The sequence below is a fragment of the Sphingomonas sp. R86521 genome (assembly GCF_042466235.1).
Classification (GTDB): Bacteria; Pseudomonadota; Alphaproteobacteria; order Sphingomonadales; family Sphingomonadaceae; genus Sphingomonas.
Genome location: NZ_JAXHBY010000001.1, coordinates 1,108,357 through 1,164,418, shown reverse-complemented (window position 1 = coordinate 1,164,418; position 56,062 = coordinate 1,108,357). Strand labels below are relative to the sequence as shown.

General features: G+C 67.8%; 56 protein-coding genes and 1 tRNA gene (2 of these 57 running past the window's edge). 31 read left to right on the top strand and 26 right to left on the bottom strand.

Annotated features, from left to right (window positions below; genetic code table 11):
• From mdh to sdhC, 8 genes are all read right to left on the bottom strand, one after another.
• A protein-coding gene (gene mdh / locus SJY20_RS05480; protein ID WP_380785590.1) for a malate dehydrogenase crosses the window boundary here: on the bottom strand, window positions 1-794 show its 5' portion. 169 nt of this gene lie to the left of the window's left edge; the window shows 794 of its 963 coding nt (coding positions 1-794); it begins with the start codon at window positions 792-794; its stop codon lies beyond the left edge, outside the window.
• A gap of 224 nt (window positions 795-1,018) precedes the next feature.
• Window positions 1,019-2,113: a cell division protein ZapE gene (zapE, locus tag SJY20_RS05475; RefSeq protein WP_380788578.1), complete on the bottom strand. Its 1,095-nt coding sequence runs from the start codon at window positions 2,111-2,113 to the stop codon at window positions 1,019-1,021.
• 118 nt (window positions 2,114-2,231) lie between these two features.
• Entirely contained in the window at window positions 2,232-3,014 is a 783-nt protein-coding gene (locus tag SJY20_RS05470; RefSeq protein WP_380785589.1) for a succinate dehydrogenase iron-sulfur subunit, read from the bottom strand.
• A gap of 91 nt (window positions 3,015-3,105) precedes the next feature.
• Window positions 3,106-3,687 carry a ClpP family protease gene (locus SJY20_RS05465; RefSeq protein WP_380785588.1) on the bottom strand — a complete coding sequence of 194 codons (582 nt, stop codon included), beginning with the start codon at window positions 3,685-3,687 and terminating at the stop codon, window positions 3,106-3,108.
• A 51-nt stretch (window positions 3,688-3,738) separates the two neighbouring features.
• The gene (locus SJY20_RS05460; RefSeq protein WP_380785587.1) at window positions 3,739-4,005 is read right to left on the bottom strand and encodes a hypothetical protein; all 267 of its coding nucleotides are present in this window, start codon (window positions 4,003-4,005) and stop codon (window positions 3,739-3,741) included.
• Entirely contained in the window at window positions 4,005-5,807 is a 1,803-nt protein-coding gene (gene sdhA / locus SJY20_RS05455) for a succinate dehydrogenase flavoprotein subunit (RefSeq protein ID WP_380785586.1), read from the bottom strand. Before sdhA ends, SJY20_RS05460 begins: the two co-directional genes overlap by 1 nt.
• Window positions 5,807-6,193, bottom strand: a complete 387-nt coding sequence (sdhD, locus tag SJY20_RS05450; protein ID WP_380785585.1) for a succinate dehydrogenase, hydrophobic membrane anchor protein — start codon at window positions 6,191-6,193, stop codon at window positions 5,807-5,809. The genes sdhA and sdhD overlap by 1 nt, the downstream gene beginning before the upstream one ends.
• Entirely contained in the window at window positions 6,193-6,603 is a 411-nt protein-coding gene (sdhC, locus tag SJY20_RS05445; RefSeq protein ID WP_380785584.1) for a succinate dehydrogenase, cytochrome b556 subunit, read from the bottom strand. The genes sdhD and sdhC overlap by 1 nt, the downstream gene beginning before the upstream one ends.
• 237 nt (window positions 6,604-6,840) lie before the next feature.
• Here sdhC and SJY20_RS05440 point away from each other — a divergent pair, with 237 nt between their 5' ends.
• The 4 genes from SJY20_RS05440 to SJY20_RS05425 are packed head-to-tail and all read left to right on the top strand — an operon-like array spanning window position 6,841 to window position 11,206.
• Window positions 6,841-8,166: a methyl-accepting chemotaxis protein gene (locus SJY20_RS05440; protein WP_380785583.1), complete on the top strand. Its 1,326-nt coding sequence runs from the start codon at window positions 6,841-6,843 to the stop codon at window positions 8,164-8,166.
• A 19-nt stretch (window positions 8,167-8,185) separates the two neighbouring features.
• Window positions 8,186-9,541 carry a methyl-accepting chemotaxis protein gene (locus SJY20_RS05435; RefSeq protein WP_380785581.1) on the top strand — a complete coding sequence of 452 codons (1,356 nt, stop codon included), beginning with the start codon at window positions 8,186-8,188 and terminating at the stop codon, window positions 9,539-9,541.
• Between the two features lie 44 nt (window positions 9,542-9,585).
• Window positions 9,586-10,290: an SDR family NAD(P)-dependent oxidoreductase gene (locus SJY20_RS05430; RefSeq protein WP_380785580.1), complete on the top strand. Its 705-nt coding sequence runs from the start codon at window positions 9,586-9,588 to the stop codon at window positions 10,288-10,290.
• A complete protein-coding gene (locus tag SJY20_RS05425) occupies window positions 10,280-11,206 on the top strand; it encodes a 50S ribosomal protein L11 methyltransferase (protein ID WP_380785579.1) in 927 nt (308 codons plus the stop codon). Before SJY20_RS05430 ends, SJY20_RS05425 begins: the two co-directional genes overlap by 11 nt.
• Before the next feature lie 77 nt (window positions 11,207-11,283).
• Here SJY20_RS05425 and phhA read toward each other — a convergent pair whose 3' ends face one another.
• Window positions 11,284-12,135, bottom strand: a complete 852-nt coding sequence (phhA, locus tag SJY20_RS05420) for a phenylalanine 4-monooxygenase (protein WP_380785578.1) — start codon at window positions 12,133-12,135, stop codon at window positions 11,284-11,286.
• 22 nt (window positions 12,136-12,157) lie between these two features.
• Between phhA and SJY20_RS05415 the strand changes: the two genes are divergently transcribed.
• Entirely contained in the window at window positions 12,158-12,829 is a 672-nt protein-coding gene (locus SJY20_RS05415; protein ID WP_380785577.1) for a TIGR02117 family protein, read from the top strand.
• 99 nt (window positions 12,830-12,928) lie between these two features.
• Here SJY20_RS05415 and SJY20_RS05410 read toward each other — a convergent pair whose 3' ends face one another.
• Together SJY20_RS05410 and SJY20_RS05405 are read right to left on the bottom strand one after the other, a co-directional pair.
• The gene (locus SJY20_RS05410) at window positions 12,929-13,204 is read right to left on the bottom strand and encodes a hypothetical protein (protein ID WP_380785576.1); all 276 of its coding nucleotides are present in this window, start codon (window positions 13,202-13,204) and stop codon (window positions 12,929-12,931) included.
• Entirely contained in the window at window positions 13,205-14,197 is a 993-nt protein-coding gene (locus SJY20_RS05405; protein WP_380788576.1) for a glycerophosphodiester phosphodiesterase, read from the bottom strand.
• A gap of 140 nt (window positions 14,198-14,337) precedes the next feature.
• Here SJY20_RS05405 and SJY20_RS05400 point away from each other — a divergent pair, with 140 nt between their 5' ends.
• The 6 genes from SJY20_RS05400 (at window position 14,338) to SJY20_RS05375 (ending at window position 22,214) form a co-directional block, all read left to right on the top strand.
• Window positions 14,338-14,904 (top strand): 2Fe-2S iron-sulfur cluster-binding protein, encoded by a 567-nt coding sequence (locus tag SJY20_RS05400; protein WP_380785575.1) that lies wholly within the window; start codon window positions 14,338-14,340, stop codon window positions 14,902-14,904.
• Window positions 14,901-15,878 (top strand): FAD binding domain-containing protein, encoded by a 978-nt coding sequence (locus SJY20_RS05395; protein WP_380785574.1) that lies wholly within the window; start codon window positions 14,901-14,903, stop codon window positions 15,876-15,878. The genes SJY20_RS05400 and SJY20_RS05395 overlap by 4 nt, the downstream gene beginning before the upstream one ends.
• 2 nt (window positions 15,879-15,880) lie before the next feature.
• Window positions 15,881-18,112, top strand: coding sequence for a xanthine dehydrogenase family protein molybdopterin-binding subunit (locus tag SJY20_RS05390; RefSeq protein WP_380788574.1), 2,232 nt, complete (start codon window positions 15,881-15,883; stop codon window positions 18,110-18,112).
• A gap of 194 nt (window positions 18,113-18,306) precedes the next feature.
• Window positions 18,307-20,511, top strand: a complete 2,205-nt coding sequence (locus tag SJY20_RS05385) for a xanthine dehydrogenase family protein molybdopterin-binding subunit (RefSeq protein ID WP_380785573.1) — start codon at window positions 18,307-18,309, stop codon at window positions 20,509-20,511.
• Window positions 20,512-20,686: 175 nt separating this feature from the next.
• On the top strand, window positions 20,687-21,610 hold the full coding sequence (locus SJY20_RS05380; RefSeq protein ID WP_380785572.1) for an XdhC family protein: 924 nt from the start codon (window positions 20,687-20,689) through the stop codon (window positions 21,608-21,610).
• Complete coding sequence (locus SJY20_RS05375) at window positions 21,597-22,214, top strand: nucleotidyltransferase family protein (protein ID WP_380785570.1); 618 nt, start codon at window positions 21,597-21,599, stop codon at window positions 22,212-22,214. The genes SJY20_RS05380 and SJY20_RS05375 overlap by 14 nt, the downstream gene beginning before the upstream one ends.
• Here SJY20_RS05375 and SJY20_RS05370 read toward each other — a convergent pair.
• The 4 genes from SJY20_RS05370 to SJY20_RS05355 form a co-directional block, all read right to left on the bottom strand.
• Window positions 22,189-23,397, bottom strand: a complete 1,209-nt coding sequence (locus SJY20_RS05370) for an ABC transporter permease (RefSeq protein WP_380785568.1) — start codon at window positions 23,395-23,397, stop codon at window positions 22,189-22,191. The two genes, SJY20_RS05375 and SJY20_RS05370, sit on opposite strands and share 26 nt — an antisense overlap.
• A gap of 128 nt (window positions 23,398-23,525) precedes the next feature.
• The gene (locus tag SJY20_RS05365; protein ID WP_380788572.1) at window positions 23,526-24,182 is read right to left on the bottom strand and encodes an ABC transporter ATP-binding protein; all 657 of its coding nucleotides are present in this window, start codon (window positions 24,180-24,182) and stop codon (window positions 23,526-23,528) included.
• A 55-nt stretch (window positions 24,183-24,237) separates the two neighbouring features.
• The gene (locus tag SJY20_RS05360) at window positions 24,238-25,614 is read right to left on the bottom strand and encodes an efflux RND transporter periplasmic adaptor subunit (RefSeq protein WP_380785566.1); all 1,377 of its coding nucleotides are present in this window, start codon (window positions 25,612-25,614) and stop codon (window positions 24,238-24,240) included.
• Complete coding sequence (locus SJY20_RS05355; RefSeq protein WP_380785565.1) at window positions 25,614-27,071, bottom strand: efflux transporter outer membrane subunit; 1,458 nt, start codon at window positions 27,069-27,071, stop codon at window positions 25,614-25,616. The genes SJY20_RS05360 and SJY20_RS05355 overlap by 1 nt, the downstream gene beginning before the upstream one ends.
• A gap of 189 nt (window positions 27,072-27,260) precedes the next feature.
• Here SJY20_RS05355 and otsB point away from each other — a divergent pair, with 189 nt between their 5' ends.
• The 3 genes from otsB to SJY20_RS05340 are packed head-to-tail and all read left to right on the top strand — an operon-like array spanning window position 27,261 to window position 31,209.
• A complete protein-coding gene (gene otsB, locus SJY20_RS05350) occupies window positions 27,261-28,016 on the top strand; it encodes a trehalose-phosphatase (RefSeq protein WP_380785564.1) in 756 nt (251 codons plus the stop codon).
• Complete coding sequence (locus tag SJY20_RS05345; RefSeq protein ID WP_380785563.1) at window positions 28,016-29,824, top strand: glycoside hydrolase family 15 protein; 1,809 nt, start codon at window positions 28,016-28,018, stop codon at window positions 29,822-29,824. The genes otsB and SJY20_RS05345 overlap by 1 nt, the downstream gene beginning before the upstream one ends.
• Window positions 29,821-31,209: a trehalose-6-phosphate synthase gene (locus SJY20_RS05340; protein ID WP_380785561.1), complete on the top strand. Its 1,389-nt coding sequence runs from the start codon at window positions 29,821-29,823 to the stop codon at window positions 31,207-31,209. Before SJY20_RS05345 ends, SJY20_RS05340 begins: the two co-directional genes overlap by 4 nt.
• A 98-nt stretch (window positions 31,210-31,307) precedes the next feature.
• Here the strand turns inward: SJY20_RS05340 and SJY20_RS05335 are convergent, their stop codons facing one another.
• The gene (locus SJY20_RS05335) at window positions 31,308-32,432 is read right to left on the bottom strand and encodes a mechanosensitive ion channel family protein (RefSeq protein WP_380785560.1); all 1,125 of its coding nucleotides are present in this window, start codon (window positions 32,430-32,432) and stop codon (window positions 31,308-31,310) included.
• Between the two features lie 169 nt (window positions 32,433-32,601).
• On the opposite strand from SJY20_RS05335, the gene SJY20_RS05330 reads away from it, so the two are divergent.
• From SJY20_RS05330 to SJY20_RS05280, 11 genes are all read left to right on the top strand, one after another.
• Window positions 32,602-34,263, top strand: coding sequence for an MFS transporter (locus SJY20_RS05330; RefSeq protein WP_380785559.1), 1,662 nt, complete (start codon window positions 32,602-32,604; stop codon window positions 34,261-34,263).
• Entirely contained in the window at window positions 34,260-35,414 is a 1,155-nt protein-coding gene (locus SJY20_RS05325) for an HlyD family secretion protein (RefSeq protein WP_380785557.1), read from the top strand. Before SJY20_RS05330 ends, SJY20_RS05325 begins: the two co-directional genes overlap by 4 nt.
• A gap of 176 nt (window positions 35,415-35,590) precedes the next feature.
• Window positions 35,591-36,997 carry an efflux transporter outer membrane subunit gene (locus tag SJY20_RS05320; RefSeq protein ID WP_380785556.1) on the top strand — a complete coding sequence of 469 codons (1,407 nt, stop codon included), beginning with the start codon at window positions 35,591-35,593 and terminating at the stop codon, window positions 36,995-36,997.
• A 39-nt stretch (window positions 36,998-37,036) separates the two neighbouring features.
• The gene (locus tag SJY20_RS05315) at window positions 37,037-37,771 is read left to right on the top strand and encodes an NTP transferase domain-containing protein (protein WP_380785555.1); all 735 of its coding nucleotides are present in this window, start codon (window positions 37,037-37,039) and stop codon (window positions 37,769-37,771) included.
• Entirely contained in the window at window positions 37,768-38,877 is a 1,110-nt protein-coding gene (locus tag SJY20_RS05310) for a hypothetical protein (protein WP_380785554.1), read from the top strand. Before SJY20_RS05315 ends, SJY20_RS05310 begins: the two co-directional genes overlap by 4 nt.
• A 136-nt stretch (window positions 38,878-39,013) precedes the next feature.
• Window positions 39,014-40,123: a CDP-alcohol phosphatidyltransferase family protein gene (locus SJY20_RS05305; protein ID WP_380785553.1), complete on the top strand. Its 1,110-nt coding sequence runs from the start codon at window positions 39,014-39,016 to the stop codon at window positions 40,121-40,123.
• 31 nt (window positions 40,124-40,154) lie between these two features.
• Window positions 40,155-41,498, top strand: a complete 1,344-nt coding sequence (locus tag SJY20_RS05300; RefSeq protein WP_380785552.1) for a lipopolysaccharide biosynthesis protein — start codon at window positions 40,155-40,157, stop codon at window positions 41,496-41,498.
• A 45-nt stretch (window positions 41,499-41,543) separates the two neighbouring features.
• Window positions 41,544-42,008: a DUF2141 domain-containing protein gene (locus tag SJY20_RS05295; protein WP_380785551.1), complete on the top strand. Its 465-nt coding sequence runs from the start codon at window positions 41,544-41,546 to the stop codon at window positions 42,006-42,008.
• 67 nt (window positions 42,009-42,075) lie between these two features.
• A complete protein-coding gene (locus SJY20_RS05290; protein WP_380785550.1) occupies window positions 42,076-43,128 on the top strand; it encodes a diacylglycerol/lipid kinase family protein in 1,053 nt (350 codons plus the stop codon).
• Window positions 43,125-44,012 carry a hypothetical protein gene (locus SJY20_RS05285; protein ID WP_380785549.1) on the top strand — a complete coding sequence of 296 codons (888 nt, stop codon included), beginning with the start codon at window positions 43,125-43,127 and terminating at the stop codon, window positions 44,010-44,012. Before SJY20_RS05290 ends, SJY20_RS05285 begins: the two co-directional genes overlap by 4 nt.
• Window positions 44,009-44,758 (top strand): nucleotidyltransferase family protein, encoded by a 750-nt coding sequence (locus SJY20_RS05280; RefSeq protein WP_380785548.1) that lies wholly within the window; start codon window positions 44,009-44,011, stop codon window positions 44,756-44,758. The genes SJY20_RS05285 and SJY20_RS05280 overlap by 4 nt, the downstream gene beginning before the upstream one ends.
• 12 nt (window positions 44,759-44,770) lie before the next feature.
• On the opposite strand, the gene SJY20_RS05275 is transcribed toward SJY20_RS05280, so the two are convergent.
• Entirely contained in the window at window positions 44,771-45,532 is a 762-nt protein-coding gene (locus tag SJY20_RS05275; RefSeq protein WP_380785547.1) for a hypothetical protein, read from the bottom strand.
• 133 nt (window positions 45,533-45,665) lie between these two features.
• Between SJY20_RS05275 and dapB the strand changes: the two genes are divergently transcribed.
• From dapB to SJY20_RS05250, 5 genes are all read left to right on the top strand, one after another.
• The gene (gene dapB, locus SJY20_RS05270) at window positions 45,666-46,394 is read left to right on the top strand and encodes a 4-hydroxy-tetrahydrodipicolinate reductase (protein ID WP_380785546.1); all 729 of its coding nucleotides are present in this window, start codon (window positions 45,666-45,668) and stop codon (window positions 46,392-46,394) included.
• Window positions 46,391-47,104 (top strand): endonuclease III, encoded by a 714-nt coding sequence (gene nth / locus SJY20_RS05265; RefSeq protein ID WP_380785545.1) that lies wholly within the window; start codon window positions 46,391-46,393, stop codon window positions 47,102-47,104. Before dapB ends, nth begins: the two co-directional genes overlap by 4 nt.
• Window positions 47,082-47,158, top strand: a tRNA-Arg gene (locus SJY20_RS05260). The genes nth and SJY20_RS05260 overlap by 23 nt, the downstream gene beginning before the upstream one ends.
• A gap of 84 nt (window positions 47,159-47,242) precedes the next feature.
• Window positions 47,243-47,686, top strand: coding sequence for an HIRAN domain-containing protein (locus SJY20_RS05255; RefSeq protein ID WP_380785544.1), 444 nt, complete (start codon window positions 47,243-47,245; stop codon window positions 47,684-47,686).
• A gap of 99 nt (window positions 47,687-47,785) precedes the next feature.
• Window positions 47,786-48,052 (top strand): hypothetical protein, encoded by a 267-nt coding sequence (locus SJY20_RS05250; protein WP_380785543.1) that lies wholly within the window; start codon window positions 47,786-47,788, stop codon window positions 48,050-48,052.
• Between the two features lie 34 nt (window positions 48,053-48,086).
• On the opposite strand, the gene SJY20_RS05245 is transcribed toward SJY20_RS05250, so the two are convergent.
• The 9 genes from SJY20_RS05245 to SJY20_RS05205 form a co-directional block, all read right to left on the bottom strand.
• Window positions 48,087-48,533, bottom strand: coding sequence for a hypothetical protein (locus tag SJY20_RS05245; RefSeq protein WP_380785542.1), 447 nt, complete (start codon window positions 48,531-48,533; stop codon window positions 48,087-48,089).
• A gap of 13 nt (window positions 48,534-48,546) precedes the next feature.
• Window positions 48,547-49,092 carry a demethoxyubiquinone hydroxylase family protein gene (locus SJY20_RS05240; protein WP_380785541.1) on the bottom strand — a complete coding sequence of 182 codons (546 nt, stop codon included), beginning with the start codon at window positions 49,090-49,092 and terminating at the stop codon, window positions 48,547-48,549.
• Window positions 49,089-49,571, bottom strand: coding sequence for a disulfide bond formation protein B (locus SJY20_RS05235; RefSeq protein ID WP_380785540.1), 483 nt, complete (start codon window positions 49,569-49,571; stop codon window positions 49,089-49,091). Before SJY20_RS05235 ends, SJY20_RS05240 begins: the two co-directional genes overlap by 4 nt.
• A gap of 1 nt (window position 49,572) precedes the next feature.
• Entirely contained in the window at window positions 49,573-50,907 is a 1,335-nt protein-coding gene (locus SJY20_RS05230) for a S41 family peptidase (RefSeq protein WP_380785539.1), read from the bottom strand.
• A gap of 127 nt (window positions 50,908-51,034) precedes the next feature.
• Window positions 51,035-52,198 carry a murein hydrolase activator EnvC family protein gene (locus tag SJY20_RS05225; protein WP_380785538.1) on the bottom strand — a complete coding sequence of 388 codons (1,164 nt, stop codon included), beginning with the start codon at window positions 52,196-52,198 and terminating at the stop codon, window positions 51,035-51,037.
• 4 nt (window positions 52,199-52,202) lie between these two features.
• Window positions 52,203-52,625: a 23S rRNA (pseudouridine(1915)-N(3))-methyltransferase RlmH gene (locus SJY20_RS05220; protein WP_380785537.1), complete on the bottom strand. Its 423-nt coding sequence runs from the start codon at window positions 52,623-52,625 to the stop codon at window positions 52,203-52,205.
• A gap of 13 nt (window positions 52,626-52,638) precedes the next feature.
• Entirely contained in the window at window positions 52,639-53,043 is a 405-nt protein-coding gene (rsfS, locus tag SJY20_RS05215; protein WP_380785536.1) for a ribosome silencing factor, read from the bottom strand.
• 1 nt (window position 53,044) lies between these two features.
• Complete coding sequence (locus tag SJY20_RS05210) at window positions 53,045-53,659, bottom strand: nicotinate-nucleotide adenylyltransferase (protein WP_380785534.1); 615 nt, start codon at window positions 53,657-53,659, stop codon at window positions 53,045-53,047.
• 37 nt (window positions 53,660-53,696) lie between these two features.
• On the bottom strand, window positions 53,697-54,974 hold the full coding sequence (locus SJY20_RS05205; protein WP_380785533.1) for a glutamate-5-semialdehyde dehydrogenase: 1,278 nt from the start codon (window positions 54,972-54,974) through the stop codon (window positions 53,697-53,699).
• 67 nt (window positions 54,975-55,041) lie between these two features.
• Here SJY20_RS05205 and SJY20_RS05200 point away from each other — a divergent pair, with 67 nt between their 5' ends.
• On the top strand, window positions 55,042-56,062 hold the 5' portion of the coding sequence (locus SJY20_RS05200; protein ID WP_380785532.1) for a DUF3667 domain-containing protein. It continues 23 nt past the right edge of the window; the window shows 1,021 of its 1,044 coding nt (coding positions 1-1,021); the start codon lies at window positions 55,042-55,044; the stop codon falls past the right edge of the window.

Sequence of the window (56,062 nt, the reverse complement as noted above, 5' to 3'; positions counted from 1 at the left end):
CCGTACTCGCCCGAGACATACGCCGCCGCCGGCAGCACGCGCTTCTGATCGTACAGATAGGCTTCGGCCATCGCGATGCCGCTGGTCGCCGGCGCGTAGTATGCCGAGCCCGTCTTCAGCAGTGCGACGATCTCGCCGCCGCCGCCGCGCGTGCGCTTGACGATCGCGTCGATCTTGTCTTGGCTCGACATGCCCATCGAGATGAGATCCGGCACGGGGATTCCCGATACGGTCGAGTAGCTGATGACCGGGACCATCGTGTCGCCGTGGCCGCCGAGCACGAAGCTGGTGACGTCCTTGACCGAGACCTTGAACTCATCGGCGAGGAAATGGCTGAAGCGTGCCGAATCGAGCACGCCGGCCATGCCGACGACCATGTGATGCGGCAGACCCGAGAACTCGCGGAGTGCCCACACCATCGCGTCGAGCGGGTTGGTGATGCAGATCACGAATGCGTCGGGGGCGTTGTTCTTGATGCCCTCGCCGACGGCCTTCATGACCTTCAGGTTGATGCCGAGCAGGTCGTCGCGGCTCATGCCGGGTTTCCGCGCAACGCCAGCCGTGACGATGATGACGTCGGCGCCGGCGATGTCGGCGTAATCGTTCGAACCGGTGATGGTCGAATCGAAGCCTTCGACCGGGCCGCACTGCGACAGGTCGAGCGCCTTGCCCTGGGGAATACCCTCCGCCACGTCGAACAGGACGATGTCGCCCAGCCCCTTGAGCGCCGCGAGGTGCGCGAGCGTCCCGCCGATGTTACCGGCGCCGATCAGCGCGATCTTCTTGCGAGCCATTCAATCCGTCTCCGTCTACGGGGTGATTGGCCACGCCGCCTACGCGCATTGTGGCGCTACGGCAACCGCTAAAGCGGGAAAGGTGTCGCGTTGTTGCGACTGCTTCGCATGTGCAATAGGTTGTACTCCTCTCCGTCATCCTGACGAAAGTCAGGACCCAGAGCCAAAAGCGGTGCGGACGGTACCCTGGGTCCTGACTTTCGTCAGGATGACGGAAGGGTCGATCAGATATGGCCTTCGGCGAGGTAGTCCTCGGAGCGCATTTCCTCGAGCCGGCTGATCGTGCGATCGAACTCGAACCGGCCATCACCGGTCTCGTACAGCGCGTCAGGCTGCGCGTCGGCGGCCGCCAGCAGCTTGACCTTGTGTTCGTACAGCGCGTCGATCAGCGCGACGAACCGCGCGGCCTCGTTGCGGTTGTCGGGCCCGAGCTTGGGAATCCCGACCAGGATCACGGTGTGGAATTTCCGCGCGATGGCAAGGTAATCCGCCACGCCCCTCGCCTCACCGCACAGCTTCTTGAAGCTGAACACCGCGACGCCCTTGAGCGATTTGGGCACCCGCAGCGTGCGTCCCTGGACGACGAGGTCCTCGGACGGAACGTGCTCGCTGTCGTCGGTCGAGAAGTCGGTGAGGCGGAAGAACGCGGCCGAAAGCTGTGCGGTGGCCTCGGCGCCGTTCGGTACCAGCCAGGTGTCCTGCTGCCCCAGCCGGTCGCGGCGATAATCGACCGGGCCGTTGAGCGGCAGCACGTCGAGCTTCTGTTCGATGGTCGCGATGAAGGGCAGGAAATGCTCGCGGTTGAGCCCGTTCTTGTAGAGATCGGACGGCGGGCGGTTCGACGTGGTGACGATCGCCACCCCGGCGTCGAGCAGCGCGGTGAACAGCCGCGACAGGATCATCGCATCGGGGCTGTTGGTCACCATCATCTCGTCGAACGCGAGCAGCCGGGTTTCCGCGGCGATCGCGGCCGCGACAGGCGCGATCGGGTCGCCGACTTCCTTGCGGCGCTCTGCGGCGATGCGCGCATGAACCTCGAGCATGAACTCGCCGAAATGGACGCGGCGCTTTTGGACGACCGGGGCGTTGGCGAAGAACAGGTCCATCAGCATCGACTTGCCGCGCCCGACGCCGCCCCAGAGGTAGACGCCGCGGGGGTCGGGCCTGCTGGTGAAGCGCGCGAAGAACCCGGTGGATTTGGGCGCGGCCAGTTGCTGCGCGAGCGTGTTCAGGCGCGCGGCGGCGGCGGCCTGTTCGGGGTCGGGGCGAAGCTCGCCCGACGCGATCAGGGCTTCATAGGCGGTAACGACGGTCACTATTTTCCCCGGCGGAGGCCGGGGCCCAGTTGGGAGAACCGACGTGATAGGCGCAACGGACTCGAGCCGAACGTCCCCAACTGGGCCCCGGCCTTCGCCGGGGAACAGTCGGGGAAGAGGCTCAGACGATCCGTTCGGCTTCCATCTTCTTGATCTCTGCGATCGCCTTGGCGGGGTTCAGACCCTTGGGGCATGCGTTCGCGCAGTTCATGATGGTGTGGCAGCGATACAGGCGGAACGGATCCTCGAGCTCGTCGAGACGCTCGCCGGTCATCTCGTCGCGGCTGTCGGCGAGCCAGCGATAGGCCTGCAACAGGATCGCAGGGCCCAAGAACTTGTCGCTGTTCCACCAATAGGACGGGCAGCTGGTCGAGCAGCACGCGCACAGGATGCACTCGTACAGCCCGTCGAGCTTCTCGCGGTCCTTCGGGCTCTGCAGCCGCTCCTTGCCCGAGGGCGGCGGCGTGACGGTCTGCAGCCACGGCTTGATCGACGAATACTGTGCGTAGAAGTGCGTGAAGTCGGGCACCAGGTCCTTGATCACGTCCATGTGCGGCAGCGGGGTAATCGTCACCTCGCCCTTGATGTCCTCGATCGCGGTGGTGCACGCCAGACCATTGCGGCCGTCGATGTTCATCGAGCACGACCCGCAGATGCCTTCGCGGCACGAGCGGCGGAAGGTCAGCGAGGAATCCTGCTCGCCCTTCATCTTGATCAGCGCGTCGAGCACCATCGGACCGGTCTCGTCGAGATCGAGCTGGAAGGTGTCGTAGCGCGGGTTCTCGCCGCTGTCGGGATCGTAGCGATACACCTTGAACGATTTGAGCCGCTTGCCCCCGCTCGTGGACGCATGCTGGACGCCCTTCTTGACGACGCTGTTCTTCGGGAGCGAGAATTCGGCCATTGCGAGCGGTCCGTCCGTAGGTGGGTGATCGGTTAACGGTGCCGATACATGACCCGACGCGCGTCCGCAAACCCCGTGTCGCTGCAGCGCACTATATCACGTCGAGCACTAGCCCCAGCGCAAGCGCCTCCTCGGCCTCGATGTACCAATTGTTGGGCGCGCGCTCCTTCAGATCCTCGAACGCGACCTTCGATCCGGCGACGATATCGCGGAACCCTTCGTCCTGGATGCGGATCGAATCCTCGATCTCGTTGAGCTTCGCACGGAGCGTATAGGACAGCGTGTTGAGCGGGCCGTTGAGCTGGATCGTGCTCTGCATCGACCGTTCGTGGATCATCAGCCGGGTGTGCTTGGTCAGGAAGCGGCTGTGGACCGGGAAGGCCGACATCAGCGTCGCGCCGGCGGAATAGACAGCGACCTTGCCGAGGAACAGCGTCTCGCGATCCGTATAATCCCGGAGCAAGCGGATGTTGTCGCCCATCGCCCGCGCCATCTCCGGGTCGCCGCCCAGCGTGGTGATCGACAGGACCAGCGGGCCGTCGCTCGGCGCGTTGGCGAGTTGCGCCGTGAAACTGTCGTACATCTTGTCGTCCACGGGACCGTGGAGCTGGATGTGCGGCGCGGCCAGCAGGGGATAGTTGCGGGCGTTGGATTGGGGCGAGGTGTCGGTCATGCGCCGCGTAACCGTCAACGGCACGGGTGGTTCCGCCGAAGCGCCGTCAGTTTAGGTTCGGCTGGCGCGGCGTAGCTTGATGATCCACCCCAACACACCCCCGGGGACGCCGCCCGCAAGCGAGAACAACGCGGCGAAAGGGATCGCCAGCGCGGCGTTGGGGTCGTTCGCCGCCGCCGGATGGAACTGGACGTAGAGCAGCGCACCGATCGCAACGATGATCGGCCAGGCGAAACCGACCAGCAGGGGTTGCAGACGCGTGGGCACGCCCACCGCGATCGGGACGAGGAACCCGACCGCGATGATGGCCCAGTTCATCAGTACACGCGCTTCTTGGGCTTGATGTAGTCGACGTCGTCGGTGAGCGTGTAGTCGTGCACCGGACGGTAATCGATCTTGGTCTCGCCGCCCTTGCCGCCCCAGCCGTTAAAGGTGGTGATGGTGTGCTTCATCCAGTTCGCATCGTCACGCTCGGGGAAATCCTCGTGCATGTGCGCACCGCGCGATTCGGTGCGGTTGGCCGCCGAGTTCATCGTCACGACCGCCTGGCCGATCAGATTGTCGAGCTCCATCGTCTCGACCAGATCGGTGTTCCAGATCATGCTGCGATCCTTCACCTTGATGTCCGTCATCCGCTTGTAGATGCCGGCCATCTTCTCGACGCCCTGGTTGAGCAATTCGGTGTCGCGGAACACCGCACAATGCTTCTGCATCGTCTGCTGCATGTCGAGCCGGATCGTCGCGGTGGTCGAACCACCGTCCGCGTTGCGGAAATGGTCGAGGCGCGACAGCGACAGCTCTTCCGAACCCTTGGGCAGCGGCGCATGCGACTGGCCGGGCTTCTGGATGTCCTTGATCCGCAGGCCGGTCGCGCGGCCGAAGACAACCAGATCGATCAGGCTGTTCGAACCGAGGCGGTTGGCACCGTGGACCGAGACGCACGCTGCTTCGCCGACCGCGAACAGGCCGGGGACGACGGTGTCGGGGTTGCCGCCGACGAGGTTCACGACCTCGCCGTGGAAGTTGGTGGGGATGCCGCCCATGTTGTAATGCACCGTCGGCGTGACGGGCAGCGGCTGGCGCGTGAGGTCGACGCCGGCGAAGACTTTCCCAGTCTCGGTGATGCCCGGCAGGCGCTCGGCCAGCACCTTCGGATCGATGTGATCGAGGTGCAGGAAGATGTGGTCGCCGTTCTTGCCGACGCCGCGGCCTTCGCGCATTTCGAGCGCCATCGAGCGGCTGACGACGTCGCGCGAGGCGAGGTCCTTCGCCGACGGGGCATAGCGCTCCATGAAACGCTCGCCCTCGGAGTTGGTCAGGTAACCGCCCTCCCCGCGTGCGCCCTCGGTGATGAGCACGCCCGCACCGTAGATGCCGGTCGGGTGGAACTGGACGAACTCCATGTCCTGCAACGGCAGCCCGGCGCGGAGCACCATCGCGTTGCCGTCGCCGGTGCAGGTGTGCGCCGAGGTCGCCGAGAAATAGACGCGGCCATAGCCGCCGGTGGCGAGCACGGTCTGGTGGCTGCGGAAGCGGTGGATCGAGCCGTCTTCCATGCACAGCGCGATGACGCCGCGGCAGACGCCGTTTTCCATGATCAGGTCGAGCGCGAAATACTCGACGAAGAAGTCCGTGTTGTACTTCAGGCTCTGCTGGTACAGCGCGTGGAGCATCGCATGGCCGGTGCGATCGGCGGCGGCGGCGGTGCGCTGGACCGGGGGGCCCTCGCCCATGTTCTGCATGTGGCCGCCGAACGGACGCTGATAGATCGTGCCGTTCTCGTTACGGCTGAACGGCATGCCGGCATGTTCGAGCTCGTAGACCGCCTGCGGGGCCTCGCGGCAGAGATACTCGATCGCGTCCTGGTCGCCGAGCCAGTCGGAACCCTTGACGGTGTCGAACATGTGCCAGGTCCAGTGATCCGGCGAGTTGTTGCCGAGCGACGCGGCGATGCCGCCTTGGGCTGCAACGGTATGCGACCGGGTCGGGAAGACCTTGGTGATGCACGCGGTCTTCAGACCACTTTCGGCGATGCCCATCGTGGCGCGCAGGCCGGAGCCGCCAGCGCCGACGACGACGGCGTCATAGGTATGATCGATGATCTTGTAGGGGGCGGCCATTATGCGGGGGCTCCGGTGAAGGCTACCTTCAGGATCGCGAACAACGCGATGCCAGCGGTCACGAACGTGAAGAGATTGAGAACGATCATCCAGACGACGCGGGTCTCGTCATGCTGGTAATCCTCGATCACTACCTGGAGGCCCAGGCGGAAATGATAGAAGACCGATACGATCAGCAGGATCATCGGCACCGCGACCCAGGCCGATTGCAGCCACAGGTGGACCGCGCCGTAATCATAGCCGGGCATCCGCGCGACCGAGATCATCAGCCAGAGCATGAGCAGGATGTTGGCGGCGGCGGTCAGGCGCTGGTGCCACCAATGGTGTGCGCCTTCCTTGCTGCTGCCGAGTCCGCGGACGCGGCCGAGGGGGGTGCCGGTACCCATTACTTGATCCCCAGGTAAAGCCAGAACACGACCGTAAGCGCGACCGATGCGACCATCGTGGCCAGCGCACCCATCTTGTTGCGCTTCAGTTCGAAGCCCGCACCGGTGTCCATCACCAGATGGCGGATGCCGGTCATCATGTGCTGGAACAGCGACAGCGTCAGGCCGATGCCGATGACGTAGCCGAGGATGTTGAGCGCACCGGTGTCGGTGGTGAAGACGTCATGGAACGTCGCGTAGCTTTCAGCGCCGCCAGCGATGGCCGCGAGCCACCAGACCAGCAGGCCGGTGCCGACGGTCGCCATCCCGCTGCCGGTCGCGCGGTGCAGGATCGAGACCAGCATGTGCGGGCCCCATTTATAGACCTGCAGATGGGGAGACAGCGGGCGGGCGGGATTGCGGGATGCCAAGGGCGAAGTCCTCGAATGGGTTTGGCGACCTATTAGACCGCGCGTGCTGCGATGCAACCCATCGTGCACGTACGGTGACCGGGCGTCGGCACCATGCTCCGGCGAAAACCGGACTGCGAACCACGAACCGCCATTCTAACCCCCGCTTAACCATTGGCGGTTACCTTCGATCCACGTTCTTCCTGCCACGCGGAGTGCACCGTCTTGACGACCCCCGAGCTTCCGGTCCCCGGCGCGATGGCCGCATCCATCGACCTGCCCGCGCGACTGCGCGTGTTCGACTTCGACGGCTCGCTGACGACCGCGAGCCGCGAAGTGTGGGCCGCGCTGGCACCCGAGGTCAGCGACGTGTCGCGTGCCTATTGGGAACAGTGGCTGCGCTGTTTCCCGGACGAGCGGATCTGGGCGCCGAACGAAACGGAGAGGATGATCGAGATCGGGTGCACGTTCCTGCGCAACCGCTTTCTCGAGACCGGAGGACGGGCCTGGGTCGAATCGGTCGAGCGGTCGGTCGCCGTCGCCTATACCGCGGACGTGTCGCCGATGGCGTTGCTGTCGATGATCAGCGCGAGCGACCGCGCCGCGCTCGACGTGCTGATGCGCCGGGTCGACCGCGCGGACGAGAAACTGCCAATGTATATCGATACGCTGATGCGGCTGTCGGCGCTGGAGGGCGAGATCACGGTCGCGCTCTACAATGGCTATCGCACGCATGCGGCGCAGGGCCAGCGCGATACGCTGGCGGCGGAATTCCGCGACGGCATCGCGACCATGGTCGAGACCGCGACCGACGAAGGGCATGTCCTGCGCGAACAGGCAGTGCGCAGCTCGGCGTCGACGCGCGCGGTGCTGGGCAAGGCGAGCGAAGTCGCAGCCGCCGCCGAACAATCCGCGGTGGCGATGCGCGAAGCCGCACAGACCGCCGCCGGGCTGATCCGCGCGATCGAGGATGCACGGACCGAGGTCGAGGCTGCAGCCGAGATCGCAACGCGTGCGTCGGCGCAGGCCGGCCAGGCGGTCGGCATGTCCGAGACGCTGAGCGATCACGCCAAATCCATCGAATCGATCCTGAGCCTTATCCGCGACATCGCCGGGCAGACCAACCTGCTGGCGCTGAACGCGACGATCGAGGCGGCGCGCGCCGGCGATGCCGGACGCGGCTTCGCAGTCGTGGCGCAGGAGGTGAAGAGCCTCGCCAACCAGACTGCGCGGGCAACCGACGACATCGCCGCGAAGATCGCCGCGATCCAGTCGGCGACGCGTTCGACCGTCGAGACCAATGCCAGCATCAAGGCGACCGTCGCCGAGGTCCAGGAAAGCGCGGACCGCATCCGCTATGCGATGGAGGCGCAGGCCCAGACCGTGACCGCGATCACCGCGGCGGTCGACGAAACTGCGCTGGCCGCCGATTCGATGTCGACCACGATCGCCGCGATCCGCCAGGACACCGAGACGGTGGCGAGCGAGATCGACGGCGTCGGTCGCGGCTTCGACGTGCTCGACAGCCGATTGAGCAACCTCAAGAACAGCGCCGGCGATTTCATCGCCAAGGTCGCTGCGTGAGGCCCGTAGGAGGGACGCAATGCCGGAGATGAAGACCTGGAGCGGCGATGTCCGCGCCTTCGCCGATCATGTCCGCGATTATGACTGGGACGGAGCGATCAGCACCGGATCCGCGCAGATCGCCGCGCTGCTGATCCCGGAGGATTACGAGCGCATCGCGACGATGTTCTGGAACTATTACATGTCGCTCGATTCCGCCCGGCATCTGTCAGCGACGATGACGGAGGGCGCACGAGACCGTGTGGTCGCGCGCAGCGTTGCTTATGCGCGCGCCAAATACGATGCGCCCTACGGCGAGCCGTGGCGAGACGGCGCGATCCTGCACGCCGATCTGAGCAAGGCGGCGGGCGTGCCGCTGCCCGCGCTGCTGGCGTCGCTCGCCTATGCGCACAGCACGACGATGACGTTGATCGGCGAGCGGCTCGAGCCCGGCGATACGCGGCTGTGCCAGTTGTGCGACGTGGTGCTGCGGCTGTCGCTGATCGAGGCGGACGTGATGGCATCGCATCTGGGTGCGGTCGATGCGGCGGAGGCGCGTACCGAGCGCGGCACCCGCGCCGCGGCGTTCCGCGAACACATCGCCACTTCGATCGGCGATACCGCGGCACTGGGCGCACGGATCCGCATCCAGGCGACCGGAGCATCATCGTCGGCCCGCGGCGTGCTGGGCAAGGCGAGCGAAGTGGCGGCCGCGGCAGAACAGTCGGCGGTGGCGATGCGCGAGGCGGCACAGACCGCGACCGGGCTGATCCGCGCGATCGAGGATGCGCGTACCGAGGTCGAGGCGGCGGCGGAAATCGCGACGCGCGCGTCGGCACAGGCGGGCCAGGCGGTCGGGATGTCCGAAGCGCTGAGCGATCATGCGAAATCAATCGAATCGATCCTGGGGCTGATCCGCGACATCGCCGGGCAGACCAACCTGCTGGCGCTGAACGCGACGATCGAGGCGGCGCGGGCGGGCGACGCCGGGCGCGGGTTCGCGGTGGTGGCGCAGGAGGTGAAGAGCCTCGCCAACCAGACCGCGCGCGCTACCGACGATATCGCCGCGAAGATTGCCGCGATCCAGTCGGCGACGCGCGGCACGGTCGCGACCAATGCCGATATCAAGGCGACGGTGACCGAGGTCCAGCACAGCGCCGACCGCATCCGCCACGCGATGGAAGCGCAGGCGCAGACCGTGAGCGCGATCACCGCCGCGGTCGATGAAACCGCGCTCGCGGCCGATTCGATGTCGACGACGATCGCGACGATCCGCAGCGATACCGAGGCGGTGGCGCAGGAGATCGACCTGCTCGGCCAGGAGTTCGGCGAGGTCGACGATCAGCTCAACGTGCTGAAGACCGCCGCCGACGGATTCTCGGCCAGCGTCGGGTAGGCAACGAGGTGACGCCGGGGCCCCTGCCCGCTAAGCCCGCGGGCATGACCATTCTTCTCACCGGATCCAGTCGCGGTATCGGCGCGGCGATACACCAGGCACTCGGCGATGCCGGCGCGACCGTTATCGGCCAGCATTCGGGGCACGGCAGCACGGCCATCGGCATCGCTGCGGACTTTGCCGACCCCGCGGCGCCTCGCGCGTTTTGGGACGGGGCACTGGATCAGGCTGGCGGCAGGATCGACGTGTTGATCAACAACGCCGGCGTGTTCGAAGCGAGCCCGCTCGATGCCGACGACTGGACGCAGAGCTGGGAACGGACGATGCGGATCAACCTGACCGCGAGTGCCGAACTGTGCCGGCTTGCGGTGCTGCACTGGCAGGCGCGGGGCAGCGGCGGGCGTATCGTCAACATCGCCAGCCGCGCCGCCTATCGCGGGGATTCGCCGGCGCACTGGCATTACGCCGCGTCGAAGGCGGGGATGGTCGCGATGACCAAGACGATCGCACGGGGCTATGCACGCGAAGGCATCCTGGCGTTCGCGATCTGCCCGGGCTTCACGATGACGGGGATGGCGGAGGATTATCTGTCGAGCCGCGGGGGTGATGCGTTGCTGGCCGACATCCCGCTCGGCAAGGTCGCGAACCCCGCCGAAGTCGCGTCGGTCGCCCGCTATTGCGCGCTCGAAGCCCCGCCATCGATGACCGGCGCGGTGATCGACGTGAACGGGGCCAGCTATGTCCGATAGCTGGAAGCTCACCCTGCCCTGCACGCGTGCCGAGGCCGAGGCGATCGACGCGGGCGAACTGGCTATCGATGCGGTGCTGATGACCACCGAAGAGGTCGAGGACGACCGCGAGCATTGGCGACTCGACGCCTATTTCGAGGTCGAGCCCGGGGCGGAGACGGTCGCTGCAGTGCGCGCGCTGGTGCCGAGCGCGGCGGGGGCGGACAGTGTCGTCGAGCGGCTCGGCGATGCGGACTGGGTGACGATGAGCCAGGCGGGGCTGGAGCCGCTGCATGTCGGGCGCTTCTATGTCCACACCGGCGAGGCGGTGGCGCCAGCGGGTACGCGCGCGTTCCATATCGCGGCGAGCCGGGCGTTCGGGACCGGGCATCACGAGACCACCAGCGGTTGCCTGGCGATGCTCGACGGCTTGGCGGATGCGGCGTTCGCGAACGTGATCGACATCGGCACCGGCACTGGCCTGCTCGCGTTTGCAGCGGCGCATCTGTGGCCGCGGGCGGCGGTGATGGCGACGGATATCGATCCGGTGTCGATCGAGGTTACCCACGAGAACGCGGTGCTGAACGGGGTTCCGGGGATCGATCTGGTGGTTGCGGACGGGACGCTGGACGACGCAATCGTGGCCCGTGCGCCGTACGATCTGGTGATCGCCAACATCCTCGCGGGGCCGCTGGTGTCGATGGCACCGGAGATCGCTTCGATCGCGGATGCGGGGGCGACGATCGTGCTGGCTGGGTTGCTGGAGACGCAGCGGGAGGCTGTGGTCGCAGCTTACGCAGCGTGCGGATGCGCGCTGGAAGCGGTTGATCGGCGGGGGGACTGGAGCGTGCTGCGCCTGCGTGCAGGCAATGTGCGGTTCGTGGCGGCCGGGCCGTTCGATCCCAAGGGCCGCGATGGCTGGGCACTGGATATCTGACACCGCCCTCGGAAGAACTTTGTTCCCCCGCGAAGGCGGGGGCCCAGACTGGGCCCCCGCCTTCGCGGGGGAACAAGTTAGGGTTGGGACCTCGCATACTCCTGCGTGCCCTTTGTCAGCACAACGTCTTCCGGCTCGATCTGCGCGACCGGAATGTCGGGCAGCGCCTTCAGCTCATCGTACAAAGGCGCGAAATCCGTTTCGACCGTCAGGCGCAGCAGCTCCTCGAAGCTCGGGATGACGAAGTAGTTCTGCTGGAAATCGTCGATCCGGTAGTCGGTGCGCATGACGCGGGCGAGGTCGAGCGCGATCCGGTTGGGGCTGGGGTCGTCGAGCGCGAAGCGGCTTTCGGCATAGCTGGAGACGATGCCGGAGCCATAGATCCGCATCCCCTCCGGCTCCGCGATAAGCCCGAATTCGACCGTGTACCAATAGAGCCGCCCGAGATATTTCAGCGCATCGAGCCCGAGTGCGCGCTGCCCGCCGCGGCCATAGGCTTCGAGATAATCGGCGAACACCGGGTCGGCGAGCATCGGCACGTGACCGAACACGTCGTGGAACACGTCGGGTTCCTGCAGATAGTCGAGCTGGTCGGGCCGGCGGATGAAATTGCCCGCGACGAAGCGGCGGTTGGCCATATGGTCGAAGAACACGTCGTCGGGCACCAGCCCGGGCACCGCAACGACTTGCCAGCCGGTCAGCTTCATCAGCCGTTCGGACAGCTCCTCGAAGTCGGGGATGCCGGGCTTGGACAGCTTCAGCACGTCGAGCCCGCGCAGCCAGGCGTTCGACGCACGCCCCGGCAGCAATTTGGCCTGCCGCGCGAACAGGGTGTCCCAGGTCGCGTGTTCCTCGGGCGTGTAGTGCGACCAGTCCTGTGCGATCGTCCAATCGCCCTGTGCCGGGCTCGTAGCTGTTTCCTGTGCCATCGCGGCAGTCTAGCATGACGAAATGATGACGGGAACGGGCGCGCGCGCCTGGATTTTACGCGCGGTGGTGGCTTTGGTCGTATTGGTGCTCGGCTATTTAGTCGCCGGCGCGATCGGTGGAGCGATCCCGACCAATCGCGGCTGGCATCCAGCCGACCAGGGCGTGCGGATTTTCGTCGAGAGCAACGGGGTGCATACCGGCTTCGTCATGCCCAAGGTCGCGGCGGGGGTGGACTGGCGCCGGCTGGCCCCCGCGGGCGACCTCGCCGATCCGCGCTATGGCCGGCTCGATCATGTCGCGATTGGCTGGGGCGAGAAGGCGTTCTTCCTCGAGACCAAGACCTGGGCGGACGTCCGGCCGGGGACGATCCTGGGCGCCGCGATCGGGAGTTCGCATACGCTGATGCATGTCGAGCATGTGCCGATGCCGGCGGTGGGGCCGGACGTGCGGGCGGTGGTGCTGAGCGAGGCCGAGTATCGGCGGCTGGCTGCGTTTGTCGCAGGGAGTTTCCGGCTGGGTGGTGCGCGGTACCCGGGGTATGCCGGGTATGACGTCTTCTACGACGCGCGGGGGCGGTATGATGCTGCGCGTACCTGCAATGCGTGGACGGGCGATGCTTTGCGACAGGCTGGTGTTCGGGTGGGTGCCTGGACGCCGTTTCCTGCCACGGTGATGCAGTGGTTCACGCCATAGGCATACGTCATCCCGGGCTCGTCCCGGGATCCAGGGTTACAGCCGTTGTCCCCCGTTACCCTGGATCCCGGGACGAGCCCGGGATGACGGGACGCGCGGTCAGTTTCCGGCGCGATATCCCTGGTATTGCTGGCACTCCGAGGCATCGCGGTTGTTGCGGCAGCGGGCGGCGCGTTCCTTGCGCTCGCGACCTTCCTTGGCCTCCTGCTTGCGCATCTTCTTGCCGTAGTTGCGGTCGGATTCTTCCTGGCTCGTAGTCGTCCAGTCGACCGCCTTGCCGGCAACCTGGAACGGCGCCTTGACGATGCTGGTCGCGGTGCTGATGCAGCCCGCGGTCGTCAGCGGCAGCAGGGCGAGGATCACGAACTTACGCATTTACTTGGCTCCCGTGCGCAGTGCGTTGCGCGCTTCGACCCCCTGTAGCGGAAAATCGGTGAAGAATCCGTCGATACCTTGGCCGAGCGCCGCGGTGATCTCTGCCGTCACGTCGCCGTGCGCGGCAGGGTCAGCGCCATGGCGGAAGGGCTCGCGGACGAACATATTCTCGGCACGGTAGGTCCAGGGGTGGACGCGCAGCCCCGCGGCGTGCGCATCGGCCACCAAGGAGGTCGCGGCATCTGCCGCCCACAGCTGCCCCTTGTTCGGCCCGATCCCGTACGCATAGGCCGCGACCTGCTTGAGCCCTGCCGGCGTCAGCATCGCCGCATAGCTCGGCGCGGCATGGTCGGCCGGGCCGCCCTGCCCGTCGGTGAGCTGGATCAGGCGGATCTTCGTGACCTTGTGCAGACGCTTGAGGTTCGCGACCTCGAACGACTGGATGAAGACCGGCGCGCTGGCCGAATCCCAGCCGGCGGCCTGCAATTGCGCGACCAGCGGCAGATCGGTCGGATGCCCGATGCTCGCGAAATAGGTCGGGTGCTTGGTCTCGGGATAGATGCCGATCGTCCGGCCGGTGTCCGCCGAGCGCCGCTTGGCGAGCGCGATGATCTCGACGAGCGTCGGGATCTCGAACTTGCCGTCGTACGCGGTGTTGCCCGGACGCAGCTTTGGCAGGCGCTCCTTCGCGCGCAGCGTCTTCAGCTCCGCCAGCGTGAAATCCTCGACGAACCAGTCGGTCTGCTCGCGGCCGTCGATCGTCTTGGTGGTCCGGCGCGCAGCGAATTCGGGATGCTGCGCGACGTCGGTGGTTTCGGAGATCGCATTCTCGTGCCGCGCGACCAGGACGTCGTCCTTGGTCGGCACCAGGTCGGGCTCGATGAAGTCGGCACCCTGATCGATCGCCAGCTCATAGGCCGCCAGCGTGTGTTCGGGACGCGAGCCGCTGGCGCCGCGATGGGCAATTACGATGGGAGTCTTGGTCGGGTCCATCCGCGCATTGTGCGCGGGGACTGCGGCGAGCGCCAGTGCCGGGCTCAGTGCCAGCCCCACGGCCCCGCCCAGTGAGAGCCAATCGCAATAGGATAGGATCGAAGACATTGGCGTTCAGCACCCAACGGAGGACAAGCCCCATGCATTTCACGATCAATGGTCAATCTTATGACGCCGACGTCGATATCCGCACATCGGTGCTCGACCTTTGCCGCGAACATCTCGGGCTGACCGGCTCGAAAAAGGGTTGCGACCACGGCCAGTGCGGCGCGTGCACGGTGCTGATCGACGGCCGCCGGGTGAACAGCTGCCTGACGTTGGCGGTGATGCACCAGGACGACGAGATCACGACGATCGAGGGCCTCGGCCAGGTCGGCAATCTCCACCCGTTGCAGGACGCGTTCGTGCGGCACGACGGATACCAGTGCGGATACTGCACGCCGGGGCAGATCTGCTCCGCGGTCGGGATGCTCGACGAGGTCAAGAAGGGCTGGGCCAGCCATGCATCTGGCGACCTGACCGATCCGAAGTTCGACGACGCCGAGATTTCCGAGCGGATGAGCGGCAACATTTGCCGCTGCGCCGCCTATCCCAACATCGTCGATGCGATCCGCGAAGTTGCCGGTGCCGAGCCCGCCGGCCGCACCGCGGACGAGAAGGACGAAGCGATGCGCAACGAACTCACGCATGGGGAGCTGGCGTCGTGAAGACCTTCACCTATGAAAAGGCCGACAGCCCCGAAGCTGCGGTCGCGGACATCTCGGTCGGCGCGAAGTTCATCGCCGGCGGTACCAACCTGCTCGACCTGATGAAGCTGCAGATCGAGACGCCGGACAAGCTGGTCGACATCAGCCGGCTGGATCTGGCGACGATCGAGGAGCGCGAGGATGGCGGGCTGACGATCGGCGCGCTGGTCCCGAACAGCGACCTCGCCGCCGACCCCCGCATCATCGCGAAGTACGAGGTGTTGAGCCGCGCGTTGCTGGCAGGTGCCAGCGGCCAGTTGCGCAACAAGGCGTCGACCGGCGGCAATCTACTCCAGCGGACCCGCTGCTATTATTTCTACGACACCGCCGCCAAGTGCAACAAGCGCGAGCCCGGCACCGGGTGCGACGCGATCGGCGGGCTCAACCGGATCCTCGCCGTGCTCGGCACCAGCGAACATTGCATCGCAACGCACCCCAGCGACATGGCGGTGGCGATGCGTGCGCTGGATGCGACCATCGTCACGCTTAAGGCCGACGGCGACCGGCGGCGGATCTCGATCCACGACTTCTATCGCCTGCCGGGCGATACGCCGCATATCGAGAATGTGCTCGAATCCGGCGAGTTGATCACGCACGTCGAACTGCCGACGCCGCCGAAGGGCAAGCATGCCTATCGGAAAGTGCGCGACCGTGCGTCCTATGCGTTCGCGCTGGTTTCGGTGGCCGGCGTGGTGTCGGTCGAGGACGGCCGCATCACCAGCGCCTCGCTCGCGTTCGGTGGCCTCGCGCACATGCCGTGGAAGAACGACGCGGTCGAGGCCGCGCTGGTCGGCAAGGAACCGAGCGACCTCGTGTTCGCCGCGGCGGCCGACGCGCTGATCGCAGATGCCAAGGGCTTCGGTTCGAACGACTTCAAGATTCCGCTCGTGAAGCGGACCTTGATCGCGACTCTTCGCGAATTGACGGGAGCATGAGCATGTTCGGTTTCGGCACCACCAACAGCCTGACGATGGACAAGCCGCACCCGGAGAGCTTGCTCGACACCGGCGTGCAGGGCGTCATCAGCCGCCCGCTCGACCGCGTCGACGGGCCGCTGAAAGTCTCGGGCACCGCGACCTATGCGGCGGAGTACGCGTTCGACAACATGGCGTACGGCGTGCTGGTCGGCGCGAAGATCTCGGCGGGCAAGGTCGTGGCGATCGACGCGGACGCGGTGCGATCGATCCCCGGCGTGATCGACGTCGTCACCGACTTTGACCGCTTCATCCGCGTCGCTGCACAGGGTGGCGCGACCGATGCGCCGACGCAGGGTGTCCAGGACATCGCCTTCTTTGGCCAGATCGTCGCGATCGTGCTCGCCGAGAGCTTCGAGGTCGCGCGTGACGCAGCGCAGAGACTGCCGATCACCTATGAGGCCGGCGATGGCCAGTACGACTTCGCCGCGCACAAGGACGAGACGCGGAAGCCCGCAGACGATGCGACCAAGGCGCATTTCGCGCAGGGCGACGTCGATAAGGCGATGGCTGATGCGCCGGTGGGGATCGACGTGACCTATGTCACCCCGAGCCAGAATTCGGCGGCGATGGAGCCGCATGCCTCGACCGCGGTGTGGGAAGAGGATGGCTCGCTGTCGCTGTACGGCGCGTACCAGATGCCGACGTCGGATGCGCAGCAGCTGGCCAAGTCGCTCGGGGTGTCGCCCAAGAAGGTGCGGATCATCGCGCGTTATATCGGCGGCGGGTTCGGATCTAAGCTGGGCATCGCACCCGAGAGCGTCGCGGCGGCAATCGCGGCCAAGCAGCTCGGCCGACCGGTCAAGGCGGTGATGGCGCGCCAGCAGGTGTTCGACGCGACGATCCGCCGCTCGAATACCGAACAGCGGATGCGGCTGGCCGCGCACGCCGACGGTCGGCTGACCGCGATCGGGCACGAGACGCTGTGTTCGAACCAGTCGACCGAGGATTATTTCGAGCCCGCCGGGATCGGCACGCACATGATCTACAGCGGCGAGAACCGGCTGATCACGCATGATCTGGTCGACCTGAACTTCGTCGTGTCGGGATCGATGCGCGCACCCGGCGAAGCGGTCGGGATGATCGCGCTGGAATGCGCGATGGACGAGCTGGCCGAAAAGCTGGGGCTGGACCCGATCGAACTGCGCCGGATCAACGACCCGGCGCAGGATCCCGAAAAGGACGTGCCGTTCTCGTCTCGCATGCTGACGCGCGCGCTCGACGAGGGCGCGGAGCGGTTCGGATGGGGCAAGCGCAGGAAGGCCGGCACGCAACGCGACGGCGAATGGCTGGTCGGCATGGGCGTGGCGTCCGCGGTGCGCGGCAACATGCTGCAGGAATCGTCCGCCAAGGTCGAAATCCATCCTGACGGCACCGCGACGGTCGCGTCGGCGATGACCGATATCGGCACCGGCAGCTACACGATCCTCGCGCAGATCGCGTCGGAGATCCTCGGCATTCCGGTCGAAGCCATCACGCTGTCGCTGGGCGACACCAACGATCCGCCGGCAGCGGGTTCGGGCGGGTCGTGGGGTGCGGCGTCGGCCGGCTCCGCGGTCTATCTCGCGTGCGAGATGCTGCGCGGCAAGCTCGCCAAGGCGATGGACGTCAGCGAGGACGATCTGACGTTGAAGGACGGCCAGGCGATCGGCGCCAACCGCTCGACCCCGATCGGTGAACTGGTCGGAGAGGGCCTGGAGGCGACCGGCCATATCAAGCCCGGCAAGCAGGAGAAGCTGACCACGCAGGCGTCGTTCGGCGCGCACTTCGCCGAGGTCGCGGTGAACGTCGTGACCGGCGAGGTTCGGGTGCGGCGGATGCTCGGCGTGTTCGCGGCGGGGCGTGTGCTCAACGCGAAGACCGCGCGCTCGCAGTGCCTGGGCGGGATGACGTTCGGGATCGGTGCCGCGCTGACCGAGGACCTGATCCACGACCTTCGCAACGGCAAGCTGGTGAACCGCGACCTTGCGGAATATCACGTGCCGGCGAACGCCGACGTGCCGCAGATGGGCGTACACTTCCTCGACGAGCGCGACATCCATGCCAACCCGATCCATGCCAAGGGGATCGGCGAGTTGGGGATTTCGGGCGCGGCGGCGGCGGTCGCGAACGCAGTGTACAATGCGACCGGCGTTCGGGTTCGGGACTTTCCGATCACGCTCGACAAGTTGCTGGAAGGGTTGCCGACGGTCTGAGCGCCGAACCACATTGAAGCTCTACCCCGGCGGAGGCCGGGGCCCAGTTGGGAAGCAGTGGTAACAGGGCGCCGTCTTGCACCACGATGGTTCTCCAACTGGGCCCCGGCCTTCGCCGGGGAACTAGCAGTGCGGTACGAGCTTGGTTCGCCCCGCCCCCGTCCCTATCTCCAGCCTCCCTTCGAGGATGATGCATGACCGACCATGTGATGGACGCGCCGTTCCGGCCGGCGGCGCTGGACCGCGCGGAACAGGGTGTGCTGGGACGGCCGATCGATCGGGTCGAAGGACCTGCCAAGGTCACCGGCACCGCTACCTATGCCTATGAAGGCACGCCCGACCGCATCGCCTATGCGGCGATCGTCGGGACGCCGATCGGCAGCGGGCGGATCGTTCGTATCGATGCGACCGCGGCGCGTGCGCTACCGGGGGTGATCGCGGTGATCCACGGTGATCCGCGGATGCCGGCGGGCGAGTCCAATTCGCGCGCGATGCCGTTGGCGAACACCGACCGGATCCTCCATCTGGGCCAGCCCGTCGCGATCGTGGTCGCCGAGGCGCAGGCGATCGCGCGCGATGCCGCCGCGCTGGTGGTGGTCGAGTGCGAAGCCGGCGCGTCCCGGTACGACGTCGCCGAGCAGCCGATCGATACCAAGCCCGGTATCGGATTCCTGCCGCCGATCGATATCGGCGACCTCGACGCGGCGATGGCGGACGCGGCGGTGACGCTCGACCGCACCTACACCACGCCGATCCATTTCCCCGCCGCGCTCGAACCGCATGCCACCACCGCGTGGTGGGAGGACGGCAAGCTGACCGTCCGCACCAGCAGTCAGGTGATCGGCGGCGCGCGCAAAACCATCGCCAACGCGCTGAAAATCGATCCGGACCTGGTCCGCGTGCTGGCGCCCTATGTCGGCGGTGGGTTCGGCGGCAAGACCGGGGTCGGGGCGGAAGTCGTCCTTGCCGCGATCGCCGCCGAGGCAACCGGCCGGCCGGTCAAGATTGCCCTGCCCCGCCGCCAGACCGCGTATATGGTCCATCACCGCTCGCACACCGTGCAGCGGGTGCGGATCGCGTGCGACGCGGATGGGCTAATCCATGGCTTCGGGCATGAAAGCGTCGCCGGCCAGAACGACGATGGCGAGTTCCTGGAGCCGGTACCGTTCGGATCGTTGCCGCTGTACCGCGGCGAGGCGCGGCGGTTTCGCACCGACCTGGTCCGCGTCAACCTGCCCGCAGCGGGTGCGGTGCGTGCGCCGGGCGAAGCGGTCGGCACCTTCGCGGTCGAATGCGCGATGGACGAGCTTGCCGAGCAACTGAGGCTGAACCCGCTGGAGCTGCGCCGGCGCAACGAGCCCGAGACCGATCCGGTCAGCGGCAAGCCGTTTTCGACGCGGCGGATGCTCGATTGCTACACGCAGGGCGCGGCGCGGTTCGGCTGGCCCGAGACGATGCCCGCGCCCGCATCGGTCCGCGACGGCGAATGGCTGATCGGGATCGGCATGGCGGCGGCGTTGCGCGGCAATTTCACCGTCAAGGCGGAAGCGCGGGTCCGGCTGGATGCTGCCGGTCGCGCCACGGTCGAATGCGACATGACCGACATCGGCACCGGGACCTACACGATCCTGGCGCAGATGGCGGGCGAGATGCTCGGCCTGCCGGTCGCCGACGTCACCGTCCGGATCGGCGACACCGACCTGCCGCCGAGCGCGGGGTCGGGCGGATCGTTCGGCGCGGGCAGCGCGACCGCCGCGGTGGCGCTGGCGTGCGAGGACATCCTTGCCGAACTGGCCCGGCGGATGAACGCGGCGCCCGAGGAACTGCGGCTGAAGGACGGCTGCGTCAGCGTCGGTGCGCGTCAGGTGTCGCTGGTCGACCTGATCCGCGGCGACCCGATCGTGGCGATGGGCCGGACCGGACCGGGTGCGGAAAGCAAGCGCACCAGCCAAGCGAGCCACGGCGCGCAGTTCTGCGAGGTCGCGGTGAACGCTGTCACCGGCGAGACTCGGGTGCGGCGGATGGTCGGCGTGTTCGACATCGGCCGGGTGCTCAACGCCAAGACCGCGACCAACCAGATCGTCGGCGGGATGGTCTGGGGAATATCGTACGCGCTGGGCGAAGAGGCGGTGGTCGACACCCGCACCGGCAGCTTCGCGAACCCGGATTTCGGCGAATATCACGTCGCGGTGAACGCCGACGTGCCGCAGATCGCGGTGCATTTCATCGAGGAGATCGACGACAGCGCGAACCCCGCCGGCGCCAAGGGCGCGGGTGAGCTGGGTATTTCCGGCGCCGGGGCCGCGGTGGCGAACGCGATCTACAATGCCACCGGGGTTCGGGTGCGCGACTTTCCGGCGACGCTCGACAAGTTGCTCGATGGATTGCCGGCGGCCTGAAGGGACCCGTCCCTGCTACCACCACGGCAAAGGCCGGGGCCCAATTGGGAGGACGGTTGTAACGGCACACCGTGCATCATTACATCTGCCTCACCGATTGGGCCCCAGCCTTCGCCGGGGTGGTGTTGGAGCACCGCGCCGCAATCATCCCCATGCTGGGAAAGTAGGAAGAAACATGGCCGAAAACGATAGCGTGATTGCCGCCGCCGCTGCCTGGAAGGGCGAACCGATGGCGATCGCCACGGTGGTGTCGACCTGGGGATCGGCGCCGCGTCCCAAGGGCAGCCACATGCTGGTCCACGCCGATGGCCGGTTCGAGGGATCGGTGTCGGGCGGTTGCGTCGAGAGCGACATCCTCGCAACGGCGGCCGACGTCATCGCCGGCGCGCCGTTCTCGGTCCGCAGCTACGGCGTCGCCGATGCCGCGGCGTGGGAGGTCGGGCTGCCCTGTGGCGGCGAGATTTCGGTGATGGTGCAGCCGGTCTCGGCGGAGGGGTTCGACCCCGAATTGTTTGACCGGATCGCCGCCGCGCGCGACGCCGGCGACGCGCTGACGGTCTCGACAGACCTAACTTCGGGGCATTCGGACGCGCGCCCGATCGAAACCGGGCAGGCGTTCGTCAATCGCTACGATCCCCCGCGTCGCCTGCTGATCGTCGGCGCGGTGCAGATCGCGCAGTCGCTCGCGCAGATGGCCGCCGCGCTGGGAATCGAAACGGTGGTGATCGATCCTCGCGCGCGGTTCCTGACCGAGGAGCGGTTCCCCGGCGTCTCGCTCGACGATCGCTGGCCGGACGAGGCGATTGCAGCCTACCGCCCCGGCCCGTCGACCGCGGTCGTGACGCTCAGCCACGACATCAAGATCGACGATCCCGCGCTGGTCGCGGCGCTTGGCAGCGACGCGGCGTATGTCGGCGCGCTCGGCTCCCGGAAAAGCCATGCCGCACGGCGCGAGCGCCTCTCGGCGGAGGGCATTACGCCGGACCAGCTGGAACGGATCGACGCGCCGGTCGGGGTCGACATCGGCGCGACCGGGCCGTCCGAGATCGCCCTCTCGATCGCTGCCGCGATGATCGGAGCCTTTCATGATCGCCGCTGAAGACGTCGTCCTCATTCTGCTCGCCGCTGGCAAGTCGGAGCGGTTCGGGATCCCCAACAAGCTGGAGGTGGATTTTCTCGGCCAGCCGATCGGCTTCCACGTCGTCACCGCGCTGGAGGGGATGCCGTTCAGAGATCGGCTTGCCGTCACTGACGGTTGCCAGCTCGATTTCGGCTCGCGCGGCTATACCGTGGTGCATAACGACGATCCCGGTGCAGGGATGTCGCGATCGGTGAAGCTGGGCGTGCGCCACGCGCAAGAAACCGGGGCGGCGGCGGTGCTGATCGCGCTGGCCGACATGCCGCGGCTGACCACTGCGCACATCTATCGTCTGCTCGATGCCGCCGACAGCGACGATGCGGTGGTAGCGTCCAGCGACGGCGTGAAGCCATCGCCCCCCGTGGTGTTCGGCCGCGCGCGGTTCGATTTTCTGATGTCGCTTGAGGGCGATGCGGGCGCGCGCGATCTGGTCAAAGCCGGGCGGCACGTCGTTACCTCGCCCGCCGAACTGATCGACATCGACACGCCAGAGGATCTGGCGGCGTTGCAGGCGCTGGTCCACGACCCCGCCGCGGCGATCACTCGTGGCGCAAGGCGTCGATAGGGTTCATCGCCGCTGCACGCCGCGCCGGGAAATAGCCGAACACCACGCCGATCACTGCGGAGATCGCGAACGCGACGAGGTTGATCTTGAGGTCGAACAGCCATTCGACCTTGATCAGCGGCGAGATGATCGCGATCGCCGCCTGCGCGATGACCAGGCCGATCAGGCCGCCCAGGCATGACAACGCGATCGCCTCGACCAGGAACTGCAACAGCACCTCGCGCGCGACTGCGCCGATCGCCAGCCGGATGCCGATCTCTCGGGTGCGCTCGGTCACCGACACCAGCATGATGTTCATGATGCCGATCCCGCCGACCACCAGGCTGATCCCCGCGACCGCGGCGACGATCCCGGTCAGCAGCGTCGTGGTGCCGGTCAGCGTGTCCGAAATCTGCTTGGTATCGAAGATGTTGAAGTCGTCGGGCTTGTCGCCGGTGATCGTCCGGCGTTCGCGCAGCAGGTCGGTGATCGACGCCTGCACGGTCGCGGTCGAGAAGCGTTCGTCGACCCCGACCAGCATGAGGCGGATATCGCGGTTGCCGGTGAAGCGGCGTTGCACCGCCTTGATCGGCATCACCACGGTATCGTCCTGGTCGCCGCCGAAGCCCGCCTGGCCACGCGTCGACAGCACGCCGACGACGTCGCAGCTGATGGATCCGATGCGGAACCGGTGCCCGACCGGGTCGCCGCTTGGGAAGAGGTTCTTCGCGACCGTATTGCCGATGATGCAGACCGCGGCGCCCGCGCTTTCCTCGGCGGGGATCCAGTAGCGACCCGAGGCTAGCGGCCAGGGCTGGACCTGGAAGATCGCGTTGGTGGTGCCGTTGATCGTCGTCGACCAGTTCGCGCCCTCGTATATCGCGGTGGCCGTAGCGCTGGCCTGGGGGGCGACCGCGGTGACGCCGGCGATCTGGTTGGCGATCGCGGTGACGTCCTCGGGCTTGAAGTCGGGCGGACGCGGGCCCCCGCCGCCGCGGCCGAAGCCTTGGCCGGGACGGACCTGCAGGATGTTGGTCCCGAGTGCGGAAATCGATTTCTGCACGGCGGCGGTGGTCGCTTCGCCGAGCGTAACCATCGTCACGACCGCACCGACGCCGATGACGATGCCGAGGATGGTCAGGAACGACCGCAGCAGGTGGCGACGGATCGACCGGAGTGCGAGGGAGAGGGTCGTGAAGAACACTTACTCCCCTCCCACTTGTGGGAGGGGCTGGGGGAGGGCGTGTCCGCGGGAACCGGAGGCTGGTGCCTGGGACACGCCCTCCCCTAGCCCCTCCCGCAAGCGGGAGGGGGACCGGTTGCGCTTGCCGTTCACGCTTCCACCCTCTCGCCCTGGCGGTGCTGGCTCTCGATCCGCTCGACCAGACCGTCCTTGAAGTGGATCACCGTTCTCGCGAACGCCGCCATGTCGGCCTCGTGCGTGACCATCAGCACGGTGATGTTCTTCTCCGCGTTCAGCCGGGTCAGCAGTTCCATGATCTCGATCGAGCGTTCGCTGTCGAGGTTTCCGGTCGGTTCGTCGGCGAGCAGCACGTCGGGGCTCGTCACCAGCGCGCGTGCGATTGCGACGCGCTGTTGCTGGCCGCCCGACAGTTCGGCGGGGGTGTGGTCCCACCAGTCCGCCAGCCCGACCGTGTCGAGGCTCGCCATCGCCATCTCCCGACGAGCGCGCTTCTCGTCGCCGCGATAGAGCAAGGGCAGTTCGACGTTCTCGAGCGCGCTGGTGCGGCTGAGCAGGTTGAAGCCCTGGAACACGAAGCCGAGATAGCGGCGGCGGAGCAGCGCGCGCTGGTCGCGGTCGAGCGTCTCGACGTGATGGCCGCGGAACAGGAAGGTGCCGTCGCTCGGCACGTCGAGGCAGCCGAGGATGTTCATCGTGGTCGACTTGCCCGACCCCGACGGCCCCATCACCGCGACGAAATCACCGGTCGCGATGTCGAGGTCGACGCCCTTCAGCGCCTGGAACATCGTCGCGCCGGTGCCGTAGGTCTTGGTGACGCCGCGCAAGCTGATGAGGGGGGCGTTACTGGCCACCGCCCCCACCCTTGCTCGCGCCGCCCGAACGACGACCCGCGCCGCTGGTCTTGTTGTTCTCGCCGCCGGTCGCGAGCTGGCCGGTGATGACCTGCGCGCCGGGTTGCAGCCCCGACAGCACTTCGGTCATCGTGCCGTTGGTGTCGCCGGTGGTGACCTGCACAGCCTGCGGCGTGCCGTCGGCGCCCTTGACGTACAGCGTCTGCTGCGCGCCACGCGCCAGGGTCGCGGTACGCTCGGCGCCGCCGCCACGACGCGGGCGGAAGGTCAGCGAACCGGCGATGCCGCCGCCCGCGTCGCTCGCGGCGGTCGGCTTGAAGCGCAGCGCGGCGTTGGGGACGAGCAGCACGCCGCGCTTGTCCGATGTCACGATATCGGCGGTCGCGGTCATGCCGGGCCGCAGCGTCAGCGACGGGTTCGCGACGGTCAGGTCGGCGGCATAGGACACCACCTGCCCGGTGGTCGACGTCGTCGAGGTCGTGCTGGACGAGGTCGCCGAGCTGACGGTCAGGTTGGAGCCGAGATCGACCCGGCTGATCGTCGCGGGGAAGGTCTGGCCCGGGAACGCGTCGACGGTGAAGTTCGCCTTCTGGCCGATCTTGACCTCGCCGACGTCGGCTTCGTCGATCGCGACCTCCAGCTTCATCTTGGTCAGGTCCTCGGCGATCACGAACAGCGTCGGGGTGTTGAACGATGCCGCGACTGTCTGGCCGGGGTCGATCTGGCGCGCGAGCACCACGCCGGTGACGGGCGAGCGGATGATCGCACGGGCGCGCTGGGTCTGGCTCTGCGCGAGCGCGGCGCGGCTGGCGACGACATTGGCCTGCGCCACCTTCAGCGCGGCGACGGCACGCTGGTAGGTCGCGCGGCCGGTCTGCAACTCGGTCTTGGACGGCACCCGGCCGCCCGACAGCCGCGAGACTTCCTCGAGCCGCGCGAGCTGTGCCTGGCTCTCGCCGACGGTGGCCTGCGCCTGGTTCACCTGCGCCTGGTTGGCGGAAAGCTGTGCGTTGCCCTGGCGGATCTGGTCGTCGAGCTGTTCGGGATCGATCAGCGCCAGTGGCTGGCCCGCGACGACGCGGTCGTTGACGTCGGCGACGACCTTGGTGACCAGCCCCGACAGCTGCGAACCGACCGTGACTTGGTTGGTCGGCGCCAGCTTGCCGGTCGCGGACACAGTGACGGTCAGATTGCCGCGCGCGGCGGGCGTGACGGTATATTCGGTCTGCGGCTTCGCCCCGAAACAGCGCGCGAGCAACAGGCACAACAGCACCACGCCGACCGCGATCGCGACCCATTTGATGTAGCGTTTCCACGGCGCCTGCGGCTTCACGCCGAGGAAATCGTCGAGATGTTCGTCGGCCATCACCGGGTCCCTGAATTTGGTGCTTCGGGCACGCGCGTCGCATCCCAGCCGCCGCCGAGCGCGATATAGAGCGCGATCAGCGCGGTGGCGGCGTCCGAACGCGCCTGGGTCGCGCCGTTCTGCGCCGACAGCAACGCGGTTTCCTGCTGGTTCAGCGTCGTGAAGTCGGTCAGCCCGGTGCGGTATTGGCTGCGCGACAGGATCGCGGAATTGTTCGCGGCATCGAGCGCGATCGCGAACTGCCGCTCGCGTTCCTGCGCCGATCGCAGCGCGACGACGGCGTTCTCGACATCCTCCAGCGCGGTCAGCACGGTGCCGCGATAGGCCGCGAACGCGCCGTCGGCGGCGGCTTCGCTGGCGCGGACCTGGCTGCGCAGGCGGCCGCCGTTGAAGATCGCCTGGGTCAGCCCGGCGAAAAGCCCGCCGGTGATCGCCTCGCCGATATTGCCGATCGTGCTGGCGTTGGTGTTGATGTTCCCGGTGATCGCGAGCGCCGGATAGAGCTGCGCCTTGGCCACGCCGATCCGCGCGGTGGCGGCGGCGAGCGCGCGTTCGGAGGCGCGGATATCGGGGCGCTGGCGCAGCGTGTCGGCGGGGATGCCTGTCTCGACGGTCGCAGGGCCGCTCGGGATCGGCTTGACCGGCGCGATCAGCGGTTTCAGCGCGCCCGGCGCCTGCGCGGTCAGCACGCCGAGGCGCGAGACTGCAGCGTTATACTGCTGTTCGAGGTTGGGGACGGTCGCCGCGGTCTGCGCGCGCTGGGCGCGGGCCTGTTCGGCGTCCAGGCTGGAAACGAGGCCGGCTTGGACACGGAACCCGGCGATTTCGAGATTGTCGTCCTGGATCGCGAGCGACGCGCGCGCATTGGCGAGCTGCGCTTGATACAGCCGGGCGAGGACGTAGTTGCGCGCGACCTCGCTTTCGACCGAGAGCAGCACGGTCGCATAGTCGTAGCCGGAGGCCGCGTAATCGGCGTTGCTTGCCTCGACGGTGCGGCGGATCTCGCCGAAAATGCCGACCTGGTAGCTCGCGCTCAGACCGACGGAGAAGCTGTTGGCGCCGCCGCCCCCGCCGGTGTCGACCACGGTACCATCGGGCAGCGTGAACGCGCGCCCGCCGCCGCGCAAATTCTCGTTGCGCTGATACCCGGCCGACCCGCTGAGCGTCGGCAACAGCGACGCGCGGCTCTGGTTGAGCGACTGGCGGGCCTGGCGGAGGCGGGCGACGCTCTGCGCGATATCGAGGTTGGAGGCGGCGGCCTGCTCGACGAGTTGCCCGAGCACGGGATCGTCGAACCGCTGCCACCAGCGGGTCAGGTCGGCCGCGGTCGCCGCGGGCGTGACCGAATAGGCGTCGGGGACGCCCAGCTCGGATGCCGCCTTGGGATGGTAATCGGGGCCGACGGTGCAGCCGGCGAGCGCGGCGGACAGCAGGAGAAGGGCGCGGGTGCGGACCATGCGCAGGGGGATGGCGGCGAGGCTCGCCCTCGTCCAGTGGTTTTGTGTCGCCAGATGTATCCGGGCGATCGCATACCCCGCCGTCATCCCGGGACGAGCCCCGGATGACGACCGCCAGATCGAACCGGTTGCGTATCAATTTTCCGCGGTGCAGCGGAACGCAGCCGTTGTCCCGAGGGTTAGGAAATCATGCCAGCCGAACGCCTGTCCGCGACGCCCGACCGTGCGCCGCCCCATTCGCTTGGCGATACCAGCCTGTTCTTCGACTTCGACGGGACGCTGGTCGATCTCGCCGCGACGCCCGACGGCGTGGTGGTCGAGGCGGGCTTGCTCGCGCAACTGGATGCGCTCGCGGAACGGCTGCCCGGCCGCGTCGCGATCGTCAGCGGTCGGTCGATCGCGCAGCTCGATGCGATGCTCGGCGGCCATGCGCGGCTGTTCGCGGTCGCGGGCAGCCACGGCGCTGAACGACGGACGCCGGAGGACGGGCATGTCACGCCCGAACCACCCGCCGCGCTGGAACGCGCCGCTGCCGAGCTCGCCGACTTTGCTACCGCACACGACCTCGTGTTCGAGGCCAAGAGCCTGGGCGCCGCGCTGCACTACCGCGCTCATCCCGAACTGGAAGCGGACGCGGTGCAGTTCGTCGAGCAGGTCGCCGAAACCCATCAGCTGACGTTGCAGCGGGGCAAGATGATGGCCGAAGTGCGCAGCCCCGGCGACAAGGGTGCCGCGCTGACCGCGCTGATGGTCGCGCCGGCTATGGCGGGGACGAAACCACTGTTCTTTGGCGACGACGTGACCGATGAGGACGGCTTCGTCGCCGCCGCCGCGCTCGGCGGGGCTGGCGTTCTTATCGGTGCGATGCGCCCTACCGCCGCCACCTACCGCCTTGGCGATGTGACCGCGCTTCGCGACTGGATCACCGCGATACTGGAGATATGATGCCAACGCCCACCCTCCCCGCGACCACTGCCGACATGAACCTATGGCCGATCGGCAATTGCCAGGTCTCCGCGCTGATCGACAGCGGCGGCACTTTCGTCTGGGGCTGCATGCCGCGCGTCGATGGCGATCCGGCATTCTGCTCGCTGCTGGGCGGTACCGAGGAACCCGAGACCGGATTCTGGTCGATCGAGCTGGAGAATTGCCGGTCGATCACGCAGAGCTATATCCGCAACACCCCGATCCTGGTGACCCGCCACGAGGACGAATGCGGCAACGCGATCGAGGTAACCGACTTCGCGCCGCGCTTCGTGCGCGAGGGGCGGACCTATCGCCCGACCAGCTTCGTGCGGATCGTCCGGCCGGTGTCGGGATCGCCGCGGGTGCGGATGCGGCTGCGGGTCGCGACCAACTGGGGCGAGCCGGCGGGGCGCACGCATGGGTCGAACCACATCCGCTACCTGATGGCGGACCAGACCCTGCGGCTGTCGACCGATGCGCCGGTCGGTCACCTGACCGCGGAGAACTGGTTCCGCCTCGAACGTCCGGCGCACATGTTCCTGGGGCCCGACGAGACGTTCGCGGGCAAGCTCAGCGAAGCCGCCGCAGCGATGCTGGAGCGAACCACCAACGAGTGGCGCCACTGGGTCCGCGGCCTAGCGACGCCGGTCGAGTGGCAGGACGTCGTGATCCGCGCCGCGATCACGCTGAAGCTGTGCCAGCACGAGGAGACCGGCGCGATCGTCGCCGCGCTGACGACGTCGATCCCCGAGCATGAGGGATCGGAGCGCAACTGGGACTATCGCTACTGCTGGATCCGCGACGCCTATTATACGGTGCAGGCGCTCAACCGGCTCGGCGCGCTCGACGTGCTCGAAGGCTATCTGGAATACCTTCGCAACATCGTCGACGCGTCGAAGGGCGGGCATATCCAGCCGCTGTACGGCGTCGGCGGCGAAGCCACGCTGGTCGAGCGGATCGAGACCACCCTGCCCGGCTATCGCGGCATGGGTCCGGTGCGCGTCGGCAACCAGGCCTATGAGCAGATCCAGCACGACGCGTATGGCCAGATCGTGCTGTCCGACGTCCAGGCGTTCTTCGACGAACGACTCTTCCGGATGTCGGGACCGGAGGATTTCGCCAGCTTGGAACTGGTCGGCGAGCGCGCCTGGGAAAGCTATGACAAGCCAGATGCCGGGCTGTGGGAGCTGCGCACCAAGGCGCATGTCCACACCTATTCGGCGGCGATGTGCTGGGCGGCCTGCGACCGGCTGTCTAACGCGGCTCAGGTGCTGGGGCTGAGCGACCGCTGCGTGTTCTGGCAGGATCGCGCCGACACGATGCGCGCGACGATCGAGGGTGCGGCGTGGCGCGAGGATACCCAGCGTATCTCGGCGACGTTCGGCGGCGACGATCTCGATGCCAGCCTGATCCAGCTGCTCGACCTGCGTTTCCTGGCGCCCGACGATCCACGCTTCCAGTCGACGCTGACCGCGGTCGAGGAGGGGCTGCGCCGCGGATCCTACATGCTGCGCTATGCGACCGAGGACGATTTCGGCCTGCCGCACACCGCGTTCAACGTCTGCACCTTCTGGCTGATCGAGGCGCTGCACGTCACCGGCCGCTCCGCCGATGCACGTGCGCTGTTCGAGGAGATGGTCGCGCGGCGGACCCCGGCAGGGCTGTTGTCCGAGGACATCGATCCGAACACCGGCGAACTGTGGGGCAATTATCCGCAGACCTATTCGCTGGTCGGGCTGATCAACTGCGCCACCCTGCTGAGCAAGCCCTGGAGTGCCGTCCGATGAGCCGCCTCGTCGTCATCTCGAACCGGGTCCAGTCGGTCGACGCACCTTCAGGCAATCAGGGTGGGCTCGCTGTCGCGCTGCTCGCCGCACTCCGCGAAAAGGGCGGCGTGTGGTTCGGATGGTCGGGCGCGACTACCGACAAGTTCACCGGCCATATCAATTTCCAGCAGGGCAAGGGCGTCACGACGGCGACGATCGACCTGGAGGAACAGGATTTCGACGAATATTATAACGGCTATGCGAACCGCACGCTGTGGCCGTTGTTCCATTACCGGATCGACCTGACCGAGTTCGAGCGCGACTTCTCCAGCGGTTATGCGCGCGTGAACAAGCGGTTTGCGGAGACGGTGTTGCCGTTGATCGAGCCGGACGACCTGGTCTGGGTCCACGACTACCACCACGTCCCGCTCGGGCAGGAACTGCGCAAGCTGGGCGTCGAGAACAAGATCGGCTTCTTCCTCCACATCCCGTGGCCGCCGATGGCGATGCTGCTGTCGCTGCCGAGCCACCGGGCGCTGGTCGAATCGATGTTCGCGTACGATGTGATCGGGTTCCAGACGCAAGACTGGCTCGACAGCTTCCTCCACTACGTGACGAGTCAGCTCGATGGCGTCGTCGGTGAGGACGGCTGGGTCACCGTCGGCGATCGTACGATCAAGGCGATCACGACGCCGATCGGGATCGAGACCGCGGATTTCGAGAAATCCGCGAGCAGCGACACCGCAAGGATGGCGCGCGAACGCATGTACATGTCCGCGACCGGGCGCAGCCTGATCGTGGGCGTCGACCGGCTCGATTACTCGAAGGGTCTGGCCGAGCGGTTCGCGGGGTATGAGCGGTTCCTGGCGTCGCACCCCGACCGCCGCGGGCTGGTCTACATGCTGCAGATCGCACCGCCCAGCCGCGAGAAGGTCGACACCTATCAGGAGATCCGCGCGAACCTCGATTCGATGTCGGGGCGGATCAACGGCGAATTCTCGGACATCGACTGGACGCCGATCCGTTACGTCAACCAGGGTTTCCCGCGCGATTTCCTCGCCGGCATCTACCGTGCGGCGCGGATCGGACTGGTCACGCCGCTGCGCGACGGCATGAACCTGGTTGCCAAGGAATATGTCGCGGCACAGGATCCCGAGGATCCCGGCGTGCTGATCCTGTCGCAGTTCGCCGGCGCCGCCGCGCAGCTGCCCGATGCGGTTCTGGTCAATCCGTACAGCCCGGAGGAGATGTCCGACGCGATCGCCCGGGCGCTGACGATGCCGCTGGCGGAACGCAAGGCGCGCTGGGAAAAGATGATCGACAACGTCCGCCGCGAAGACGTGATGTGGTGGTGCGAACTGTTCATCACCGCGCTGGAAGCGGTGCCGGAACACGCTACGGTTTAGGGGTTGTGTCCGGTCCCTGCTCCCACCCGTCATCCTGACGAAAGTCAGGACCCAGAGCCACTAGCGATGTCGTTCGTTACTCTGGGTCCTGACTTTCGTCAGGATGACGGGGTTCGAAGGACGCGGTCGCCGACCACGTCCGGCCCCATCAGCAGGCGCCCGCGGGGCATCGCCTCGGGCATCTCGTCACGGATGAAGGCCAGCATCGCCTCGCGGACGTCGCAGCGCAGGTCGAACGCGACCGCGGCATCCTTGGCGGTCATCAGGCCGCGGACCTCGATCGCGTCGGCCTTCATGTCGGTCACCTGGACGTTGAAGAACCGCTTGTCCCAGCGCGGGTTGGCGCTGACCACCTCCGCCAGCTTGGCGCGGAAGCGCGGGATGTCGGCGCTGGGATCGAGATACCAGAACACCGATCCCAGCAACTGGCTGGTCTCGCGCGTCCAGTTCTGGAAGCTCTCCTCGAGGAACTTCGACACCGGCACCACCAGGCGGCGTTCGTCCCAGATCTTGATGACGACGAAGGTCAGGTGGATCTGTTCGATCCGCCCCCATTCGCCCGCGACGATCACGACGTCGTCGAGCCGGATCGGTTCGGTGAACGCCATCTGCACGCCGGCAATCAGGTTCTTCAGCGCAGGCTGTGCGGCGGCACCGACGACGAGGCCGGCGATCCCCGCCGAGGCCATCAGCGTGACGCCGATGGTGCGGATGCCGGGGACGCTGAGCAGCATCAGGCAGACGCTGATGAAGATGATGAAGAACGTGCCGATCCGCCCGAGGATCGCCGCCCGCGTACGCTTGCGACGAGCACGCAGATTGTCCTCGACGGTGATGTCGGCGCGGATCTCGACGACGTCCTGCGTCGCCCGCAGCGCCGCCACCGCGAGCCAGCCGAGTAGCGCCGGCACCACGAAGCCAAGCGCCTGGTGCCACATGTCCTGGACGTCGCCATCCATCGGCAGGAACCGCGCGACGAAGCTGACCGCGACCGCGACGAACACCGCACGCAACGGGCGGCGGATCCGCGCAAGGACCAACCCGTCGGTCTTGGCGGTGCTGCGGCGCTGCGCGTGACCGGCGATCCGCATCGTCAGCCAGTGCGCGACCAGCGCGGCGAGCACCGCGACGGAGACGGCGACAACGCTTTCGATCCAGACCCAGTCGGACGAAACGTGGAGCGTTCGGAAAAGGCGGCGCATCTGGATGCAACCGGTACGCATGCGGAATGTTCCGCCGCAGTGCAGCATGATCGATCTGCCGTCGTCATCCTGACGAAAGTCAGGACCCAGGGTAGCATGCGGAGCGCCCGTGGCTCTGGATCCTGACGTTCGTCAGGATGACGAGCGAGCGCCTAGTGACCCTATCGCCGCTTGGTGCGTATAGAGCGGCATGATCGGCACCCGCCTGCGCAAATTCCTGAGCGAGGAAGACTGGCAGTTCGCCAAGCACGAACTGCCGACGATTCCCGGATCGCCGGGCAATCCCGAACATCCGTTGCGCCGCCAGATCGCCTACGGCGTGATCGGCATACAGCTCGGCCTCACCGGTGGGCTCGGCAACGCGCTGATCTCGGCGAACACCACGACGCTGCAGGGCGCGCTGGCGCTCGATCCGGCGGAGATCGCGTGGCTGCCGACGGTCTATGTGATGACCAACGTGTCGATCAACCTGCTGCTGATCAAGTTCCGCCAGCAGTTCGGGCTGCGGCCGTTCGCGCTGATCTTCCTCGGGCTCTACATGCTATTCACGCTCGCGCATTTGTTCGTGCACGGCTTCTGGTCGGCAATCCTGGTCCGCGGCGCCAGCGGGATGGCGGGCGCGGCGCTGTCGAGCCTGGGACTGTACTACGTAATGCAGAGCCTGCCGGCGAAATGGCGGCTGAAGAGCATCGTGATCGGGCTTGGCGTGCCGCAATGCGCGACGCCGCTGGCGCGGCTGTTCTCGCCTGACCTGCTCGCGATGTCGCAGTGGCGGACCTTGTACCTGTTCGAACTCGGCATGGCGCTGCTCAGCCTCGCGGCGGTCGCGTTCCTTCGGCTGCCGCCGACGACGCGGATCAAGGTGTTCGAACCGCTCGATTTCGTGACCTTCGTGCTGTTCGCTGTCGGCGTCGGGCTGGCCACCGCGGTACTCGGCGAGGGTCGCTATGTGTGGTGGACGCAAAGCGCATGGCTCGGCTGGGCGCTGGTCGCAGCGATTCCGATGCTCGCGGCCGCGCTGTGGATCGAACACCACCGCGCCAACCCGCTGATCAACACCCGGTGGCTGGGGGGCGCCGACATCCTGCGGTTCGCGGTCGTCACGATCATGGCGCGCATCGTGCTGTCGGAACAGACCTTCGCGTCGGTCGGGCTGCTGGCGGTGCTGGGCGAGAACAACGACCAGCTCGTGCCGTTCTTCACGATCATCTTCCTGGCGTCGGTCGCCGGCGTGATGCTGAGCGCGATCACGCTCGACCCCGAACGTCTGACGCATCCGGTGATGCTCGCGATCGGGATCGTCGCGGTCGCCGCCTATATGGATTCGCACGCCACCAACCTGACCCGCGCACCGCAGATGTACTGGACACAGGCGATGATCGCGTTTTCGGGGACGTTCTTCCTCGGCCCCGCGCTGCTGTTCGGGCTGACCCGCGCCTTGAAGGCAGGCAGCGGCCACATCATCAGCTTCTTCGCGCTGTTCGGGATCGTCAATTCGGTCGGCGGGCTGGCCGGCACCGCGCTGCTCGGCACCTATCAGACGATCCGCGAAAAGGCGCACAGCGCGGCGATCGTGCAGGATATCGTCGCCACCGACCCGATCGTGTCGCAGCGCATCCAGGCCGGCGGTGCCGCGGTCGCACGCGTGATCGGCGATCCCGGCTTGCGCTCGGCGGAGGGAGCAGCGATTTTGGCGCAGACCGCAACCCGAGAGGCGAACATCCTGGCCTACAACGACACCTTCCGGCTGGTCGCGATCCTTGCCGCGATCACGACCGCCTATCTGCTGACCCTGCTGGCCCTTCGCGCCCGCCGCGCGCGGATCGCGGCACGCATCGGTACGCCGGCATGACCGACACGCGAGTCCCCGATCCCGCACCCGTCAGCGAGGCGCGCGCCGCCGAGATCGCCGCCGGCAGCCCGGCCGCGCCACCGGCCGGGTCGGGCTGGAAACCCCAGCGGCCGAGCGCGACCGCGACCATCGTCATTGTGCTGCTCGCGGTCGCCGGCGTCTGCGCGGTCCTCGCGGCATGGCGGTTGCCGCCGTTCACCACGGCGAACGAATCGACCGACAACGCCTATGTCCGCGGCCGCACCACGGTGATCAGCCCGCAGGTCAGCGGCTATGTCACCAAGGTGTTCGTGCGCGACTTCGCCGACGTCACCGCCGGCCAGCCGCTGGTGCTGATCGACGATCGCATCTATCGCCAGCGCGTCGAACAGGCGCAGGCACAGGTCGGTGCGCAGGAAGCGACGCTGGCGAACAGCCGCCAGACCGCGGCATCGCGAGCCGCCAGCCTCGCTGCGCAGGACGCCGCGGTCGCCAACGCCCGCGCCCAGTTGATGCGCGCACAGGCCGACATGAACCGCGTCAACGATCTGGTCACCGACGGATCGGTGTCCCTGCGCGAACGCGACCAGACGCTGGCCGCGCTGCGCCAGGCGCAGGCGCAGGTCCAGCAGGCCAACGCCGCACGCGAGATCGCACGCCAGGACATCCGCACCGTCGAGGTCGGCCGCGGCGGGCAGCAGGCCGGCGTCTCCGGCGCAGAGGCGGCGCGACAGCTGGCGCGCATCGACCTTGCCAACACCATCGTCCGCGCGCCCGAAACCGGGCGGCTGAGCGAAGTCGGGGTACGGCTCGGGCAATATGTCACGGCGGGGTCGCAGCTGATGTTCCTGGTGCCGCCTGAAACCTGGGTGATCGCCAATTTCAAGGAAGCGCAGACCGCGCGGATGACGGTCGGCCAGCAGGCGTCGTTCACCGTCGATGGTCTCGCCAACGCGCGGCTGACGGGGCGCGTCGAACGGATCTCGCCGGCGGCGGGATCGGAGTTCGCGGTGCTCAAGTCCGACAATGCGACGGGTAATTTCACCAAGGTGCCACAGCGGATTGCGGTGCGCATTCGCGTTGATGCGGGCCAGCCGCTGGCGCGGCGCCTGCGGCCGGGGATGTCCGTGCAGGCACGGGTGGACACGGCCGGGGGGCCGGGGGATCGGTGATGGGTGGCTTGCTCGATAGAGGACGGACGGCCCTAATTCTCCCCTGCAAGGGGAGGTGGCTGGCGAAGCCAGACGGAGGGGTGACCCGCTATCGAGAGGGCGACACCCCTCCGTCAGCCCTGCGGGCTGCCACCTCCCCTTGCAGGGGAGGATCGGGTATTGCGCGCCCCGCCCCCTTGCCGGGGGGAAGGCTGACTGGAGGTCTTTTTGCTGCAACGACCCTAGCGCTCACCCTCGCCGGCTGCATCGGCCCCCGCCCTTCCGCCCCGGCGTCCACCGCGGTCGCGCCACCCCCCGCGTGGCGCACGGCCCTCCCCGCCGGCGGCGCGATTCGCGCGGACTGGTGGAGCGCGTTCGGCGATCCGGTGTTGACGCGCCTCGTCGCCCGCGGCCTCGCCAACAACCCCGATCTCGGCAGCGCGGCGGCGCGGATCGATGAGGCGCGGGCGACCGAGCGGCTGGCGCGGGCGCAGCGGACGCCGTCGATCGGAGGGTCGCTGCCCGGCACCACAGGCCAGACCGTCAGCCCGCTTGGGACGCCGTCCGACGCGATCGGCGCGCAGCCCGGGGTCTCGATCAGCTACGACCTCGACCTGTTCGGCCGCCTGCGCCAGGCGAACCGCGCCGCGCAGGCCCAGCTGCTGGCAAGCGAAGGCGCGCGCGACACCGTACGCCTGGCGATCGCGAGCGGTATCGCGACCAGTTACATCACGCTTCGCGCGCTCGACCTGCGCCTTTCGGTCGCGCGCGAGACGCTGGCGGCGCGCGCGGAAGGCCTGCGGATCGCGCGGCGGCGTGCAGAGGCCGGCTACACCTCGAACCTCGAGCTTCGCCAGTCCGAAGCCGAGTACCGCGCCACCGAACAGCTCGTGCCTGCAGCCCAGCTCGCGATCAGCCGGCAGGAAAACGCGCTCAGCCTGTTGCTCGGCGACAGCCCCGGCGCGATCCCGCGGGGGGTGCCGCTCGACCGGCTTGCGACCCCGGCGATCCCCGACGGCCTGCCCGCCGATTTGCTGCGGCGGCGGCCCGACCTATACCAGGCCGAACAGACGCTGGTCGCCACCGACCGCAGTCTCGACAGCGCACGCGCGGCGATGCTGCCCAACCTCGCGCTGACCGGCACCGCCGGCGTGGCGCTGTCGACCGCGCTCGCAAACCCGATCGGCGTGTTCACGATTGGTGCGAGCATCCTCAGCCCGATCTTCGATGGCGGGAGGCTGCGGGCGCAGGCCGACGTCGCGACCGCACGGCGCGACCAGGCGGCATTCGCCTATCGCCGCGCCGCGCTGCAGGCGTTCCGCGAGGTCGACGACAGCCTCGCAGGGGTACAACGTTCCGGCGAGCAGGCGATGGCGCTGGCCGGGCAGCGCGATGCGCTCGCGGGCGCGCTCCGCAACGCGTCGAACCGCTACCGCGCCGGCTATTCCGCCTATATCGACCAGCTCGATGCGCAGCGCGGGCTGCTCACCGCCGAACTGTCGCTGGTGCAGGCGCGGGCGGACCGACTTACCGCTTACGTCACGCTGTATCAGGCGATGGGCGGCGGCTGGTCGCCCGCCGACGTTTCCGCGACGCGACGCTGACGCTTTTTCCTGCCATGATTGTCCGTTAGGGGCGCGCGGATGAAGGCCATCATCATCGCCGCGGGACACGGCTCGCGCCTGTTGCCGCTGACGCTGACCACGCCGAAATGCCTGGTCGCGGTCGGCGGCCGCGCGATCCTCGACCATCAGCTGGATGCAGTGGCGGCGGCGGGATTCGAAAGTGCGGTGATCGTCGGCGGCTACCGGATCGAACAGGTCGCGGCGCATCTGGCGGCACGCGACGGGTTTCCGACCGAGCTCGTCTTCAACCCGTTCTGGTCGATCGCCAACAGCATCGGCAGCGTCTGGGCGGCGCGTGCCGCGCTGGCCGAGCCGTTCGCGCTGATGAACGGCGACACCCTGTTCGAAACCGCGATCCTGCGTCTCGCGATCGACAGTCCGGAAGACGGTATGAAGCTGGTCGTCGAGCGATTGTCGCAGCCGGGGCTCGACGACATGCTGGTCGAGACCGACGGCACCCGCGTCGTTACCGTCGGCAAGCACATCCCCGGCCACGTCCCGACCGATCGCTCGCTCGGGCTGATCGTGTCGACCGGCGGCACCGCCTATGCCGACGCGTTGCGCGACGTGATCGGCGAAGAGGGCGGCGCCCAGTCCTATCACCACGCCGTCGTCCGCCGGGTCGCGCAGACCGCCGGCGTTACCGCGGTGCGGATCGCGCCGGGAACGCGGTGGCAGGAGATCGACCGGCCCGAGGATATCGACCTGTGGCAGCGCGATCATCACGGCGCTTCGGGCGGCGACACCGAATGATGCGGCGGAAAGTCGCCTTCCTGTTCCTGGGCGAGACGCTGCTGATCCCGCATCTCTATCCGATCGTCGAGGCGCTGGCGGCGGCTGACCCCGAGCTGCCGATCGAACTGTGGGTCAGCACGTCGATGCACGCGGCGCTGCTGGGGCGATGGACCGCGGACCTGCCGAGCGTCCGGATCCGCCGGGCGCCGGGCTTTCGCATCGTGGACGAAGCCGAGGGGCGCAATCCGGCGCTGCCCGCCAAGCTGCCGATGCTGGTCCGGCTGCTGCCGTATCTGGCGCGGACGCCGGTGGTGGTGTGTGCCGAGCAGACGAGCCTTTGGCTCCCCGCTGTGCTGCCGATGAAGACCCGGTTCATCGATACCTTCCACGGCGCCGGATCGATGATGGCGCGCGGCCATTGGCGGCGCCGCGCCGGGTGGCGGACGCTGGTGGCTGCGGAACGTGATCGCCGCGCGCTGATCGCGGGCGGCGATTCGCCCTCGCGGGTCGTGACCACCGGTTATGTGAAGGCGGCGTTCAGGCAACGGACCCCTGCGGCGACGCTGTTCGCCGACGACAAGCCAGTGGTGCTGTATACGCCGCACTGGCAGGCGCATCGATCGTCGTGGTGGCGCTGGGGGCCCGAGGTGGTCGATCGGGTGCTCACGGACGGGCGCTACAATCTGATCTTCGCGCCGCACCAGCGTCTGGCCGAACGCGCGCCCGAGGTCAGGGCGTTCGCCGCGGGGTTAGTCGGGCGACCGGGCGTGCATGTCGACCTCGACAGCTTCGCGATGGTCGACGGCAGCTATACCGCCGCGGCGGACCTCTATCTGGGCGACACGTCGAGCCAGGTCGTCGAATACATGATCCGCCCGCGGCCCTGCGTGTTCCTCAATGCACTTGGCTCGGATTGGCGGGGCGACGAGTCCTACGCGATGTGGGGTGCGGGCGAGGTCGTGGAGACGCTCGATGCGCTGATCCCGGCACTGGACCACGCACCAAAAGTTCATCCGGGGTTTGCGGCGTTCCAGGCACGCTTCGTCGAGGACGCGTTGGGCGATATTGCGGGCAGCGCGCCGGCGCGCGCGGCGGCGCAGGTGCTCTCGGCATTCAACACTTAGCCGTTCCCCCGCGAAAGCGGGGGCCCAGGAGTCGCAAACGCGGCGCTGCTTGACCCTGGGCTCCCGCCTTCGCGGGAGAACGGTATCATAGAAGCGTCCTGCTTTAATTCGCTGCGTAATCGGGTATCGGCAACGGATGGAATCCTCACTGGCTCTCGTACCCATCGGCACCAATCCGACCCTGCTCTGGGGCATGACGAACGCCGAGCGGACGCGGCGGATCGCGGTGTCGCAGGGGTTCGCGACGACGGAGACCGGTGGCCCCGCGATCCTCGCCAACAGTGCGTTCGCGTTCGATCCGGTGTGGACCGCGCATCTGAAGACCCGGCCCGGCACCGTCGTCACGCGCGGCGGCATTCCCGTGCTGGCGCATGTCCGCGATGCGGCGGAGCGCGCCGTCGTCGAGGCGGCGATGCGCGACGATGCGGCGATGCCTGTGACCGACCTGACCGTGATCGCAGCCGAAGCCGAAGAAGGCATCCTCAACGAGGCGCTCCGGAAGCGCGAAAAGCCGTTCGCCGAGCGCCTGGTCCCCGCCGCCGTGCCGGGGATCGAGCGCGCCAGCTATGTCGGGGCGTATAAGGGCGTCACCGACCTGCTGACCAAATATCTGTGGCCCGAATGGGCGCTGGCGATCACGCGGTTGTGTGCGCGCGCCGGGATCACGCCGAACCAGGTCACCGCGCTGGGATCGGTGCTGTGCATCGTCGCGACGATCGCGTTCTGGCATGGCTGGTTCTGGAGCGGGCTCGCCACCGGCCTGGTCTTCATGGTGCTCGACACCGTCGACGGAAAGCTGGCGCGCTGCACGATCACCGCGTCGAAACTGGGTAACGCCTGGGATCACGGCGTCGACCTGGTCCACCCGCCCTTCTGGTGGTGGGCGTGGGCGGCGGGTTGCGCGCCTTATGGGCGGCCGCTCGACGATTCGACCTTCTGGTGGGTGATCGGTACGATGCTGTTCGGTTACGTCGCGCAGCGGCTGATCGAGGGGGCGTTCATCGTCCGATTTTCCATGCACATCCATGTCTGGGAACGCTTCGACAGCCGCTTCCGGCTGGTCACCGCACGGCGCAACCCGAACATGGTGATCCTGTTCGCCTGCCTGCTCATTACCCGGCCCGACTGGGGGATCATCGGCGTCGCCGCGTGGACCGCGATCTCGCTGGTCGTCCACCTCGTCCGCCTGTTGCAGGCGATCGCACGCCGCGCGAAGGGCGAGACGCTGACGAGTTGGCTGGCCTGACCCGCGACAGGCCATTAGGGGCGGCGTCGACATGAGTATCGGCGACCGCCTTTCCCGTTTGCGCGCACTGTCGTTTCGCGGCCGCCCATTGCGGCTTCAGGGCGCGATGGGCGCGGTCGCGCGCAACCTCGGGTGGCTGCTCGCCAGCCGCGGCGTCGTCGCGGTGCTGTCGCTGTTCTATATCGGCTTTGCGACGCGCAGCCTGGGCGTGAAAGATTTCGGCCGGTTCGCGCTGGTTTCGGGCGCATCGCAGGCGCTGGCGACGCTGGTCGCGTTCCAGACCTGGCAGATCATCGTCCGCTACGGCATCGAGGCACAAGCTCAAGGCGACACCGCCCGGCTCGGCCGGCTGTTCCGCACCTGCGCGGTGCTCGACCTGGCCAGCGCCACGCTCGGCATCGCGATGGCGGTCGCGATCCTGGAGCTTTGGGGCGAAGCGTTCGGGATCGGTCCGACGCTGCTGCGCGCGACGCTGATCTTCACCGTCACGCAGTTGCTGACGATCCGTTCGACGCCGACCGGGATCCTGCGGCTGCGCGATCGCTTCTCGTCCGCCGCCATCGCCGACAGCGTCACGCCGGTGATGCGGTTCGTCGGCGCCGCGGTGGTGATGTGGTTCCATCCGACCGTGCAGGGGTTCCTGCTGGCCTGGGGCCTGGCGGAACTCGCTACCGCGATGACCTATTGGGCGTTGATCATCCGCGACGGCGATTGGCGACTGTTTGCCGCACGCGACTGGTTCGATTGGCGCCGGGTTGCGGCCGAGAACCCCGGATTTGTCCGGTTCGCGCTGAGCATCAACGCCAATTCGACGCTCAACTTGTCGAGCAAGCAGGTGCCGCTGCTGGTCATCGGCGCGTTCGTCGGCACGTCGTCTGCGGGCATCTTCCGCCTGACCGCGCAGTTGGCGCAGGCGTTGGCGAAGCTGTCGCAGATGCTGTCGCGCGCCGCGTTTGCCGAGGTCGTGCGGATGGTCGAGCGCGCGACGATCATGCGGTTGTTGCGCCGGATGGCATTGGGCAGCGCGCTTGGCAGCCTGGTGATCATGGCGGTGGTGGTCGCGATCGGCCGGCAGGCACTGGAGACGATCGGCGGCCCGGGGTTCGGCGTCGGCTATCCCGTGCTGATCGCGCTCTCGGCGGCGGGCTGCGTCGAACTCACGATCGTCGGGCTCGAAACCGTGATGACCGCCAACGGCCGCGGCGCGCATGACGTGTTCGTCGCGCGCAGCGTCAGCGTCGCGATCATGGCGGTGGCAGCATGGGCGCTGATCCCGGTGCTGAGCTCGCTCGGCATGGCGCTGGCGGTACTGATCGGCTCGCTCAGCGCGGGGCTAATGCTGATGATCCGACTGCCGCGCGTCATCGCACGGTGAGAATGCGCTCATCCTGTGTTCAGGACCCGAACGATAGGTGATCCCATGCGTTATCTACATCTGACCCCCGCGCTGCTTGCCGGTGCGTTTCTCCTGTCGTCTGCACCGGCCAATGCAGAGACCTGCGTCGGCACGCCCGGCGGCGGCGCGGCGCGGCTGATCCTGGAAGCGACGACGCTGCACAACCGGACCGGCGAGGTCGCGTTCACGGTCTATCCCGACGACAAGAGCCGCTTCCTGTCGAAGGGCGGCAAGCTCGCACGCGCTCGCGTGTCCGCGGTCGAGCCGCGGGCGTGCTTCTGGCTGCCGCCCGGCTATTACGCGATCGCGCAATATCACGACGAGAATAGCGACCATAAATTCAACCGGACGCTGTTCACGCCGAAGGAAGGCTACGGCTTTTCGAACGACGCGCCGACGACCATCGGATTGCCATCATTCGCCGCTACCAGGTTCCAGCTTCCGGCCAACGGTCGCATCGTTCGTATGACGATGCGCTACGGTCGCTAGCCATGAAGCCGCAACGAATTTGCCATAAAAGTGTAGCGGTGACGCGCACGGACGAGTAGCCAGACCTGTGCGTAATGCTGTCTCAGACTTTCAAGCGTTCCAGATCGCTGCCCTGACGCAACCGCTGCGGACGACCGACGCTGGTGCCGGCGAGGCGGGCTTCGGAGAGGCACGCTCGGCGGCCTCGCGGATCCGCACCGGCATCATCTGCAATCCCAAGAGCCACCGCAACCGCAGCAGCGTCGAGGCGACACGTCCGTTCGTATCGGGCACCGTGCTCGCCGCGACGCCGCGGACGCAGGCTGAACTGGCGGAGGTCCTGACCGACTTCGCGCGGTTGAACATCGAATTATTGGTCATCGACGGCGGCGACGGCACGATCCGCGATGTGCTGACCTGTGGCGCGACGATCTGGAAGGACGCCTGGCCCAAGGTCGCGATCGTGCCGTCGGGCAAGACCAATGCGCTGGCGCTCGATCTGGGCATCCCCGACGACTGGTCGCTTTGCCGTGCATTGACCGCGGCGCGTGATGGCAACGTCGTTGCGCGCAGCCCGATCGAGGTCGCACGCCAAGGGGGGGCTCCGTTGCGGGGTTTCCTGTTTGGCGCCGGCGCGTTCGTCAGTGCCACGGCGCTGGCGCAGCGCACGCATCACGCCGGCGCGTTCAAGGGCGTCGCGGTCGCCCTCGCCACAGGCTGGGGCATCCTGCAGACGCTGGTCGGCGGGGCAACGAGCGATTGGCGGCGTGGCGAGCGGATGCGGGTGCGCTATCCCGCAACGGCCGGCGCGGGCGCGAACACCGACAGCGACCGCGCACGCTACATCCTGCTGGCGTCGACGATGGTCCGGATGCCCGTCGGGGTGCGGCCGTTCGGCACGCCCCGCGAAGGCATGAAGACGCTACTGGTCGATGCACCGCCGCGGTGGCTGGCATTGGCCGCGCCGCTGGTCGTCGGCGGCGCATCGCCCGGCTGGCTCGATCGCGCAGGGTATCACCGGATCGATACGCCGTCGTTCGGGTTGCATATCGACGCGGACTTCATCCTCGACGGCGAGGTCTATCCCGGCGGCGACCTGACCGTGAGCCAGGCCCCGCTGATCCGCTTCGTGGTGCCGTGACCCTTGCCGATGTCGTGCGGCGCGATCTGCGCGCGCCGACGACCGATGCGGTGCGCGCAGTAGCGACCCAGCTCGCCGAGACCGACGGCGCGGCGGCAGTGCTGTTTTATGGATCGAACCTGCGTACGGGCTCCAGCGAAGGCGTGCTCGACTTCTATGTACTGACCGCAGGACCGCGCGAACGCGGGATGTGGCCGACGGTCGGCTATCGCGAATTCGACCAGGATGGCGAACGCCTGCGCGCCAAGATCGCGACGATGCGGCTGGCGACCTTCGCCGATGCCGCGGCGGCGCGGACGCTGGACACGACGATCTGGACGCGCTTCGTCCAGCCCTCGGCGCTGGTCTGGGCGCGAGACGACGCTGATCGCGAAGCCGTCGCCGCCGCGATCGCCGATGCTGCCAAATCGGCCGCGCGATTCGCCGCCGCGCTGGGCCCGGTCGCGGGCACGGCAGGGAGCTTTTGGCGGGCGCTGTTCCGTCAGACCTATGCCGCCGAGTTTCGTGTCGAGAAGAGCGGGCGGGAGGCGCAGATCCTGGCGTTCGATCCGGACCGCTACGATGCGTTGCTGCCGCTCGCCTGGGCGGCCGACGGAATCGCCTATGCTGCCGATGGGACGATGCTGCGCCCCGCCCTACCCGCCGCGCGACGCGAATCCCTGGTGAAGGCCTGGGCCACGCGACGACGGATGGGCAAGCCGATCAACATCGCCCGCCTGGTGCGCGCGGCGTTCACCTTTGACGGCGCGGCGCGCTATGGCGCTTGGAAGATCGAGCGGCATACTGGCATCCCGGTGCCGCTGACGCCGTGGCGCGAGGCACATCCGTTGCTCGCGGCGCCCGGCGTGTTCTGGCGCCTCTACCGCGCGCGGCGTAGCGCGTGAGCGGGTTCAAGGCGTTGATCCTCGCTGGCTCGCGCGGCGGGGTCGATCCGCTCGCGGCCTATGCCGGGGTCGCGCACAAGGCGTTGATCCTGCTCGACGGCGAGACGCTGCTGACGCGGGTGGCGCGGGCGCTGACCGAGGCGGGCGCCGGCGAGATCGCGGTGTCGGTATCGGACGAGGCGGTCGGCGCGCATGCCCGTTCGCTGGGCCTGCACGTGCTGCAGGCGGCGGGTGGGCCCAGTCTGAGCGTGCGGCAGGGTGTCGAAGCGCTCGGCACGCCGTTGCTGGTGACGACGGCGGACCATGCGTTGCTGCAAGCCGATTGGGTGACGCGGTTCCGTGCCGACATTCCGGCAGGCGCCGACGTCGCGGTGCTGCTCGCGCGGCAGGACGTGATCGAGGCCGCGGCGCCGGGCACGAAGCGGACTTATCTGCGCTTTGCCGACGGTGCGTGGTCGGGGTGCAACCTGTTCCAGTTCGGCACCGCGCGATCGGTCGCGGCGCTGGACCTGTGGGCGCAGGTCGAGGCGGATCGCAAGCGGCCGTGGCGGATCGTCCGCCGGCTGGGGGTTGGGACGTTGCTGCGCTATCTGCTCGGGCGACTGACGCTGGTGCAGGCGGTGGCGCATCTGGGGCGGCTTGCGGGCTTGGATGCTGCCGCGGTAGCGAGCCCGTTCGGGTTGGCGGCGGTCGATGTGGACAAGCCGGAGGATCTGGATCTGGTGCGGCGGCTCACCGCAAACTGACGCTGCCAGCCGCTACGGCTTCGCACTCTTCGTGAAATCCATCCGGATCCGCACCCAGCCACCGATGATCTTCTTTGTGCCGACACGCGGCGGGAACACGCGGAACTGCCACGACGCCAGTCGCATCCCGCGAGCGAGACCCGATCCCGGCGGCGATTCGCCAAGCGAGCGGCAATTCTCGACGCGGTAGCCCTCGACCATCCGGCACGCGATCATCGCCCAGCTCCCGGGCGGTACGCTCGCCGGCAGGAACGGCGACAGCTCGGCGTCGGTCGGGCGCTTGACCCAGTCGACGTCGTAGAGTTGCTCGCCGCCAGGTCCCTCGCCGGGGCCATAGACCGCAGCGCTGCCCTTGCCCTTGCCGGCACCGTCGCCATTGCCGCCGGTCGTACTGTCCTCCGGATGCTGCGGCAGCTTGCCGATATCGGCGGATTCGAACAGCGCGGCGCCGCCTGGCAGCCCGAACGGCGAGACCGTCGCCTGCGCGGCCGGTGGCGCCGGGGCCTTTGCCACCGGGTCCTTCGCACGGGCCTGCGAGCCTCCGTCCTTCTTCGGCGTCGGCTTCTCGGTGATCGCCTGTGCGATCTGCGGCGGCGGTGGGGGCGGCGTCACCTGGAACGTGCTCAGCGTTCGCTCCAGCGCGCGCGGCGTCAGGCTGGGGGACAAATGCAGCAGGACCCAGATGATCGCGATATGCGCCAGCACGGTCAGCACGAACGCTGCCGCACGACGACGACGTGCCGAATCCGACCGGTTCAGATAGGATCCGTGCATTGCCGGATCGCCTAGACCCGCGGTGCGCTCGTCGCAATGGTTTCGAAACACCCTGTCCCCCGCCCCCCGCTTTGTGCCAAGGATGGAGCATGCCAAATCACACCAATCGACCCGTCCAGACGGACGACGCCGCATGACCGCGATCGGCATCTATGGCAGCGCCGGCCGGATGGGCCGCGCGATCACCGACGCGATCGAGGCGGCGGGCGCGCAGCTTGCCGGCGGCGTCGATGCCGGCGACGATCCCGCGCCGCTGGCCACCGTCGCCGACGTGCTGGTCGACTTCTCCACCCCGACCGCGCTCGAGGCGCATCTTGCCGCCGCCCGGGCTGCCGGAACCGGCATCGTCGTCGGCACCACCGGACTGTCCCCGCGGCACCAGTCGCTGATCGACGAGGCGGCGCTGGACATCGCGGTGCTGCAGACCGGCAACACCTCGCTCGGCGTGACCTTGCTCGGCATTCTGGTGCGCGAGGCCGCGGCGCGGCTGGGGCCCGACTGGGACGTCGAGATCGTCGAGATGCATCATCGCCATAAAGTCGATGCGCCGTCGGGCACCGCGCTGCTGCTCGGCGAAGCTGCCGCGAAAGGGCGCGGGTCTTCACTGGCCGAGCTGCGCGTCGACAGCCGCGCGGGGCTGGTCGGCAGCCGCAGCGAGGGCACGATCGGCTTCGCGAGCCTGCGCGGTGGATCGGTGATCGGCGATCACAGCGTGATCTTCGCCGGCGAGGGCGAGCGGATCGAACTCAACCACCGCGGCGACGACCGCTCGATTTTCGCGCGCGGTGCGGTGCGTGCGGCGATGTGGCTCGCCGACCAGCCGGCCGGGCGTTATCGGATGGGCGACGTGCTCGGGCTGTGAAGAAGGCCGAAATATTCGCCTTCTATGCGCGACTGGCAGAGGCCAATCCGCACCCCGAGACTGAGCTCGAATACCATAATCCGTTCACGCTGGTGGTTGCGGTGGCGCTGTCCGCGCAGGCCACAGATGCCGGCGTAAACAAGGCGACGCGGGCGCTCTTCGCCGAGGTGGATACGCCGGCGAAGATGGTTGCGCTCGGACTCGACGGCCTGAAGGCGCATATCCGCACGATCGGGTTGTTCAACACCAAGGCGAAGAACGTCATCGCGCTGTCGCAGATGCTGATCGACGACTTCGGCGGCGAGGTGCCCGCCGATCGCGATGCGCTGGAACGGCTGCCGGGGGTCGGGCGCAAGACCGCCAACGTCGTGATGAACGTCGCGTTCGGTGCCGAGACCTTCGCGGTCGACACGCACATCTTCCGCGTCGGCAACCGCACCGGCCTTGCGCGCGGCAAGACGCCGCTCGCGGTCGAACTCAAGCTCGACAAGGCGACGCCGCAACCGTTCCGCCTGCACGCACACCACTGGCTGATCCTGCACGGTCGCTATGTCTGCAAGGCACGGACGCCCGAATGCTGGCGCTGCATCGTTGCGGATCTTTGCGCCTACAAACCCAAGACCCCGCCGCCCAAGGCGATGAAAACGACTGGCGCCGCTGCTCCGGCTTTGCTAGGCGATCGACAGCGCACCCGTAGCTCAGCTGGATAGAGCACTGCCCTCCGAAGGCAGGGGTCGCCCGTTCGAATCGGGCCGGGTGCACCATTCCCACGACATCGATGACTTCAGGCAGCGCACGGTCCATCGGCAAGCCTATGCCTGTACGCGCAAGTCGGGCACGATGCGTCCATGGACGAGCTGACCACCTCCATCGTCGGGATGGACTTTCCAAACGCCGACAAGAGCAAGTCGAACCGGCGGATGGAGATCATGCTCTGCGCGCCGGGCGACCCGGTCGAGTTGCGCGCCGAGCCCAGGAACAGTTTCGACAGCAACGCGGTCGCGGTCTGGTCGGTTCGCGGCGTCCAGATGGGCTATATCAGCGCCGAGCGCGCGCCGCTGATCGGGAAGCGCATGCAGGAGGGCAATGTCGTCGCGGTCTTCCAGGCGCTGGTTCGCAGCGGCGCCTATATCCGGATCCGGTTCGGCGGTGGGTCGCCTACCCTGGAGCCGGTGCCGACGGAGCCGCAGGAAGCGCCGCCCGCGCCTCGCTCGATGCGCGCCGGGCCTCGGACCGCGTTCGATCCGGATGTATTCTACCCAGACGACGAGGGGCCGGAGTTCGGCGCGTGATCGGCATCAGCTTCGATGCAGCACCGTGATGACCAAGCAAACCAGGCCGTCGCCTGCAGTGACGCCCGATGGCCGCTACATAGTCGTACGAGGGCGGCTTTGGCGCCGGCGAACCCCAATCTCTCAGAGAGCGACCGCGCGGCGTTGGTCGGTCAGTTGATGAACGCGCGGCGCGCCGTGCGTGATGCGCTAGCCAGTGGCGACAGCGCCGCGCTTCGAGAGGCGCGGGCTGCCGTCGATGCGGCCAAGGTCGCGCTGGGCGAGCGCGGCCCGGTGTGGTGGGACGGCGATGCCGACCTCAACCGGCGGATGGCGAAGAATACGCCGTACGCCGAATGGTATGCATCGCTGGACAACCAGACCTGACCGTCCGATCAGCGCGTCGCCTACGCCAGCGGCGTTACGGCAGAACCGGCACTTCCGCCGCTTTCGCGCGATTTTCGGCGCGGGCGGCGCGGACGTTCTGGCCGAAGCATCCGGTGGCGCCGCCGACGCCGACCGCGGAGCAGCTGCCGATGCTGTTGACGCCGACGCCGGCATCCATCGTCCCCTGCGCCTTTGCGGCCCAGCTTTCGTTCTCGGGCGTGACGACGAAATCGCGCAGTTCCTTGGGCACGCGGTACTGCTCCTGCGCGCTGCGGCGGACGCAGATGACGATCTCGTCACCATTCGCGTTGGTCGGGCAGCGTTCGTTGCCGAACAGCGTCAGCACGCCGTTGATCGGCGCGTTGCGCGACACCTGACCGGGCGTGGTCGACGCCGGCTTGGCCGGTGCCGCTACGGGGCCGGCTACGGTCTGCGCCGTTGCCGGGGCTGCGACCAGCAGGGCGGCCATCAAGATCCTCATACGCACACTCCCATCAGATACGCTTGGCGGTCGCGATCGCGATTTTCGTGCCGAGCCGGATCAGCGTACTGAGCACCGGATAGCCGAAAGCGGTCTCGGCTCCGGCCGCGAGCGCGGCGTCGCGGTGCTCGAGTTCCTCGGCCTGAAAATCGGCGATCGCCGCGGACAATTCGGGATCGCTGTCGCCCAGTTCGACCAGCTGCTCGGCATAATGCTTGTCGATCTCGGTCTCGACCGCGGCGGTGCAGGCCATCGCCGCTGCGGGGCCGATCGCCGCGGTCACCGCGCCGAGTGCGAAGCCGGCGACGCTCCAGATCGGCTGCAGGATCGTCGGCCGGACGCCGCGCTCCGCGATCATCCGGTCGAAGAACGCACGGTGGCGTTCCTCCTGCTGCGCCATGTGGTGGATCGACCGCGCAGCGGGATGGCGGTCGCCCAGCACCGCCAGCTGGCCTGCATAGATGCGAATCGCGCCGAACTCGCCGGCCTGATCGACCCGGACCATCGCATCGGTGGCGCGCTTGCGGTCGCCGGGCTTCCAGCGCGTCGCCGCGGTCATCGTGTCTTCCTCATGAGCGACAAGATGGTGAGTGCGCCGCCCAATGAAAGGATTGCGTTGAACCCGGCGAGCGAGATGCCCGCGAACCGCCACTGCGCGACGTCGCAACGGATCATCGGGGCGTTCATGATCGCCGCCAGCCGCTCGGCCGATGTCGTCGCGCCGCCCGCGATGGTCGAGGTGCAGGCGGTGATGCCGTTCCACCAATGATATTCGACGCCGGCATGGAACACGCCGATCGCCCCGCTGAGCGCGATCAGCAGCGCCGCGATCAGGACCAGCGACCGCCGCATCTCGCGGCCGGGCACGACGAACGCGCCACCTGCGATCAGCACCGCGGAATAATGCGGCCAGCGCTGCCAATGGCACATCTCGCAGGGGTACAGCCCGCCGATATACTGCGACGCGAGTGCGCCGAGCACCAGCAGCAGCGGCAGTCCGAACGCGATCGCGCGCGCGAGTTCCTGGTTCTTGGTCATCCTACTTGACCGGCGGCTTGGTCGCGGCGGCGATCTGCGCGGCGCCACCCAGCCGCGCGACGGTCTTCAGCGCGTAATAGAGCTGGAAGTCCTCGATGCCCTGCTTCTTCAACTGCTCGGGTGTCGCGGCGAAGCGCGGGTCGGTCTTGGCGTCTTCCTCCAGTACCGCGTTGTCGGCCTTCATCTCGTTGATCAGATGCTTCCGCAGGTCCGCCTCGCGGAACACCGGGCGCGACTTGTAGTCGGGGTCGCTGATCTGGGGCACCTTGATGTCGGGTTCGATCCCGCCCTCCTGCACCGACCGGCCCGACGGCGTGAAGTAGCGCGCCGTGGTCAGGCGCAACGCGGTCTGGGGGCCGAGCGGGAGCACGGTCTGCACCGAGCCCTTGCCGAAGGTCCGCTCGCCCATAATCAACGCACGGTGGTGATCCTGCAACGCGCCCGCGACGATCTCGGACGCGGAGGCGGTGCCGGGGTCGGTCAGCACGACGACCGGCAGGCCGTGCGCATCGTCGCCGGGCTTGGCGTAATAGCGTTCGATATCGGTCTTTTCGCGGCCGCGCTGGCTGACGATCTCTCCGTGGTCGAGGAACGCGTCGCTGACCGCGATCGCCTGGGTCAGCAGTCCGCCGCCGTTCTCGCGAAGGTCGACGACATAGCCGAGCGGACGGTGGCCGAGCGACTTGTCGATGCTCATGATCGCGGCGCGGGTGTCGGCGCCGGTGTTTTCGCTGAAGGTATTGATGTTGATATAGCCGACGTCGCCGCGGACTTCCCACTTCACCGGTTTCTGGACGATGATCTCACGCATCATCGAGACCTCGAGCGGCTTGTCGCGGCCCGGGCGTACAAGCCCCAGCGTGATCTTGGTGCCGGGCTTGCCGCGCATCTTGCCGATCGCCTCGTCGAGCGAATCGCCGTAGATCAGCTTGCCGTCGATATGCGTGATGTAGTCGCCGGACTTCACCCCTGCGCGGGCCGCGGGCGTATCCTCCTGCGGCGCCACGACCTTGATCGCGCCGTCCTCCATCTGCACGGTAAGGCCGAGGCCGCCGTAATTGCCCTCGGTCATGATCCGCAGATTCTCGTAGTCGAGCGCGTCGACATAGCTCGAATGCGGATCGAGCGCGGCCAGCATGCCCTGGATCGCGCCCTTGATCAGCGTCTTGTCATCGACCTTGTCGACATACTCCGCCTTCACGCGGTTGAAGACGTCGAGGAACTGGTCGAACTCGCGGTAGGTATCGGTGTCGACCGCGGCCATCGCCGACGTCGCGAGCGGAATAAGCGTCAGCGCGCCGAGGATTGCGGTCGCGGTAAGGATCGGACGAGGCATCAAGAGTCCTGGAGCACGAGGTGCCGACGAGCCTAGCGGCAATCTGCGTCGCGAGCAAAGCCGCATGGCGGTGAACCGCGGCTGACTGCGCCACCCGATCGCCTTGGGCGGGTGGGGCGAGCGCAAGCTATCCGATCAACGCCGCCGCATCCATGGGTCGACCGCGACGACGCAGTTCGACGGTCACGCGGGGATCGTCACCGGCAGGGGCAGTGCCGAGCGCGGCGCCGAGCGCAACTTGCTGACCCGGCGCGACAACGACGCGCGCGAGGCCGGTGACGAGGCTGGTCCAGCCATCGCCGTGGTCGAGGATGACGATGACGCCGTATCCGCGAAAGCGGCGGGCGTAGCGGACGATGCCGGCGGCGGGTGCGGCCACCCCTGCCCCGGCTGCGGTTGCTAAAGTCAGTCCGCGCGATCGGACCCCGGCGTCGGACACCTCGTCGAACCCGGTGACGAGGCGGCCGGCGACCGGGAGACGGTAGATGCCGTGCGGCGGCGCGGGCCAGATCGTGCCGGCGGCGACTGGGCGCGGCAACGGGCCCGGAAGCCCGGCGAGGCTGGCGGCGGTCGCGTCCGCAGTCCCCGCCTCCGCCATGCCGTCGACAAGGTCGCGCGCACGTTCACCAAGCGCCACCGCGCGATCCGATTCATCCAGCGCGCCGCGCCCGAAGGCCTGGCTGCGCTGACGGTGTACGGCTTCGAGCTGGGCGAGCGCGACGCGATCGGATTCCAGGCGGATGCGGCCGTCGCGGAGTGCGGTGGCGGCCAGCGTCGCGCTGTCCTGCAGGCGTCGCGTCTCGGCGAGTTCGGCGCGCACGCCGGCGGTCCGCGCCCGCACCACCGGCAACGCACTGCCCAGCACGGCGCGGACATGGACAAGGTCGTCGACCGAACCGGGTTGTGCGATGGCGACGATCGTCGGCCGCCGCGCCAGCGATTCCAGCGCCGCCAGCAGTCGCGCGACCGGCGCCTGCGCCGTCCCCAGCCGGGTGCGCTGGGCGGCCAGCAAGCGGTCGACGATCGCGACCCGTGCCTGCGCCGCCGCGAGTTCCGCTTCCGCGGCCGTGACACGGGCGGCGAGCGCGCGTTCATCGGCGCGCGCGCGTTCGGCTGCACCGCGTTCGGTGGCGGCAGCATCGGCCAGCTGGTCCGCGCGCCGCGTCGCGATCGCGGCATCGCGCTTGGCAGCCGCGAGACGCGCCTGCTGCTCGGCGAGCGGTGGCATCGCCACGCCTCCGCCCAGCGCGAGCCCGCACGCGCCTATCGCCAGAACAATCCCCACCCGCATGGGGTCAACCTTCGCGGTGATACGGGTGGTTGGCAAGGATGCTGGTGGCGCGGAACAATTGCTCGGCAAGCATGGCGCGTGCGAGCAGGTGCGGCCAGGTCGCGCGCCCGAACGAAAACAGCAGGTCCGCCTGCCCGCGCGCTGCATCGTCGAAGCCGTCCGCGGCGCCGAGTTCGAACCGCACCTCGCGAACGCCGTCGTCGCGCCAGCGTTCGAGGATTCGCGCAAACGCGGTCGAGGACAGCGTTTCGCCGGTCTCGTCGAGCAGCACGCGCCGAGTCTGCGGTTCGACCGCGGGGATCTTGCCCCCGGTGTCGGGCAGTTCGGTCACGCGCGTCGGCCAGGCGATCCGCTTCAGATAGCGCGCGACCAGCTCGGCCTCGGGCGATCGCCCGATCCGGCCGCGCGCGACGATGTGAAGCAGCATCGCCGGCTACGCGTCAGTCTTCATTCATCATCGGGGCCGCGGGCGGCGTCGGCGCATCGCCGAACGCCCACATCCGCTCGAGATTGTAGAAGCTGCGGACTTCGGGACGGAACAGGTGGACGATCACGTCGCCGGCGTCGATCAGGACCCAGTCCGCGGTCGGCAGGCCTTCGATGCGGGTCAACCGGCCCAGTTCGCCCTTGATGCGCTCGGCCAGCTTCGACGCCATCGATGCCACCTGCCGCGTCGAGCGGCCGCTGGCGATCACCATGAAGTCGGCGATGCTGGTCTTGCCGGCGAGCGGGATCGAGATCGTCTCGACCGCCTGATCATCATCCAGCGACGCCAGGATCAGCGCATGCAGCGCCGCCACCTCTTCGGGGTCGGTCGCACGGGGAACGGTAGGGGAAGTGGCCAAGTCAGCTCCTGGGTTGGGCTACCGGCCCGGCAAAACGCCGGTACCAGTCGGGATCGCCGGCGCGCAGGCCGGTCGCGGAGGTCGGGTCGGGTCGGAAGCGCAACAGCACAAGTGCCGGCAATCTCCACGTCGTCCAGCTCTTCGCCTTGGCTGCGGGCCGTTGGAAGCGTCGCAGCCATCCCATCGCGGGAGCCGCGAGGGCGCGTCCGTCATATCCCGGCCGCGCGATTACCGCAATCGGAACCTCAGCGGCGATTCGGCGCCACCCGCGCCAACGGTGGAATTCGGCCAGATTGTCCGCACCCATCAGCCAGATGAAGTGATTTTTCGGGTAATGCCGCTTCAGTTTACGGATCGTGTCGAGCGTGTAGCGGGTGTGGAGGCGGCACTCGATATCGGTCGCGCGGATCGGTGCACGTCGCGATGCCGCGCGTGCAGACGCGAGTCGCGCGGCGAACGGGGCCATGTCGCTTGCCGCGTCCTTCAGGGGATTGCCGGGCGAGACCAGCCACCAAGCCTCGTCGAGCCCGAGCGCATCGATCGCGTCGAGCGTGATGGCACGATGCCCGCGATGCGCAGGGTTGAACGAGCCGCCGAGCACGCCGATGCGGCTCACCGTTCGGCGATTCCGTGATTGCCTCGCGCAGGCTGCGTCAAGTGCGCACCTGACCCGAGCCGCGGCCGATCCATTTGTAGGTCGTCAGCCCCTCCAGCGCGACCGGCCCGCGGGCGTGGAGGCGGCCGGTGGCGATACCGATCTCCGCACCCAGGCCGAATTCGCCTCCGTCGGCGAACTGCGTCGAGGCGTTCCACAGCACGATCGCGCTGTCGACGCCGGACAGGAAGCGTTCGGCGACCGCTGGGTCTGCCGCGACGATGGCGTCGGTGTGATGCGATCCGTGATGCGCAATGTGGGTCAGCGCGCCCTCGACGCCGTTCACCAGTCCGGCCGAGGCGATCGCCTCGAGATATTCGGTGTCCCAATCCGCGTCGGTGGTGGCGGCGAGTTCGGGGACCAGCGCGCGAAGGCCGGGACCGCCCCGCACCTCGCACCCCGTCGCCGCGAGCGCACGGACAAGCGCAGCGGCGTGCGGATAGGCTCGGTCGATCAGCAGCGTCTCCATTGCGCCGCAGACCCCGGTACGCCGCATCTTGGCATTGACCACGATCGCCTCGGCCATTGCCGGGTCCGCGGAGGCGTCGACATAGACGTGGTTGATCCCGTCGAGGTGCGCGAGCACGGGCACGCGCGCCTCGGCCTGAACGCGGGCGACCAGACTCTTGCCGCCGCGGGGGATGATCAGGTCGATGACCCCGTCCGCCGCCAGCATAGCGCCGACCGCGGCACGATCGGTGGTCGGCAACAGTTGCACGGCATCGGCGGGAAGCCCGGCCTCGACCAGTCCGGCGACCATCGCGGCATGGATCGCGCGGTTGCTCGCCACCGCCTCGGATCCGCCGCGCAGGATCACCGCGTTGCCCGACATCACGCACAGCGCCGCGGCGTCGGCGGTGACGTTGGGGCGGCTTTCGTAGATGATGCCGATGACGCCGATGGGTACGCGCACCCTTGTCAGGCGCAGGCCGTTGGGACGGTCACGCGAATCGATCTCGGCGCCGACCGGATCGTCGAGCCCCGCCACGGCCTCGACGCCGCCCGCCATCGCCGCGATCCGCGCCGGATCCAGCGACAGCCGGTCGAGCATGGCACCCGACAGCCCGCTTTCGCGCGCCTTCGCCATATCCTGGGCGTTCGCATCGAGGATCGTCGGCTCGGCCAAGCGAATCGCCGCGGCGGCGGCGCGTAGGGCAGCCGCCTTGGTCGCGGTCGGCACTGCCGCGAGCGTCGTTGCGGCGGCGCGTGCACGCACGCCCATGTCGGCAATCAGGGCGGTGGGGTTTGCTGCATCGGCCATGATCTTCGCTAGCATGGCATTCCCCCTCGCGCCAAACCGCTGGGCGGGCTACGCCTTACGCGGGGTACACCGGGGGGCGTGCATGACGGCAGATATCGGGGCGGCAGCGGATACGATGACGGGCGCGCTGCTGGCGCGGTCGTTCGAACCGGATGCGGGGGAAGCGCACGGAGGTGGCGGTGCGCTCTGTCTCAACTGCGGCACGCGGCTGATCGGCGAGCATTGCCATGCCTGCGGGCAGGCCGGGCACGTCCACCGCTCGCTGGGCGCGATCGCGCATGAGATCGGCCACGGCGTCTTTCATTTCGAGGGCAAGATCTGGCGCACGCTCCCGATGCTGGTCCTCCATCCCGGCACGCTGACCCGCCGATACGTGCAGGGCGAGCGCGCGCGCTTCGTCTCGCCGCTGGCGTTGTTCCTGTTCTCGGTCTTCCTGATGTTCGCGACGATCAGCGCGGTCGGCGGCGAGATGAGCGAGCTTGCACAAGAGGCCGCGTCGAACACCAGCAGCGCGAAGACCAGCGCGAAACTCGAGGCCGCTCGCGCCGAACTCGCCCGGGTCGAGGCGCAGCGGGCACGCACGAAGACGGGCGATCTCGACACCGAGCGCGCCGTGCTCCGAACCACCATCCGCGGGCTCGAGACGACCTCCGACCAGGTCGGCGTGTTTGGCTCTGCCGATCTCAAGACCGGCTGGGCGCGGCTCGATCACGGCCTCGCCAAGGCACGCTCGAATCCCGGTCTCACGGTCTACAAGCTTCAGACCAGCGCGTACAAATACAGCTGGGTCCTGATCCCGCTATCGGTGCCGTTCGTCGCGCTGCTGTTCCTGTGGCGGCGTCGACATCATCTGTACGACCACGCGATATTCGTCACCTATTCGCTGGCGTTCATGATGCTGCTGACAATCACGCTGATGCTTGCCCGACTAGCAGGCCTGCCGAGCGGCTGGATCACCTTCGCGGCCTTCATGGTGCCGCCGATCCACATGTTCGCGCAGTTGCGCGGCGCCTATGAGTTGCGCAAGCGATCGGCGGCATGGCGGACCGCGGTGCTGCTGGCGTTCGCATTCACGGCATTGATTACGTTCGTCGTGCTGCTCC

What these genes read in the sequence shown, in the direction of transcription:
- SJY20_RS05360 (WP_380785566.1), bottom strand. Translation starts at nt 25,614, where the DNA reads ATGGCCGACGAACATCTCGACGATTTCCTCGGCGTGAAGCCGCAGGCG.
- SJY20_RS05240 (WP_380785541.1), bottom strand. Translation starts at nt 49,092, where the DNA reads ATGACCGCGGCGACGCGCTGGAAGCCCGGCGACCGCAAGCGCGCCACC.
- SJY20_RS05380 (WP_380785572.1), top strand. Translation starts at nt 20,687, where the DNA reads ATGGCCGAAAACGATAGCGTGATTGCCGCCGCCGCTGCCTGGAAGGGC.
- SJY20_RS05365 (WP_380788572.1), bottom strand. Translation starts at nt 24,182, where the DNA reads ATGTTCCAGGCGCTGAAGGGCGTCGACCTCGACATCGCGACCGGTGAT.
- SJY20_RS05205 (WP_380785533.1), bottom strand. Translation starts at nt 54,974, where the DNA reads ATGCTAGCGAAGATCATGGCCGATGCAGCAAACCCCACCGCCCTGATT.
- SJY20_RS05230 (WP_380785539.1), bottom strand. Translation starts at nt 50,907, where the DNA reads ATGCCTCGTCCGATCCTTACCGCGACCGCAATCCTCGGCGCGCTGACG.
- SJY20_RS05275 (WP_380785547.1), bottom strand. Translation starts at nt 45,532, where the DNA reads ATGCACGGATCCTATCTGAACCGGTCGGATTCGGCACGTCGTCGTCGT.
- SJY20_RS05375 (WP_380785570.1), top strand. Translation starts at nt 21,597, where the DNA reads ATGATCGCCGCTGAAGACGTCGTCCTCATTCTGCTCGCCGCTGGCAAG.
- SJY20_RS05335 (WP_380785560.1), bottom strand. Translation starts at nt 32,432, where the DNA reads ATGCGTACCGGTTGCATCCAGATGCGCCGCCTTTTCCGAACGCTCCAC.
- SJY20_RS05330 (WP_380785559.1), top strand. Translation starts at nt 32,602, where the DNA reads ATGATCGGCACCCGCCTGCGCAAATTCCTGAGCGAGGAAGACTGGCAG.
- SJY20_RS05300 (WP_380785552.1), top strand. Translation starts at nt 40,155, where the DNA reads ATGAGTATCGGCGACCGCCTTTCCCGTTTGCGCGCACTGTCGTTTCGC.
- SJY20_RS05305 (WP_380785553.1), top strand. Translation starts at nt 39,014, where the DNA reads ATGGAATCCTCACTGGCTCTCGTACCCATCGGCACCAATCCGACCCTG.
- otsB (WP_380785564.1), top strand. Translation starts at nt 27,261, where the DNA reads ATGCCAGCCGAACGCCTGTCCGCGACGCCCGACCGTGCGCCGCCCCAT.
- SJY20_RS05470 (WP_380785589.1), bottom strand. Translation starts at nt 3,014, where the DNA reads ATGGCCGAATTCTCGCTCCCGAAGAACAGCGTCGTCAAGAAGGGCGTC.
- phhA (WP_380785578.1), bottom strand. Translation starts at nt 12,135, where the DNA reads ATGGCACAGGAAACAGCTACGAGCCCGGCACAGGGCGATTGGACGATC.
- SJY20_RS05390 (WP_380788574.1), top strand. Translation starts at nt 15,881, where the DNA reads ATGTTCGGTTTCGGCACCACCAACAGCCTGACGATGGACAAGCCGCAC.
- SJY20_RS05430 (WP_380785580.1), top strand. Translation starts at nt 9,586, where the DNA reads ATGACCATTCTTCTCACCGGATCCAGTCGCGGTATCGGCGCGGCGATA.
- SJY20_RS05400 (WP_380785575.1), top strand. Translation starts at nt 14,338, where the DNA reads ATGCATTTCACGATCAATGGTCAATCTTATGACGCCGACGTCGATATC.
- SJY20_RS05385 (WP_380785573.1), top strand. Translation starts at nt 18,307, where the DNA reads ATGACCGACCATGTGATGGACGCGCCGTTCCGGCCGGCGGCGCTGGAC.
- SJY20_RS05465 (WP_380785588.1), bottom strand. Translation starts at nt 3,687, where the DNA reads ATGACCGACACCTCGCCCCAATCCAACGCCCGCAACTATCCCCTGCTG.
- SJY20_RS05245 (WP_380785542.1), bottom strand. Translation starts at nt 48,533, where the DNA reads ATGAGGATCTTGATGGCCGCCCTGCTGGTCGCAGCCCCGGCAACGGCG.
- SJY20_RS05415 (WP_380785577.1), top strand. Translation starts at nt 12,158, where the DNA reads ATGATGACGGGAACGGGCGCGCGCGCCTGGATTTTACGCGCGGTGGTG.
- SJY20_RS05255 (WP_380785544.1), top strand. Translation starts at nt 47,243, where the DNA reads ATGGACGAGCTGACCACCTCCATCGTCGGGATGGACTTTCCAAACGCC.
- SJY20_RS05405 (WP_380788576.1), bottom strand. Translation starts at nt 14,197, where the DNA reads ATGGACCCGACCAAGACTCCCATCGTAATTGCCCATCGCGGCGCCAGC.
- SJY20_RS05295 (WP_380785551.1), top strand. Translation starts at nt 41,544, where the DNA reads ATGCGTTATCTACATCTGACCCCCGCGCTGCTTGCCGGTGCGTTTCTC.
- SJY20_RS05355 (WP_380785565.1), bottom strand. Translation starts at nt 27,071, where the DNA reads ATGGTCCGCACCCGCGCCCTTCTCCTGCTGTCCGCCGCGCTCGCCGGC.
- SJY20_RS05460 (WP_380785587.1), bottom strand. Translation starts at nt 4,005, where the DNA reads ATGAACTGGGCCATCATCGCGGTCGGGTTCCTCGTCCCGATCGCGGTG.
- SJY20_RS05315 (WP_380785555.1), top strand. Translation starts at nt 37,037, where the DNA reads ATGAAGGCCATCATCATCGCCGCGGGACACGGCTCGCGCCTGTTGCCG.
- SJY20_RS05435 (WP_380785581.1), top strand. Translation starts at nt 8,186, where the DNA reads ATGCCGGAGATGAAGACCTGGAGCGGCGATGTCCGCGCCTTCGCCGAT.
- SJY20_RS05310 (WP_380785554.1), top strand. Translation starts at nt 37,768, where the DNA reads ATGATGCGGCGGAAAGTCGCCTTCCTGTTCCTGGGCGAGACGCTGCTG.
- SJY20_RS05325 (WP_380785557.1), top strand. Translation starts at nt 34,260, where the DNA reads ATGACCGACACGCGAGTCCCCGATCCCGCACCCGTCAGCGAGGCGCGC.
- SJY20_RS05220 (WP_380785537.1), bottom strand. Translation starts at nt 52,625, where the DNA reads ATGCTGCTTCACATCGTCGCGCGCGGCCGGATCGGGCGATCGCCCGAG.
- SJY20_RS05235 (WP_380785540.1), bottom strand. Translation starts at nt 49,571, where the DNA reads ATGACCAAGAACCAGGAACTCGCGCGCGCGATCGCGTTCGGACTGCCG.
- SJY20_RS05340 (WP_380785561.1), top strand. Translation starts at nt 29,821, where the DNA reads ATGAGCCGCCTCGTCGTCATCTCGAACCGGGTCCAGTCGGTCGACGCA.
- dapB (WP_380785546.1), top strand. Translation starts at nt 45,666, where the DNA reads ATGACCGCGATCGGCATCTATGGCAGCGCCGGCCGGATGGGCCGCGCG.
- sdhA (WP_380785586.1), bottom strand. Translation starts at nt 5,807, where the DNA reads ATGGCCGCCCCCTACAAGATCATCGATCATACCTATGACGCCGTCGTC.
- sdhD (WP_380785585.1), bottom strand. Translation starts at nt 6,193, where the DNA reads ATGGGTACCGGCACCCCCCTCGGCCGCGTCCGCGGACTCGGCAGCAGC.
- SJY20_RS05345 (WP_380785563.1), top strand. Translation starts at nt 28,016, where the DNA reads ATGCCAACGCCCACCCTCCCCGCGACCACTGCCGACATGAACCTATGG.
- SJY20_RS05425 (WP_380785579.1), top strand. Translation starts at nt 10,280, where the DNA reads ATGTCCGATAGCTGGAAGCTCACCCTGCCCTGCACGCGTGCCGAGGCC.
- SJY20_RS05225 (WP_380785538.1), bottom strand. Translation starts at nt 52,198, where the DNA reads ATGCGGGTGGGGATTGTTCTGGCGATAGGCGCGTGCGGGCTCGCGCTG.
- SJY20_RS05440 (WP_380785583.1), top strand. Translation starts at nt 6,841, where the DNA reads ATGGCCGCATCCATCGACCTGCCCGCGCGACTGCGCGTGTTCGACTTC.
- SJY20_RS05410 (WP_380785576.1), bottom strand. Translation starts at nt 13,204, where the DNA reads ATGCGTAAGTTCGTGATCCTCGCCCTGCTGCCGCTGACGACCGCGGGC.